Origin of the sequence: Streptomyces sp. MZ04, assembly GCF_004684775.1 — a bacterium.
Lineage (GTDB): Bacteria > Actinomycetota > Actinomycetes > Streptomycetales > Streptomycetaceae > Streptomyces.
Genome location: NZ_SRIC01000003.1, coordinates 1 through 57,436, shown reverse-complemented (window position 1 = coordinate 57,436; position 57,436 = coordinate 1). Strand labels below are relative to the sequence as shown.

Below are 57,436 nucleotides of genomic sequence, written 5' to 3'. Positions count from 1 at the left end.
CATCTCGCGCCGCGCGCGGTTGGCTTCCCGCGGCGGCCGCGGTGTTCGCCGCCGGATGGGGCGCGAACCAGTTCACCCCGCTCGCGGTGGTCTACCGCACCCAGGAGCACTGGCCTCCGCTCCCGGTCGCCGCCATGTTCACCGTGTACCTGTTGGGGCTGCTCCCCGGTCTGCTGCTCGGCGGCGCGGCCGCGGACCGGTTCGGGAGGCGGCGCGTGGTCCGGCCCGCGCTGGCCTTGTCCGGCGCCGCCAGTGCCCTGCTGGCGGCGGCTCCGGTCTCCCAGACCTCCGTGTACGTCAGCCGCCTTGCCACCGGCGTCGCGGCGGGCGTCATCCTGACCGCGGGAACCAAGTGGCTTCGGGAGCTGTCCGCCGGGTGCGGGCGTCGGGCCGCCGTCGACCGCCGCGCGACGTTGGCGACCGGTGGCGGTTTCGCCACCGGTGCGCTGACGGCGGGCGCTGTCGCCGAATGGCTGCCGCGGCCGATGGTGCTGCCGGGCCTCGTGCACTGCTCGCTGGCGCTGCTGGTGCTCGGCGCGACCTGCCTCGTGCCGGAGACGGAGTCGGAGTCGGCATCGGAGTCGACGTCGGAGTCGGCATCGGAGTCGACGTCGGTGGCCGATGCCGCTCATACCGCGCCGCTGAAGCCGCGCGTCGAGGGCCCGCGCCGCGCGGCCGTCAGGCACCCGCGCTTCCTGTGGGTGGTGCTTCCGGCGACCCCGGCGGTCTTCGGTGCCGCCACCGTGGCGTACGTGGTGCTGCCGCCCCTGGTGGCCGACCAGGTCCCCGGCTACGCGCCGCTCTTCAGCGGCCTCGTGGCGGCGCTGACGCTGGCGACGGGCATCGTCGTACAGCCCTTGGCCATGTGGCTGGACCACGCCCACAGCGCGCGGGCCACCCTTGCCGCCATGGTCACGGTGATCGGCGGACTCATGGTGGGCGCCTTCGCGGTCCGCTGGGATTCCGCGGGTCTTGTCCTGGCCGCGGCGGTGCTGCTCGGAGCCGGGTACGGCCTCACCCTGGCCTCGGGACTGATGGAGATGGAACGGCTGACGCCGCCGAAGGCCCGGCCGTCGACGGCGTTCCTCTACCAAGGCGCCACCTACAGCGGCTTTCTGACACCGCTGCTGCTGGCCCTCGCGTCCAGCGCAGGCGCGGGGGCCGCCCCCTACCACCACCTGCTGGCGGCCATGGCCGCCGTGGGCCTGCTCTGCCTGCTGATCACCGCACGCCACAGCCGCCGGAGCACGCCTCCGAGGAGAGGAGAAACATCATGGGACGCGTGACCGCGCGGCGAAAGGTGCTGCGCATCCGCGACGGGGTGTCCTCGCACCGTCCTGACACCCTGGCCGTCGAGGAACCGATGGAGATCAGGGTCGGCGGGCGTGCGCTCACGGTGACCATGCGCACTCCGGGCGACGACTTCGACCTCGCGGCCGGATTCCTGGTCAGCGAGGGGGTGCTGCACGCCGCCGACGAGGTCGCGGGGATCCGCTACTGCGCGGGCGCCACGGCCGACGGCGGCAACACGTACAACGTGGTGGATGTCGCGCTTGCCCCGGGCGTCGCCGCGCCCGACGCCTCGCTGGAGCGGAACTTCTCCACCACGTCCTCGTGCGGCCTGTGCGGCAAGGCGAGCCTGGACGCCGTACGCACCTCGGCGGCGTGGTCCGTCGCCGATGACCCGCTGCGCATCGGTCCACAGGAGCTGACGGCCCTGCCCGATCAACTGCGGGCCGCCCAGCGGGTGTTCGAAAGGACCGGCGGCCTGCACGCCGCCGGGCTCTTCACGGCCGACGGGGACATGCTGTGCCTGCGCGAGGACGTCGGCCGGCACAACGCCGTGGACAAGGTGATCGGCCACGCCCTGCGATCGGGACTGCTGCCGCTGCGCGAGACGGTCCTGATGGTCAGCGGCCGGGCCTCCTTCGAGCTGGTGCAGAAGGCACTCATGGCCGGAATCCCCATGCTGGCAGCCGTATCCGCCCCGTCCTCGCTCGCCGTCGACCTCGCCGCGGACAACGGTCTGACCCTGGTCGGCTTCCTGCGCGGCGCCTCGATGAACGTCTACGCCGGAGCCGAGCGCATGGAACTGGCATTCCAGCCCGCCGTCCGGTAAACCCGTGACGTGCTCTTTCGCCAACTCGAATATCTGGTGGCCCTCTCCCGGGAGCGTCATTTCGCCCGTGCCGCCCAGGCCTGTTACGTCTCCCAGCCCGCCCTGTCGGAAGCCATCCGAAAACTGGAGGAGGAGCTGGACGTGCCTCTGGTCCGCCGCGGCCGGAAGTACGAAGGGCTCACGCCCGAGGGCGAACGCATCGTGGTGCGGGCGCAACGCATCCTCGCCGACCGCGACGCGCTGAAGGACGAGGTCGGCGCCCTGCGCACCGGTCTGAGCGGCAGGCTGCGGATCGGCTCGGTGCCCACCGCGTCCGGCGCCGTCTCCCTGCTGACCGGCCCGTTCTGCGCGGCACATCCGCTGGCGACCGTGGAGGTGACGGGGGACCTTCAGTCGGAGGAAATTCTCCGGCAGCTGCAGAATTTCGAGATCGACGCCGGAATCACCTATCTGCACAAGGCCCTTTCGGAGAATTTCCAGTCGGTCCCGCTGTATCAGGAGCGGTATGTGCTCCTGACCAATGTCGCCGACGGGCTCGCCCATCAGCCGACGGCGACCTGGGCGGACGCGTCGCGGCTGCCGCTGTGTCTGCTGACCGGGGCCATGCAGGGGCGGCGGGTGCTCGACGAGGTGTTCGCCGAGGCGGGCGTGCGGCCCGCGCCCCGGGTCGAGACCGATTCGGTGGCCGCGCTGTTCGCCCATGTCCGCACGGGCCGGTGGGCCAGCATCGTGCCGCACACCTGGCTGCATGTCTTCGGCGTCCCGCACGGCATGCGGGCCATGCCGATGGTCGAGCCCGCCCGGACGGTACCGGTCGGGCTCGTGGTCACCGCGCGGGAGCCGGTGTCGGTCATGGCCCGCGCCCTCACGGAAACCGCCCGGCAGACCGATCTCGCCACCACCCTCGAACGCCTGCCTGGGGACCCGGGCCCCCAGTGAACGACCCACAGTCGCACGGCCGGTGACTGTACATCAGGCGGGCCGGATGCCGAGATGACGCAGGGCCGACGCCACCGCCCCGGCGCCGCACCGTGTGCTCCGGGGCCGGGCGGGGTGGCCGCCCGGTCTTGGCCCCGGTGAGGATGTCGCCGCCAGGGAAGTTGGGGTCGGCGGCGGCGAAGTCGGCGGGCCGGGTGACCTGCCGGCCCACGATGTGTTCGCGGACGCCGGGGGCGAAGCGCTCCAGTCGGGGACGCGGTCCTGTCCTGAGCGGGCTGGTCATCACCGGCACCTGTCGAAGCGGGCGAACCCAGTGTCGTGGCGCCCCCTTTCTTCCACTTCGCCCTATGGTCGTCGGGCAGCCAAAAGGGGCGGTCAGTACATTCCGCTGTCGTATCCCACGCACGGCTCAAGCCGTCGAACAGCTCATGGAGTTTTATGGACACCGGGATTCCGCCGCGCGACGCTTCGGCCCAGGATGTGAAAGCGGGGCGGCTGCTGCGTCGTTGGAAGTTGTGGATTGTTCCCGGTGTGCTCAGCGGCCTTGTCGCACTGGCCCTTTCCCTGCTGTACATGGGCGGCATCCTCACGCCCGCCGACCATGTGGACCGGCTGCCCATCGCCCTGGTGAATTCCGACACGGACAAGCCGCTGCCGGGGCAGAAGGAGAACCTCGGCTCCCAGGTGAGTGACGGCATCGTCTCCGCCTCTCCGCACGGGGACGTCGACTGGCGCCGGATGAGCCGCGCGGACGCGCAGGACGAGCTGGCCTCCGGGAAGGTCTACGGGGCCCTGGAGATCCCCTCCGGCTTCACGTCCGCCGTGGGGTCGCTGGCCTCCGGCAACGCCACCGCCCAGCCGACCCTGACGACGCTGACCAATCCCGGAATGGGCAGCCTCGGCTCGTCCTTGGCCGGGCAGATCACCCAACGGGCGGCGCACCAGGCCTCCGTGGACATCGGCGAGCAGTTGGTGTCGTCACCGGAGGTCGCCAAGGCGAGTTCCACCACACGTGTGCTGCTCGCCGACCCGGTCGCCGTGAGCACCAAGGTCGGCCACCCGATCGGCGCGCACACCGGTCTGGGCCTGAGCGCCTTCTACTACACGCTGCTGCTGGTGCTGACCGGATTCCTCTCCGCCAACCTGATCCACAACACCGTGGACAGTTCACTCGGTTACGCGGACAGTGAGATCGGCCCCTGGCACTCCCGCCACCCCACTGTTCCCATCAGCCGTACCCAGATGCTGGTCCTGAAGATGGTCATGACCGCGGGGCTTTCGCTCCTGACGACCACGCTTCTCATGGTCGCGACGGTCTCGATCCTGGGCATGGACGCGCCACACCCGGCGCTCCTTTGGCTGTTCTCCTGCTGCGCGAGTCTCTCCGTCGGCCTGGGGGTTCAGGCGATCAACGCCGCCTTCGGCAGCATCGGCCAACTCGTGGCCATGTTCGTCTTCATCGCGCTGGCGCTCCCGTCCTCCGGCGCCACCGTCCCGCTGGAAGCCACTCCGGGCTTCTACCGCTTCCTCGGCACGTTCGAACCCATGCGCCAACTCGTCTCCGGCGTCCGGGCGATCGTCTACTTCGACGCGCGTGCGGACGCCGGACTCACCCGGGGCTGGATCATGATCGCGGTCGGTTTCGTCGCCGCGCTCGCGTTCGGCTTCGCCATGACCCGCTATTACGACCGCAAGGGTCTGCACCGGATGGTGCCCCAGCCAGGGTGACGGTCCCCCTCGCCGTACACGGCGGGCCGCCGTGGCTGCCTCAGCCCTCCCCCGCAGGGCCCGTCTCGCCCAGCGACACGATCGTCACGGCCGCCTCTCCACCGGGCGTCTTGTAACTGACGCTGTCGCCCGCGCGGTGGCCGAGCAGCGCGCGGCCCATGGGACTGTCGTACGTGACCATCGTCGGTTCCAGCGGCTCCGCGACCTCGCTGATCTCGACGGTTCCCACCGAGCCGTCCGAGAACCGCACGGTGACCGTGCTGCCCATCCCGACCTCGTCGGTCGAGGGCGGACCCGCGTCGTCGGCCTGGCGGAGCCGCAGCGTGATCTCGGTGATGCGGTCGTCGAGGCGTCCGATCACGGCCAGCCGCCGCAACTCGTCGGCCTGGTCGGCGCGGTCGCCCGTTTCGCTGGTGTCCTGCAGCGTCGCGGCATCCGCGTTCCGTTCGGCGCGCAGGTCGGCGAGCTCCTTCTCGAGCGCGCGACGTGCGGTGGCGCTGATCGGTTGGGGATCTCCGTTCACCACTGCTCCCGTGTCCCGTCAGCTTTCGTGGTCACTCGGCGGAAAGGCCTCGCGCTGCGCACGGGTCTTCTTGCCCGTCCGCATATCGCCCTTGTCGACTTCGCGGTCGACCTCGGCCTGCGCCTCTTCGTACTGTGCCTCGGAACTCTCCCGCTTCTTCACGGGAATTCCCGCGTCTCGCTCGTCTTCCCGCGTGCGACGCTCGAGTTGTTCCTCGTCGGGCCGCAGGGGCATTCCTCGGCTGTGGTCCGTGTCCGGGTTGCCTTCGACTTCCCGGTTGGACTTGTGGTGAGCCGCCATGTGTCCTCCTTGATGGAACGAACACCCGGGCGCCGGTGCGCCCGCGTGTGCTTACCGATCCGCGTCGCCCTTGCGTACGGTGCAGTGGAGCGTGTCGTTCTGTACGTCGGCGACGATGGTGTCTCCCGGGTCCGCCTCGCCGCCGAGCAGGAACGAGGCGATGCGGTTGTCGAGCTCCGCCTGAATCGTGCGGCGCAGCGGACGGGCGCCGAATTCCGGCTGATGGCCATGGGCGAGGAGCAACTGCTTCGCCGCGTCGGTGACTTCCAGGTTGATGCCCTGGGCGTGCACCCGGTGCTTGCTCTGGTCGAGGAGGTGATCCACGATCTGCGACAGGTCTTTCTCGGTGAGGCCGTGGAAGATGATGATGTCGTCGATGCGGTTGAGGAACTCGGGCAGGAACCGCGTCCGCAGTTCCCCCATCAACTCGTCCTTGATCTCGGACACATCGCCGTCGTGCGCGAGAATGCGATGCGCGCCGATGTTGGACGTCATGATGATGACGCAGTGGCGGAAGTCGACGGTGCGCCCCTGGGCGTCGGTCAGACGTCCGTCGTCGAGGATCTGCAGCAGCGTGTTGAAGACGTCGGGGTGGGCCTTCTCCACCTCGTCGAACAGCACCACGCTGTAGGGCTGCCGGCGGACCTTCTCGGTGAGCTGGCCGGCTTCTTCGTAGCCGACGTATCCGGGAGGGGCTCCGACGAGCCGGGCAACGGTGTGCTTCTCCTGGAACTCGCTCATGTCGAAGCGGATCATGTGGTCGTCGTCGCCGAACAGCAACTCGCCGAGCGTCTTGGCCAGTTCGGTCTTGCCTACGCCCGTGGGGCCGAGGAAGAGGAACGAGCCGACGGGGCGGTCGGGGTCGCCCATGCCCGCACGGTTGCGGCGTACGGCCTGTGAGACGGCGGTGACCGCTTCGTCCTGGCCGACGATCCTGGCGTGCATCTCCTCCTCGAGGTTGAGGAGCTTCTCCTTCTCGCTCGCGGTGAGCTGGGAGACCGGGATCCCGGTGCGGCGGGACACGACATCGGCGATGTCGTCGGCGGTGACGGAGACGACGCCCTCGCGCCGCTCCTCGACGCCCGCAAGTTCGCCTTCCGCCTCGGCGATCTGCCGCTTGAGTTCGGAGGCCTTCTCGAAGTCCTCACCGGCCACGGCATGGGCCTGCTCACGGCGGAGTTTGGCGATACGGTCCTCGCGGCTGACGACCTCGGTGGAGCGGCCCGCACTGCGCAGGCGCACACGGGCGCCCGCCTGGTCCATCAGGTCGATGGCCTTGTCGGGCAGGAACCGGTCGCTGATGTACCGGTCGGACAGCTCGGCCGCGGCCGCCAGGGCGCCGTCGGCGAAGCGGACCTGGTGGTGGGCTTCGTAGGCGTCGCGCAGCCCCTCCAGGATCTGCACCGTCTCCTCGACGGTCGGCTCCGGGATCAGTACGGGCTGGAAGCGGCGCTCGAGTGCGGCGTCCTTCTCGATGTGCTTGCGGTACTCGTCGATGGTCGTCGCGCCGACGACGTGCAGCTCTCCGCGTGCGAGCGCGGGCTTGAGCATGTTGCCCGCGTCCATCGACCCCTCGCCGGTCGCGCCCGCGCCCACGACCGTATGGAGCTCGTCGATGAACAGGATGATGTCGCCGCTGGCTTCCTGGACGTCCTCGATGACCTTCTTCAGGCGCTCCTCGAACTGACCGCGGTACTGCGCGCCGGCCACCATGCCGGAGAGGTCGAGCGAGACGACGCGCTTGTCCTTCAGGGTCGCCGGGACTTCGCCGGCCACGATCCGCTGGGCCAGGCCCTCGACGATGGCGGTCTTTCCGACACCGGGCTCACCGATGAGCACGGGGTTGTTCTTGGAACGCCGCGAGAGGATCTCGACGGTCTGCTCGATCTCTTCGGACCGTCCGACCACCGGGTCGAGCTTTCCGGCCTTCGCTTCCTCCGTCAGGTCGCGCCCGAACTCGTCGAGGGTCGTGGCGGGCTTCTCCTTCTTCGCGTCGGCCGGGAACCCGTCCGCGCGGGCCGCCTGGTCCGCGAGGCCCGACAGCTTCTCCGGGTCCATTCCCTCCGCGCGCAGCAGCCGGGTGGCACCGGAGTCGGCGTCGTCGAGGAGCGCGCTGAGAATGTGCTCGGGCCCGATGTACGACACCCCGGCGGCCTGCGAGTGGGCGTAGGCCGTTGCCAGGGTGCGCTTGGCCGCCGGTGTGAGTCCCGGTTCCGCGGACGGCTCGCCGGACTCCCGCGGCAGGACCCCGGCGAGTTCCGAAGCGAGCTTGTCGGGGTTGACGCCGATCTGGGAGAGCAGCTTTCGCGCGGGGTCGACCTGTGCGGACGCCCAGAGCAGGTGCTCCGTGTCGAGGTCCGGGGTTCCGTCCTCGACCGCCCGTTGCGCGGCCAGATTCAGGAGTTCCTGCGACGACTCGGTCAGGAGCCGTCCGATGGGAACGCGCTGAACGGCCGGTGGTGACGATGCCGGCGACATTCCGAAGAACCGGTTCAACAACTCGCTGAAGGGGTCAGAGGAACCGAACCCTGAACCGAAGGACATCGACATGCTGGCTCCTGGTACCGAGAGGATCTGTACAACTGAATCGCGATGTCCGCTGCCCCGCAAACGGAGCGAAACGGAGGCGGGAACGAGCGTGGAGGGGCCGCTCAGGCGCTCGTCGACCGCGGCGCGGCGGGGAGGTCATCGAGGAAATCGGCGGTCGGCACGTGGAACAGGCATCCGGTGACCGCCGTCGAGAAGTCGAGGATCCGGTCGTGCAGGCCCGGTCGGCCACCCGCGAACATGTTCCTGAGCATCTGCTCGGTCACGTCAGGGGTACGCGCGTAACCGATGAAGTAGGTGCCGAACTCCCCGTCGCGTGAGCTCGCGGACCTCCGTGAAACGCCGGCGGCGCAGGACGGCGCCCGGCAGACGCGACACCGGGCGACCGTCGCGGTCCTGCGGGCCTACCACTCCCTCGGGCTCGCGCCGCCGACCGAAGCGCGAGCAGCCGGCCGGGACGAGACCTTCGTACGCCTGACCGACCTGGCCTGGTCACTCCTGATCGGCTCCGCCCGCCGGCCGCCCGATGACCCCGCCGCCACGGCACACCACCTGCGGCGGCAGGCCCGCCTCCTCACCGAGCGGCGCCGCCGTCCGCCCTCCGTACTGTCCGAGCTGTCACCCCCCGCAACGGCCGAGGGGGGCGCGGCCGCGCAGGCGGGCACCCCTGCCACCCGGCGCGCCTCCGACCTCCTGATGGGGCACGGCCCCGGTGGCCCGCACCGCATCGCCGTCCTGGCCGTTCCCGCCCTGCGGATGGTCCTGGGCACGGGGATCGCCGGTGGTCTCGCGGTGGTCCTTGGCCTGGAGCACGGCTAATGGGCGTCGGTGTCGGCCGCCGCCGTTCTCCACTCGATCAACCTCCGACTACGGTCTGGGCGTCGTCTTCCTCACGCCCCTGGCGCTGCTGCTCAGCGACATGGCCTCGCCCGCCCCGGCCGGGGATCTCGTCCTCGACCGGGTGCTTGGCAGCGTCCTGGGCATCGCCGTCGGTTTTGTCTGTGCGCTGCTGGTGGTCCATGACCATGCCGCGGTGCGCGTGAAGCGGGCCCTGGCCGCGTGCACGGAGGCCGCCGAGCGGGCGGAGCAGGCGCTGGCCGGGCGCTTCGGGCCCGCGTTCCCGGTCGTCCAGGTGCGTCTGGTGGTGGCCGTGGTGGAGTTGCGCGACGCCGACGACGCCGCCGCCGGCGAGCTGTGGCCTGTGGGGATGACTCCGAGCGGTGCGTGTGTTGAACTGCGCAAGACAATCCGTACGCGACGACGGAGTGAATGCGATGCCTCTTGAGGGCGAGTACGAGCCGAGTCCGGCGCAGTGGGTGCGCGAACAGGTCGAGTTGTACGAGAGTTCGCGCGGCACGAAAGGGGCGACGCTCTGGGACACGGGCCTGCCCGTCGTCATTCTCACGACGCGCGGCGCGAAGAGCGGCAAGATCCGCAAGATCCCGCTGATGCGCGTGGAGCACGAAGGGCGGTACGCGGCCGTCGCCTCCAAGGGCGGCTTCCCGCATCACCCGGTCTGGTACTTCAACGTCAGGTCCGACCCGCGTGTGGAGCTCCAGGACGGGGCCGTACGCCAGGACATGACGGCCCGTGAGATCACCGGGGACGAGAAGGCCGAGTGGTGGGAGCGCGCGGTCGCCGCGTATCCGCCGTACGCCGAATACCAGGAGAAGACCGACCGCGTGATCCCCGTCTTCGTGCTGGAGCCCGCGTCGACGACGACCTGATCCGCGCGGCTGCGGCCTCAGACTCCGATACCGCGGTGGTGACGGGAGCGTGCCGTCGGCGCCAGCCGCAGTGTCCTGGCTGGTGTCGACTGCTCTCGCTCGATGCTCGGCAGAATCTCGTCCCGTGCGAGGGGATCGGCCTGTAGAGCGGCGAGGTGTTGTCGGTACGTGCTCTCGTCGGGGTACGAGGTGACGACCACGGCGACGTTCTCCCCGGTGCGCACGGGCAGTCCGGGGAATGTGTTGGGCGCCGTCTCGGTGGTGAGGGCGGCCAGTGGCGCGGGCCCCGTCTTGCGGAGCACGGGGAGGAGTTCGTCCCGGATCAGCTCGATGCCGTCGTGCTGCCCGGGAGGGAAGGACCACACCGTGGCGGCCACGAAGCCCTCCGGTTCCGGAGCACCGGCCGCCGGGCGGCGCTCGGACGGGGAGATGGTGAAGCCGGTCTCGTCCGACAGGGGACGCAGGAGGAGTACGTCGTCGGAGTCGAGCATGGTGGCATTGGCCTGGGGGCCGTGCTTGGCCCAGACAGGGCCGCCGTAGAAGGCAGTCAGCGCGTGCTGTCGTGCCGCCATGTCCCGGAATCCGCGCAGCCACACGAAGCGGTCCGGGTCGTCGAGGTCGCGGAACTGACCGAGCACCCACATCCCGGTCTCTTCCTGGGTTTCGACGAACTCCCGGTCGAACAGCTCGATGAGTTCGTCGCGACGGCCGGGGCGCAGCGTGTACTGGCGCAGCTCGATGACGGCGGGGCGGCCGGAGGTCTCGGTGAGGGGCACGCTGCGGGCTCCTGTTTCAGTTGTCTTCTTCGGGACTACGAGTCAGCTGACGCTACGGCGGCCGCGTGTCAGGGGCTGTCAGGGTTTCCGGGGAGAATGTGCCCATGTCCGCTGGTCGACTGTTGTCGGTACTGCTGTTGCTGCAATCACGTGGCCGTGTGTCCGCGCGAGTGATCGCCGACGAGCTGGGGGTGTCCGTGCGCACCGCCTACCGTGATGTGGTGCGTCTGCAGGACGCCGGAGTTCCCGTGTACGCGGAGCCGGGCCGCGGAGGCGGCTATCAGTTGCTCGACGGCTATCGCACCCGGCTGACCGGGATGAGCCAGGGCGAGGCACGGGCGCTGTTGTTCGCCGGACTGCCGGGCCCCGCAGCCGACTTGGGGCTGGCGGCGGAGGTGACGGCGGCGCGGCTGAAACTGCTAGCCGCGTTGCCTGCCGGGCTGCGCGAGGAGGCTGCGCGGACCGCGGCGGTGTTCCACCTGGACGCTCCGGCCTGGTACCGGGAGCCCGAACAGACGCCGTATCTCACCTTGTTCGCCGACGCGGTGCTCACCCGGAGTGTGGTGGAGGTGCGTTACCGCCGCTGGCGCGCACCGCAGGAGGTGCGGCGTCGCCTTCGCCCCTACGGCCTGGTTCTCAAGTCCGGCGTCTGGTACCTCGTGGCCGCCACGGAGAACAAGGTCGCGACGTACCGGGTCACTCAGGTCCTGGACGCGGTGCCGGGTGACGAACAGTTCGACAGGCCGCCGGACTTCGACCTGGCCGCTTACTGGACCTCGTACCTCGACGACTTCCAGAAGCGCCGCTTCACCGGCACGGCCACCATTCGTCTCTCCGGGCGGGGTCGCCGACGCCTGCCGGACAACCTTCCCCCGGAGGTGGTGCGGGCGGTCGACGCCACCGCGACCCCCGTCGGCGACGACGGATGGGTCGAGGCGGTCATCCCGACCGAGAGCACCGGCCACGCGTGCGGTGAGCTGCTGCGGCTCGGTGTCGACGTCGAGGTCGTCGAGCCCGCGGAGCTGCGCCGGGCGATGGCCGACACGGTCGACGCACTCGCCAGAAGGTACGGGGCAGGCTGACCTACTGGCAGGGTCCCGGTAAAGGTCAGGTCACTCCCCGAGGAAGGTGATCCGCCCCGATGTCGGAGGGGCGAGCGGGGCGTCCGCGGCGGAGTTGTCCTTCAGGTAGCCGATCATCGCCTCGAGGTCGGTGACGTCGCCGCCTTCGCGGTCCGTGCCCTTCGTGAACGTACTGAATCCGTTTCCGCCGTTGGCGAGGAAGTCGTTGACGGTGACGCGGTAGGTGTCCGTGGGCTGCACCTGCCGGCCGTCGACCCTGACGGTACCCGCGAGCAGTCGGTCGGCTCCGGCGCGGCTCATGTCGACCGAGTAGCTGAGCGCCGAGGAGAGCTGCAGGAAGCGCGGGGCGCCGGCGTTCTCGCCGCTGACCTGCTCCTTCAGGACGTCGATCAGCTGCTCACCGGTGAGCGTCATCGTCCACAGCGGGTTGTCGAAGGGCTGGGTGCGGTACGCGTCGGCGTAGGTGACCTTCCCGTCGCCCTTGTGTACGAGGTCGGCGCGCATGCCGCCGGGATTGAGGAAGGCCACCTCGGCCTTGTAGCCGCGGGTGGCCTCCACCTGGGCGTCGGTGAGCAGACTGCCGAGCGGCGTCTCGCGCTCCGTGGAGCCGCGGCCGGGCAAGTCGGCGGAGATGTAGCCGACGGTCCGATCGGCGGCGGCCTCCGAGCGCTTGCGCCAGGTCTCGACGAGTTTCGTCATCGCGGGCTGCTTCGGGGTGTCGACGGGTACGACGTGATTCCTCGCCCGGACCGACTTGCGGATGACGTCTCCGGTCCCGTCGAGGCCGAAGCGCAGATCGGTGAAGGAACGGCCGAAGGAGTCGGCCTGGGTGACCATGCGCGGCTCGCCCGCGGGGTCGGTGACCGTACATTCGAACGAGTCGTGCGAGTGGCCGGTGACGACGACGTCGACCGCGCTCGGCGTCCCCTCGGCGATCTCCTTGATCCGCCCGCGCAGTCGGGACCCGGGGCCATCGGCGTCGCAATCCCCCTTGCCGGCCACTCCGTTCGCGGCCTCGCCCTCATGGATCAGGAGGACCTGCGCCTCGACCCCACGCTGCTTGAGTTCGCTCGAATAGCGTTTGATGACCGCCAGTTCGTCATGGAACTCCACGTCGCGGATCTGCGAGGCGTTGATCGACCCGGGCGCCTCCTTGGTGACGAGGCCGATGAATCCGATCCGCTGCCCGCCGGGCAGCGTCTTGACGGTGTAGGGCCGCAGCAGTGGCGACGAACTGCCCTCACGGGTCACGTTGGCGGCGAGGTAGGGGAAGTCCGTGCCGTCGTAGTCGCCGCCGGGAGCGCAGCCGTCCTCCGGGTGGCAGCCGCCGTCGGCGATGCGCCGCAGTTCGTCCGGCCCTTCGTCGAACTCGTGGTTGCCGACCGAGCTGGCGTCGAGCCCGAGCTGCTCCAGGGCGTGGATCGTCGGCTCGTCGTGGAAGAGCGCGGACAGCAGCGGACTGCCGCCGATCATGTCGCCCGCGCCCACCGTGAGGGAGTTCGGCCCGGCACTCCGGGCCTCCTTCATCAGCGTGGCGAGCTGAGGCAGCCCGCCCGCCTGCAGGCCGCCCCCTCCCCCGCGCTCCACACGGCCGGCCGGGCCGTCGACGGGATCCAGGTTGCCGTGCAGGTCGTTGAGCGCCAGGAGCTGCACGGGCACGCCATCGGCCCTGCCGGGCGCGGAATCGCCCGCGGAAGCCGTGGCGGAGCCGGCGGGGACGCACAGGGTGAGCCCCACGGCGGCGGCCGCACAGGTGATGGCGGTGCGCTTGAACAGAGATACGGAGATCGAAGTGTCGGTCACACCTCGAAACTACGGAGCGTCAGATCACGGCAGAAACGGACACACCCGAAACCCCGCATGTTCACCCAGGGACGCCCATGTTCACCGGCTTCCCCCGGAGCCCGCACGAAGCGCCGAATCGACCATCCGCAGCGTCCGCGCGGCCTGCGGCCCTCCGAGCCTGAGAGTGAAGGCCGCGCTGGTCACGGCCATGGAGCCGTCCGGGGTCACACCACACTCGGAGACACAGCCGAGGCTGGTCCCGCCGTGGAACCAGATGCCGTCGTCGCGCCCGGCCACCGGCCGCCAGGCGATGCCCAGGCCGTAGCGGACACCGGGCACGGGGATCAGATCGGCGGCCGGTACGGTCTGTTTCATCGCCGCCAACTGCGCCGGGCGCACCAGTCGGCCGCTCATCAGGGCGCGCAGAAAGACACCGTGGTCGTGTGGCGTCGTGATGATTCCGCCGTCCGCTCCTCCTCCGGAGTTGAGGGTCGTGTCGGCCGGCCGCGAGTCGCCGGGGAAGTATGTGTACGCGGTGGCCGTCGGCCCCGGTACGTACGAGGAGGTGCCGGGGATGAGGGTGTGGCGCAGGCCGAGGGGTTCGATGATCCGCTCGTGGACCTCTTGCGCCCAGGGGTGTCCGGCCGTCAGCTGTTCGGCGGGCGTCTGCGAGCGGAAGCGGTGGCGGCGGTAGCTCGCCGGGGTGAGGTCGCCGGCGCCTGCGGCGAAGTAGTCGTTCAGGCCGCTGGTCTGCCGCAGCAGGTTGGTGACGGTGATGCGGCGGCCGTCGTTGCCGTGCCCCCGGACCGCTCCGGGCAGCCATCGGTCGACCGTGTCGGTGAGCTTCAGCCGTCCCTCGCCGACGAGTTGGAGTACGACGGTGGCGGTGACGGTCTTGGTGTCACTGCCGATGCGGTAGTACGCGCCCCAGGGCACCGGCCCCTTCGCCGCGAGATCGGCGACGCCCGCACGGGCGCTCGTACGGCCGTGCGCGCCCTGCACCTCGGCGAGGATGCCGGACACTCCGGCGGCGCGGATCGCGTCTACGTCCTTCTGGAGCGAAGAGGCCGCGTGGGGTGTGCGCTGCGACGCCGTTGCCCCGGGGGCGCCCGACACTCCCGCGAGCAGCGCCGCCGCGGTGGCTGTCAGGCCGGTGCGCCTGCTGATCGTCGAAGTGTTCGCCTTCATCGCTCCACCTCGGTCTTCTCGGCCTTGCCCGCCCTGTCCGCCTTGTCCGTCGGTCGGGGGCAGGTGAGGTCGGTCGCGGGCAGCTTCCCGTCGCGCAGATAGGCGTTGACGGTCCGGTCCGCGCACGCGATGGGCGTGAGGCCGTCGTTGCCGCGCGCGTAGACGCCGTGCGAACGGATGTCGGCCGTCAGCAGGCGTGAGCCGGTGAGCTTGCGGTGCAGGGCGAGGGCACCGTCGTAGGGGACGTTGTTGTCGTATCGGGCCTGGAGCATCAGGAGGGGCACGGCGTTGCCGATCCTCGTGCCGGGTTCCTTCGGCTCGGCTCCCCAGAACGCACACGGGGCGATCATTCCGTTGACGTACGGACCGAAGACCGGTTGTGTGACGCGGCTGCGCTGCATGTTCTTCCAGTACGTCTCCGGGTTCTTCGGCCAGCCGCCCGCGGGCCAGCCCCCGTCGCCGCACATGAAGATCGCTCCGCCGACCATGCTGCTCTCCAGCTCGGGCGAGGCGAGGAGTTCCAGGAGCGCGGCGAGCGCGGGCCCCGGCTCGTCGAGCTCGCCCGCGGCGGCCTTCTTCACGTCACTTACCACATCGGCCAGTTGTGGGGTGTTCTCCTCATGTTGGACGAGCTGCTTGAACACGATGCGCAGTAGCGGGGCATTGAGTCGCTGCCCGTCGACCGTGATGGGGCGCCGCTCGGCCCGGTCGAGCAACTTCCGTATGTCCGAACGTATGTGACCCTCCAAGGCCGCCTCCGCGGGAGCGCCCGACCGCTGGAACAGCTCGTACTGCGTGGCCGCCGGATCAGTCGAGGAGTCCAGGACGAACCGGTCGGCCCGGCGCGGGAAGAGCTGGGTGTAGACGGCGCCCAGGTCGGCGCCGTACGAGACTCCGTAGTACGAGAGCGTGCTCTCGCCCAGTGCCGCCCGGATCGCGTCCATGTCGCGGGCGACGTTGCGGGTCGAGGCGTGGGGCAGCAACCGGGCGTTGTCGCCGTGCTCCTGGCAGCGGCGTGCGGTGTCCCGCGCGGAACGTACCGAGGCCTCGAAGTCCTTGCGCGGGGTGGTGGTCTCCGGGGGCGGCGTCGGGCGCGGGGACCTGCCGCAGGTGACGGGGGTGCTCTCGCCGAGGAAGCGCGGGTCGAAGCCGATCAGGTCGTAGCGGTCCGCCACGTCCTTCAACGCGGGGCGCAGGGCGAGGGTGTTGGCCAGGCCCGTCCCGCCGGGGCCGCCGGGGTTCGAGAGCAGGATGCCGCGCCGCTCGCCCGGCGACTTCGCCTTGATGCGGGAGATCGCGATCTGGATCGTACGACCGCCGGGGTCGGCGTGGTCGAGCGGGACGGTCACCTTCGCGCACTGCGCCCCCGCCTCGTTCAACGCCTTCTGGTCGGCGGAGCAGCGGCCCCAATCGACCGGCGGGCGAGGCTGCTCGGAGGGGTCGGGGAGGGCCGCGGCGGCCACTCCGCCGGCGAGCAGTCCGGCCAGGGCCAGGCCTGCGGTGACTGCTGAGGCGACGCGCATCGTGCTCCTTGGATCGACTGGATGGAAGAACTGCCGGATCGGCAGAAGAAATCGATCACTACGCTAGGAATGCGTGCGGCATCGGACCATCGGGCTGCCGGGCCAACTCCCCTGGGGACAGCCCCCGTACGCACTCTCCGGCTGCCCCCCGATCACTCCGGACGCAGGCTCAGGACCAGGTCGCGCGGCAGACCATGGGTGTCGTGGAGGTAGTGGAAGTCCTCGTCGTCCAGCGGGCCGCGGAACCGGGGCCGGGCCAGTACCTGCCTGCCGCGCTCGAGGAGTCGACTGAAGCGGCGCTCCTCCTCGATCAGCGATCGGCGCACGTCGTCGGTGTCCATTTCCTGACGGAAGTGGTCCAGGGTGTGCAGGATGAGTTCGTCCGGCAGGTCACCGAGGCCGCGCGAAGGGTCGTCCCGCCACAGCACGGTGAGCACTCGGCGTACCAGTCGGCGCAGCACATAGCCGCGGCCGGTGTTGGCCGGGCGCACCCCGTCGCCGATCACCACCATGGCCGAGCGCAGGTGGTCGCAGACCAGCCGCAGCGACGGTTCGTCCAGTTCCCACAGGGCGGGCACGAGACGCCGCCAGGGATCGAAGAGGTCGCAGTCGAACACCGACGTCCGGCCCTGCAGCACGGCGGCCAGCCGTTCCAGGCCGAGCCCGGTGTCGACGTTGCGCTGCGGGAGCGGCACGAGCGAGCCGTCGTCGAGGCGGCGGTGACGCATCATCACGTGGTTCCACACCTCCACCCAGCGGTCGTCGCCGGTCGGCGTCGACTCGGGCGGGGTGGCGCCGGTCCAGATGAAGATCTCCGAGTCGGGGCCGCACGGGCCGGTCGGTCCGTTGTCCCACCAGTTGTCCTCGACGGTGAGCTCCACCGGCACCCCGCGTTCCTGCCACAGCTCCGAGGAGGCGGTGTCCGGGCCGATCCGGTCGTCGCCGCCGAAGACCGTGGCGTGCAGCAGACCGGGATCGATGCCGAATCCGTCGGTGAGCAGCCCGTAACCCCAGTCGAGGCTCAGCGGGCCCTCGTAGTCGCCCAGCGACCAGGTGCCGAGCATCTCGAAGACCGTCAGATGGGTGGAGTCGCCGATTTCCTCCAGGTCCGTGGTGCGCAGACAGCGCTGCACATTGACCAGCCGCCTGCCCAGCGGATGTGGGCGCCCCTCCAGGTACGGGGTGAGGGGATGCATGCCCGAGGTGGTGAACAGGACCGGGTCACCGGTCGGTGGCAGCAGTGTCGAGCCGGTGATCCGGCGGTGACCGCGGTCCTCGAAGTACTCGACGAACGTACGGATGACGTGGTCGGTGTTCATGGGGTGGCTCCTTCGCGTGCGCGGCGGGGAGGCACCGGACGCGGTCCGCACAGCGGCACAGGCGGGAGAGCCACGGAACCACCGGCGGACCGTTTCCGGTCGCCGGTGGAGAGGGGGGAGTACGTCAGGCGGCGGCAACCGGCGAGCTGGTCGCTCGCGCGGTCGCGGTGGTGTTGGGGCCGGTGACGTTCATACGGGCGACGGTAGCGGGCCCGGATCCCGGAGTCACACGAATTTCAAGCCGCCCCGGCTCAGGTCCCGACCCGGCTCAGGCTCCGTCGCGGTACGCCGAAGGAGAGCATCCCAGGGCGCGCCGGAAACGCGTGGAGAAGTAGAGCGGGTCGTTGTAGCCGACCTGCCGGGCGACATCGCGCACCGGAAGCGACGACAGGCGCAGCAGCCGGCACGCCACGGCCATGCGGCGCTCTTCGACATGCGCCATGACACTCGTCCCGAACTGCGCGGTGAACAGGCGGGAGAGCCGGGACCGCGACAGTCCGGCGACGCGCGCGAGGGACCCGACGGTGTGCGGGGCGGCCAAGCGATTGCTGAGGTGCTCGAGCACGGCGAGGAGGCGCGGGTCCATCCGCTCACCGCGGGGATTCTGCGTATCGCACCACAGCAACGCCTCTTCCACCGCGTTGACCCCGAAGAGCGCGGCGTTCGCCAGTGCGCTGTTGCTCAGGGACACGGCTCTGGTCAGCGCGGCCGCGACGCGGCCGGCGAGCGGATCGGGCAGCAGCACGCGGCCCACGCCGGGAGCGGCCTGCGGCCAGTCGAGCAGGGCGAGCCACTCGGGCTGCGGTTGGACATGGGCCCAGAGCAGGAGCCAGTCCCCGGCCGCGGCGTCGGTGCTGTAGTCGTGGGGAGTGCCGGGAGCGATCGCGACGAAGGACCTGTCATCGGCGTACACGTCGGCCGCCCCCGCGTTCCTGATCCGGCCACGCCCCCGGCAGGTGAACAGGAGCAGCCAGTCGTCCGTGCCGGCGTGCCGCACGGTCCGGTAGTCGAGGCCGGCCGCGAGCCGGCCCGCGACGACCCGGTTCTCGGCCGTGGCGACGACCTGCCGACGGGCCGGCGCGCCACGCCCCGCGGCAGCATCTTCCATATGAAGTCCTCGAACTCCGATTCCCGGTCACGGGGCCGGTGAACACGATGGAGAGCATGACACCCGATACAGCACCGGCGTCGCAACGGGTCGAGCGCTACGCCGCCGACGGCATGGTCCGGGTCGACGGCCTGCTCACCTCCGGCGAGGTCGAGACGATCCGCTCGGCGTTCATGGATCAGGTCGTACGGGACCGGCACCGCCTGGGCGCGCGGGACGGCCTCGCCGATGACGACATCCTGGCGCGCTTCCCCCGCTTCATGCAGCCGCACCGGCACCCGGACCTGGAAGTCGGGTCGATCGCACGCCGGCTGATGACCGACCGCCGCATCCTGGACATCGTCACCGGACTCATCGGCCCGGCGTTCGGCGCGCAGTCGATGTTCTACTTCAAGCCGCCCTCCGCACGCGGCCAGGCGCTGCACCAGGACAACTACTTCCTCCGGGCCCACCCGGAGACGTGCGTCGCCGCCTGGATCGCGATCGACGACTGCGACGCGGCCAACGGCGCGCTGTCCGTGGTTCCCGGCTCGCACACCATGGAGGTGGTGTGCCCCGAGACGGCCGACGACGAGGAGTCGTTCACCACCGGTCTGGTGCGTCCCCCGGCAGGCATGACACCTGTGCAGACGGTGATGCGCGCGGGCGATGTCCTGTTCTTCCACGGGAGCTTGGTGCACGGCTCGCTGCCGAATACGACGGAGGACCGCTTCCGCATGTCGCTGATCTTCCACTACGTTCCGCAGACTTCCGTGGAGATCGCCCGGTGGTACCTGCCGTTGGTCGCACCGGACGGGTCCGACGTCACCGTGGCCGCGGCGGTGGGCGGCGGGCCGTGCGGCGACGGCTGGTCGGGCGCGGCGCACTGAGGAGCTCCACGAGATGCGCGGGGTGCGCTCTCGTTCTTTACTGAGGCCCATCTGTTGCCAACCGCCGCACGGCTAGGTTCAGGGGGCCATGCATGGGTGACGCCGTCGGCACGCCCACGGCTGCCGGGCCCGGTCAGCCCGCCGACACCTTGCGCAGCACACTGCTCAGCCGCGGCTATCTGCGCCTGCTGCTGCTCTGCGTGCTGCTCGGGGTGCCGATCTCGCTTGCCTGCTTCTTCTTCGTGAGCCTCCAGCACGAGTTGCAGCACGGTGTGTGGGAGGCGCTGCCCGAGGCCGTCGGATACGACCGCGCCCCGTGGTGGTGGCCGTTGCCCGCGCTGCTGCTCGCCGGGCTGATCCTCGCGCCCGTCGTGACCCGCATGCGGGGCGGAGGCGGCCATCTGCCCGTGCACGGTCTCGCGGGCGGCCCGCCCATCGGGCCCGCTGAACTGCCGGGCGTCGCCATCGCTGCGCTCGCGACCCTCCCGCTCGGCATCGTGCTCGGTCCCGAGGCGCCGCTCATGGCGGTCGGCAGCGCGCTGGCCCTCCTCTCCGTACGCACCCTCAAGCACGCGCCCGACCCGAGGGCCTCCGCCGTAATCGCCACCAGCGGCTCCACCGCGGCGATCTCGACGATCCTCGGCGGTCCGGTGGTGGCCGCCGTGATGGTCGTCGAGGCCGCCGGGCTCGGCGGCACCCAACTGGTCGTCCTGTTGCTGCCCTGCCTGCTCGCCAGCGCGACGGGCGCCCTCGTCTTCACCGGCTTCGGCAACTGGACCGGCCTTTCGGTCGGCGGGCTGCGGCTCCCCCATCTGCCGCCGAACGTCAACCCGGACGCGGGCGACTTCCTGTGGGGCGTCCCCGCCGCCGTCCTGATCGCCGCCGTGCTCACCGTCGGCCGTGGCCTCGGCTACCGCACGGCGACATGGACGTCGAAGCACACCGTCCGCCGGACGATCCTGTGCGCGCCGGCCGTCGGCTGCTGCCTGAGCGCGTACGCCCTGCTGACCGGCCGCTCGCCCGAGGAAGCCGCCCTGTCGGGGCAGGCGACCCTCGGCCAACTGGCCGCCGAGCCGCACGAGTGGTCGGTGGCGGCGCTGATCGCACTCGTCGTGTGCAAGGCGCTCGCCTGGGGGATCAGCCTCGGCAGCATGCGCGGCGGCCCCATCTTCCCCGCCACGCTCATCGGCGCCGCGATCGGCATCGCCTGCTCCGGGCTCCCCGGACTCGGTACGACACCGGGCCTGGCCCTCGGGATCGCGGCCGCCGCCGCCAGCATCACCGGACTTCCGCTCACCAGCGCCGTCCTGGCGGTCCTCCTGCTCGGGAACGACGCGTACAACCAGATGCCGCTGATCGTCACCGCGTCGGTCGCCGCCTTCGTCACCGCTCAGCTCCTGCGGCGCCGTGACGCCACGGAACACGGCTGACGCGACCGGATCGCTACGGCAGGACGACCTCCCCGTCGGGGAACTCCTGCTCGGCCCAGATCGTCTTGCCCTGGCGGGTGTAGCGGCAGCCCCACCGCGTGGTGAGCTGGGCGACCAGATAGAGGCCGCGGCCTCCCTCGTCGGTGAGCAGCGCACGGCGCATGCGCGGCTGGGTGGCGCTCGGGTCGGAGACCTCGCAGATCAGGCTGCCCGCGCGGATGAGGCGTACCTCGACCGGGCCGCCGGTGTAGCGGATGGCGTTGGTGACCAGCTCGCTCAGCACGAGTTCGGTGGTGAAGGCGAGGTCCGTCAGGTCCCAGACCCGCAGTTGCCGGGCGGCGGCCTCGCGTACGTCGGCGACGGCGGCCGGGTCGGCGGCCACCGGCCAGACCACCTGGTCCTCGGACGGCACCACGTGGGTGCGGGCCAGCAGCAGGGTGATGTCGTCGGTCAGATGGTGGGCGGGGCGTGCGGAGACGATCTCCAGGCCGAGCTCCCGCAGCGAGGTGTCGAAGACGCCCGGCCTCGACAGACTGCGGCTCAACTCGGCCATGCCTTCGTCGAGGTCACGGTCACGGCTCTCGATCAGACCGTCGGTGTAGAGGGCGACGATGCTCTCCGGCGCCACGTCCACCTCGGCCACTTCGAAGGGCAGGCCGCTCACGCCCAAGGGCGGGCCGGGATTCACGGGGACGAAGGTGACGGTCCCGTCCTGCGTCGCCACGGCGGGCGGAGGGTGTCCGGCGGAGGCGACACTGCACCGCCGGGACACCGGGTCGTAGATGGCGTACAGGCAGGTGGCGCCGATCGGGTCGGGCCGGGGGCGGGTGTGTTCCGCCGCATCGTCCGGCTGTTCGGGTTCGTCGGTCTCCACGCGGAGTTGGGAGACCAGGTCGTCGAGGTGCTCGAGGAGTTCGTCCGGTTCCAGATCGAGGTCGGCGAGGGTGCGGACGGCGGTGCGCAGACGTCCCATCGTGGCCGTGGCCGCGAGGCCGTGGCCGACGACGTCGCCCGCGACCAGGGCGACACGGGCGGACGACAGCGGGATCACGTCGAACCAGTCGCCGCCGACACCGGTGCCGGTGTCCGCGGGCAGATACGCGCCCGCGGTGGTCACGGCGACGGTCTCGGACTGTGAGGGCGGCAGCAGGCTGCGTTGCAGGGCCACCGATGCACGGTGTTCGCGGGTGTAGCGGCGGGCGTTGTCCAGTGCCAGGGCGGCGTGTCCCGCGACCTCCTGCAGCAGGTCCAAGTCGGCTGCCTCGTACGGGGGTTCGCCTGCCTCGCGGTGGACGGCCACGCGTCCGAGCACGCTGCCGCGGGCGCTCAGCGGAACGGTCAACGAGGTGAGCGGATCGGCGGGCATCGCCCCGTCGTCGGGCCCGGCCGGGACGAGGCTCTCGAGGGGAGCCTCCACCGACGTCCGCCCCGCCACCGCGGTCCGCCGCAGGGTCAGGGTGCCGTCCGGAGCGGGGGTCGCCTCCTCCCCGGTGAACACGGCCTCCGCGATCTCCACCACGGCGAGGTCGGCCAACGCGGGCACCAGTGCCGCGGCCAGTTCCTCGGCGGTACCGGCCACCGACAGCGAGCCCCCGACGGACGCGGTCGCACGGTGCAGTACGGCCAGACGCTCGCCGGCGCGGCGCATCTCGGTGATATCCGTGAACAGCGCCGTCACGCCGAACACCTGCCCGTCCGGAGACTGCAGCCGGAACGCCGAGACGGCCATCACCGCGCCGCCACGGGGGTCCTCGAGGGTCCGGACCGTCTCCTCGACCCGGACCAGCGGCAGCCCCGTCCGCAGCACCTCCCGCAACCGCTGCTCGACGGCCGCCGCGTCCTTGGCCTGCAGGAAGTCCCCGAGCCGCCGGTCGCGCAGGTCCGGCGGGAGACCCGTGTACGGGAGCAGATGGGTGTTCGTCCTGACCAGCCGCAACTCCTCGTCGAACACGGCGAGGCCGAGCCGGTCCTGCAGGAACAGCTCCCTGGTGAACGCCTGGTCCTGCCGCCACCGGGCCGCGATCCTCGCGGGGGCGGCGAGCACGAAGTACCGGGCTGGACCCGCGGCCGCCCCGGCACTCGTGCCGACGTCCGTGAGCGGCAGGACCTGGAACTCGACCTTCAGCTCCCCGCCCGCGGCGGTACGCACCACGCCCTCGCCGGACCAGGCTCCCGTTCGCCTCTCAGGCGGTGGTCCGGCGGCGTCGGGATCCTTGAGCAGGTCCCGGAGGCGACGGCCGCGGACTTGGTCGGCGCGCAGCGAGAACAGTTCCTCCGCCGCCGGCGTCCACCCGATGACCCGGCCCTCCACGTCGAGGAGCGCCCCGGCCGCCCCGTCGGCGAACGGCAGCCCACGGTGCTCCGGCGCGAAGGGCAGGATCTCTTCGTCCACCTCGTGCTCTGCCTCCCTCACATGGCGGCACCCCGCAGAGTCCCCTCGTTCGCTTCCTCCACGTCGCGCCCCGGCCTGGCGCCTGCCTCCCGTTCCGGAAGGCCCGGATCCTCTCCATCATCCCTCCGCTCGGCCCGCCCGCCAGTCCTCGCCGTCCGCGCGGCCCCGCAACGGGGGGTTACCCCTACCTGGAGCGGCCGGGTAGCGGGATCGTCCCGGGCTGCCTCATCCGGAAATGCTGGGTCCGGTGCGGCATATGCCGCTGATTTCCCGACGATTCCGTAGGAGTTGGCACGTGCGTGAGCAGACATGGCAGAGGTTTGGTCCTTCCGGGCGGCAGCGGGGTGGCCGGCGCGGAGCAGTTCAGGCCGCGGCCGCGGTGGCCGTCGGTGCCATGACGGTGGGTGTCCTCGCGTCGCCCGCGGCATCCGCCGCCAGGCCGGACAACGTACAGCAGGGCCTGAACGCTCTCGTGCGCTCCGACGGCGTGCCCGCCGCGCTGGCGAGCGTCGAGGACCGTGCGGGCCACGGACGTCCCTACACCGCGGGGGTCGGTGATCTGGCCACCGGCTCGAAGGTGCCCAGGGACGGTCAGGTGCGGATCGGCAGCAACACCAAGACGTTCACCGCGGTGGTCGTGCTGCAGCTGGTCGGCGAAGGGAGGATCGGCCTCGACAACCCGGTGGAGACCTATCTGCCGGGCCTCGTCCGCGGGAAGGGGATCGACGGACGCCACATCACCGTCCGTCAGCTGCTTCAGCACACCAGCGGAGTTCCCAACTACGTCAAGCACCTCGCCGACGAACCCCGGTACTACGCGCCTCACGAGCTCCTCGACCTGGCTCTCCAGCACAAGGCGGACTTCGCTCCCGGGACGAAATGGGAGTACAGCAACACGAATTACGTGCTGGCCGGCCTGATCGTCGAGCGGGTCACCGGCCACTCCGTCGCCAAGGAGATCGACCGGCGCATCATCGAACGCATCGGGCTGCGCCACACCTACTTCCCCGCCCCCGGTGACGCGGCCATCCGAGAGCAGCATCCCAAGGGCTACGACCGGGATGCGGCGGGCGCCCCGCTCGACGTCACGGAATTCGACCCCTCCTGGGGCTGGGCGGCAGGCCAGATGGTCTCCACCAACTCCGACCTCAACCAGTTCTTCACCGCCCTCTTGGACGGCCGGCTCCTCCCGGCGGCCCAGCTCGCCCAGATGCGTACCACCGTCCCCGCCGACTACTTCGGCACCGGAGCCCGCTACGGCCTCGGACTCGTGAGCAAGCCGCTGTCGTGCGGCGGCGTCTACTGGGGCCACGGCGGCAGCATGACCGGCTACGAGACGCGCGGCGGCGCCACCGACAACGGCCGCGCCGCCAACGTCGCGGTGACCACCCAGCCGACCGACAAGGCGGTCATGAAGCGCGTCGACGGTGTCGTGGACACGGCCCTGTGCCGCTGAACCACCCGGTTCGGCACCCTCCACCTTCAAGTCACTTAGGTTAGGCTAACCTTCACCGCGTGGAAGCTGGTGAGCAAGAAGTCGGTTCCGCACGTTCGCGTGAGCGCGAGCGTGCGGATCGTGCACGTGGGCATGAACTGGCCGCCGAAGATGTGACCGTGGCGTACGACGGTGTCGACGTCGTGCACGATGCCGCCGTCTCCCTCGGGCCCGGTGAAGTGACCGCGCTCGCGGGGCCCAACGGCAGTGGCAAGTCGACGTTGCTGCGTGCGCTGGCGCGGCTCCAGAGCGCCCGGACGGGCACGCTGACGTTCGACGGCGGCACCGACGGTCTCGCCCTCACCTCCCGCGAGTTCGCGCGGCACGTCGCTCTGCTCACCCAGGCGCGGCCCACGCCGAGCGGGCTGACCGTGCGGGACGTCGTCGAGTTCGGCCGGTATCCCCACCGGGGCCGGTGGGGCCGGGCCGATCCCGACGGGCCCGCCGCGGTGGACCGGGCGCTGCGCATGACGGGCGTCGAGGACCTCGCCGGACGCGGCGCCGACCAGCTCTCCGGAGGGCAGCTCCAGCGCGTCTGGCTCGCGAGCTGTCTCGCCCAGGAGACGGGCGTGCTGCTTCTGGACGAGCCGACGACCTATCTCGACCTGCGTTATCAGGTCGAACTCCTCGATCTCATCCGCGACTTGGCGGACGACCACGCGATCGCCGTCGGTGTCGTCCTGCACGACCTCGACCAGGCGGCGGCCGTCGCCGACCGGATCGCCCTGCTCCACGCGGGGCGGATCATCGCCGACGGCGCCCCCGAGGACGTACTGACGCCGGAACGCCTCACCGACACGTACGGCATCCGCATCGATGTCGACAACGATCCGCTGACCGGCCGCCTGCGCACCCGCGCCATCGGCCGCCACCACGCTCGCACCGAAAGGCTCCGCACCACCTCATGAGACGACTCATCAGCACCGCGGCCGTCGTCACCGCCGCCGCCCTCTCCCTGGCCGCCTGCGGGACGACCGAGTCCGCCTCCGACGGCTCGGACAAGGCCGCCGACCAGATCAGGCTCACCGACGCGACCGGCGCGAAGGTGACGCTCGACGGGCGCGCGAAGAAGGTCGTGGGCACCGAGTGGAACGTCGTCGAGAGCCTCGTCTCCCTCGGCGTCGACCCCGTCGGCGTCTCCGACGTCAAGGGCTACAAGACGTGGGACTCCGTCGTCCCGCTCAAGAACACCCCCAAGGACATCGGCACGCGCGGCGAGCCGAGCATGGAAACGATCGCCTCGCTCGAGCCGGACCTCATCCTCGCCACGACCGACCTGCCTGCCTCCGCGGTGAAGCAGCTGAAGAAGGTCGGCCCCGTCCTCACGGTGCGCCCCGCCGACGCGTCCGACCCGATCGGACAGATGACCGAGAACCTCGAGCTCATCGCCAAGGCTACGGGTACGGAGCAGCAGGCGGCCACCCTCGACAAGCAGTTCGAGGCGAAGATCGCCGCCGGCAGGAAGAAGCTCGACAAGGCCGGACTCGCCGGGACGGAGATCGCCTTCGCCGACGGCTACGTCGCCTCCAACCAGGTCTCGATACGCCCCTACACCGACGGCTCCCTCATCGGCGACGTCAACAAGCGGCTCGGCCTGAAGAACGCCTGGAAGGTCGAGGGCGACAAGGACTACGGTCTCGCCACCACCGACGTCGAAGACCTCACCGGTCTCGGCGACGACGTCCGGTTCGCCTACATCGGCGGCGAGAGCAGCGGCGACCGTGACCCGTTCGCCAAGAACCTCACCAAGAACTCCGTCTGGAAGTCCCTGCCGTTCGTGAAGGCCGGTGACGTCCACCAACTGCCCGACGGGATATGGATGTTCGGCGGCCCCGAGTCGATGGGCGCGTACATCGACGCGCTCACCGACGCCCTGACGAAGTAACGCCATGGCCGTCACCGCACCGAACACCGCGACCCGCGCGTCGACGGCGTCCAGGACGGGCGCGGCCGCGGTGACGGCCGGACTGCTGCTCCTGGTCGCCGTCCTCGCCGTCGTCGACATCACGCAGGGCACGGCCGACGTCGGCGTGCACGAGACGGTCAAGGCGCTCACCGGCCGGGCCGACGCGGGCGGCTCCTCGGTCGTCATCGCCTCGCGCCTGCCCCGGATGGCCGCCGGTCTGCTCGTCGGCGTCTGCCTGGGCATGGCGGGCGCGGCGCTGCAGGCCGTCAGCCGCAACGTACTCGCCGCGCCGGACACCCTCGCCGTGAACGCCGGTTCCTACCTGGGGCTCGGGCTGCTCGCCGTCACCGGTACGTCGCTGCCGCTCCTCGCCTCCTCCGGCGTCGCGTTCGTCGGCGGACTCGCGGCCGCGGCGGCCGTCCTCGGCCTCTCCGGGCTCGGTACCGGCACGGTGCGCCTCGTCCTCGCCGGAAGCGCCCTCGCCCTCGGCCTCAACTCCATCACCGAGGGGCTGCTCCTGCTGTTCCCCGAGGAGACGGACGGCCTCTACCAGTGGAATCAGGGCAGCATCGGGCAGAACGGCTTCAGCGGCGTACTGCAGATGGCCCCCATCGCCGTGACCGGCCTCGTCGGACTGCTGCTGCTCGCCCGCCGCGTCGACGCCCTGGCCCTGGGCGACGACGCCGCCCGCGGGCTCGGCGTCCCGGTCCGCTTCACCCGCGTCACGGTGGTGGTGCTCGCCGCGCTGCTCTCCGCCGCGGCGGTGACGCTCGCCGGGCCGATCGGGTTCGTGGGACTCTGCGCCCCGGCGCTGGTGCGGCCGCTCGGCCGCAGGTTCAAGGGCTTCGTACGGGCGCGCGGGACCATACCGGTCGCCGGGCTTGTCGGCGCCGCCCTCGTCCTCGGTTCGGACGTGCTCCTGCGGGCCCTCATCACCGCCCAGACCGCGGTCTCGGTGCCCACGGGAGTCGTCACCAGCCTGGTGGGGGCCGTGTTCCTCATGGTGATGGCCGTGCGGGTACGGGACACCGGCGCCGTCGGCGCAACGGAGCGGCAGCGCATCCCGAGCCGGGCCGCGTTCCAGGTCACCCTGGTCGTGCTGATCGCCGTACTCGTCGGCCTGACCATCGCCGCCGTGCTCCTCGGCGACGCCAAGCTGCTGCTCGGGGACGTCGTCAACTGGGCCCAGGGAAGGGCGGGTCAGACCGTCACCTTCGTGCTCGACACAAGGGTGCCGCGGGTGCTCGCCGCGCTGTCCGCGGGCGCGGCGCTCGCCCTGTCGGGGACGCTCGTACAGGCGGTGACCCGCAATCCGCTGGCGGAGCCCGGCATTCTCGGTGTGTCGGGCGGGGCCGCCCTCGGCGCCGTACTGCTCGTCACCACCGTGCCGCTCGCCGGGTCGTGGGGCATCGCGGGAGCGGCGTTCACCGGCGCCCTGCTCGCCGCCGCCCTCGTCTTCGGCCTGGCCGCCAGGGGCGGATTCCAGCAGAACCGTCTCGTCCTCGTCGGCGTGGCCGTGTCCACCGGGACGACGGCACTCATCAGCCTGCTCATCGTCCTCACCGACCCGTTCAACGCGACCAAGGCGCTCACCTGGCTGTCGGGTTCGACCTACGGGCGGAGCCTGACGGACACCGCGCCGCTCGCCGTCGTGCTCGCCGTCGGTGTGGCCGTGGCGTTCGCGCGGCGCACGGAGCTCGACCTCGTCTCCCTCGACGACGACACGCCCCGGCTCCTCGGGCTGCCGCTCGCCCGTGGACGCCTTGGTTTCCTTCTGCTGAGCGTGCTCCTGAGCGCTACCGCCGTCGCCGCCGCGGGCACCATCGGCTTCGTCGGGCTCGTGGCACCGCACGCGGCACGTGCGCTCGTGGGGCGCCGGCATGTACGGGTGCTTCCGGTGGCCATGCTCCTCGGGGCGGCCCTCGTCTGCCTCGCGGATCTGCTGGGGCGCACGCTGATCGCGCCCGCTCAGCTGGGCGCGGGGCTCATGACGGCCATCGTCGGGACGCCGTACTTCATGTATCTGCTCTTTCGCAGCAGGGGCGGGCGGTAGGGGCGACCGCCGGGGTCCCTGCGCCGCCCGAGGCATCAGGGGCTTCGGAGCTTGATGTCGGCGGCGATCGGCAGGTGGTCGCTTCCGGTGGCGGGCAGCGTCCGGATGTGGGTGACGGTGGCCGCACGCGTCATGACGTGGTCGATCCGCGACACGGGGAAGGCCTCGGGCCAGCTGAAGGCGAAGTCCCGCTCCACCGGCTCCATCCGCGAGGTGACCGGGTCCAACCCCCGGTCGTCCGCCGTGCTGTTGAGGTCGCCCAGCAGGATCACCCGGTCAAGGCGTTCGGCGGCGAGGGCCGCGCCCAGCAGCCCGGCGCTCTCGTCCCGCCGCCCGGAACCGAAGCCGCTCAACCCGAGGCGGACCGAGGGCAAGTGGGCGACGTACACCGCGACATCGCCCTGCGGCGCCCGCATCCTCGCCCGCATCCCGCGCTGCCAGCCCTCCCCGATCCCCTTCGGCCTGATGTCCAGCGGCCGGACGTCCGACAGCGGGTACTTCGACCACAGGCCGACCGTGCCCTCGATCGCACGGTAGGGATACGTGGGTGCCAGCACCCTCTCGTAGACCGGCAGGGCGGACGGTGTCAGCTCCTCCAGGGCGACGAGTTCCGGTTCTGCCTCGATCAGGGCAAGTGCGGTGCCCGCCGGGTCGGCGTTCACGTCGCTGACGTTGTGCTGGACGGCCGTGATGTCGTGGGCTCCGCGGTCCTCCGGGAACAGGAGCCCGCCGAACAGGCCGCCCCAGACGGCGGCGGGGAGCAGCAGCGCCAGCAGTGCGGTGGCCGAGCGGCGCAGCAGCGCCAGCAGGAAGAGCAGCGGAACGGCAAGGCCGAGCCAGGGAAGAAACGTCTCCAGCAGGCTGCCGGCACGGCCGACCGTGTTGGGCACGGCGGAAGGGAACGCCAGCAGCCCGGCGGTGAGCACGGCCAGGGCGGCGAGCACCCGGCCGCGCGTCCAGGGCGACCTGCCGGCCGCGTCCGTACCCCAACGCGGCCAGGCGGGGCGCCGCAGCCACGCCCGACTGTCTGGACGCCGTGCCTGCGACGCCGTACCGCTCTCCATCTGCTGCATGCCTGCAACGACGCACCACCCTCTGATCAGGTTCCAGATCGGCCGCGCGCGCTGATGCGGGGGAGAGGAAGTTCAGCGCATCGCCATGCCCTCGAGCAGCCGCACGGCTTCCTCCGCTCGCTCGTAGGGCACGAAGAGGTGATCGTGGTGGAAACCGGCTACGACATTGCAGCTCAGCCCCGCGCGGGCGAGCTCGCCGGCGATGGCGGCGGTGAGGCCGACGGCCTCCAGGGCCGAGTGGACGCGCAGGGTGATCCAGCCCGCGACGTAGTCGTACGGGAGCCCGGCGCCGTCCGCCTCCTCCTGCCGAAGCACCAGGGTCAGCCCCTCCTCTTCCAGGACGGTGACCACCGGGTCGACGCCCGCGGGAACCGTGCGCCCCGGGCCGAGGGTGAAGACGTAGCGTCCCGGGGCGAGTTCGGGCCGCATGCCGCTCAGCAGCTTCGCCAGGTCGGATTCTCCAGACATGTCGCCATGCTAGGCGGTGCCTTCGAACCGCTAGGCGGTGCCTTTCGAACCGCTAGGCGGTGCCGGTCGAGCCCGCAGCGCGCAGTGCGTTCACCAGGCCGGTGACGAGGTTCGCCCGCTCGGCCATGGCGTCGATCACCACGTACTCGTGGTCGGCGTGCGCGCCGCCCCCGACCGCGCCCAGGCCGTCGAGGGTGGGTACGCCAAGCGCGGCGGTGAAGTTGCCGTCGCTGCCGCCACCGACCGCCTTGCCCTCGATGCCCGGAAGCAACTGCCGTGCCAGGGCGATGAGTTCGGTCGACGCCGACTCGGGCATCGGGGGCCGGCCAACGGCTCCCTGAACCGTGATCTCCGCCTCGTCGAGGTGCGGGGCCAGCGCCGCGAAAGCGGACTCGATCCGCTCCTTCTCATCGGCCGACTCGACCCGGACGTCGACGATGACGGTCGCCTCCGCGGGCACGACGTTGTCCAGGGTTCCCGCCGACGCGACGGTCGGGGTGACGGTCGTACCGATCTCGGGTCGGCCGAGCGCCGCGATGGCCAGTACCTGATGCGCCGCCTCGACCAGGGCGTTGACCCCGGCCGCGGGCTCGAGGCCCGCGTGCGACGCCCGGCCCGTGACGGAGACCTGGAATGTGCCACAGCCCTTGCGGCCGGTCTTCAGGGCGCCGCCGTCGGCGGCGCCTTCGAAGACGAGGACCGCACCGCAGGCAAGGGCCCGTTCCTCGATGAGAGCGCGCGAGGAACGGGATCCGACCTCTTCGTCGGCGGTCACCAGAATCTCGACCCCTGACCGGTCGTCGAGCGCCGCCAGACCGTGAATGGCCTGCACCAGACCGCCGAGCATGTCGAACACCCCGGGCCCTGTGGCCTGCCCGCCCTCGACCTTGAACGGACGGCGCGCGAGGGTGCCGAGCGGAAACACCGTGTCGTGGTGACCGAGGATCAGCACGTGCGGATCGCCGCCGCCCGACCAGTGGACGTGCGGCCCGGCCTCGCTCTCGACGAGGACGGCCTGCCCGCCGAGGCGGTTCTCGATGACGGCGGCGACAGCTTTGGCCGAGGCGGTCAAGGCATCCCGATCGCGCGACGGAGACTCGATCTCGACGAGCGTCCTGAGGTCTTCGATCATCGCGTCGGTATTCACATCGGCGCTCTTGTGCATCGTCACGTCTCAAGGGTACGCACGTCCCCCTGACCCTTCTGGTCAGGTCTGCCGGACCGGGTCGTACACGTCCGCGTGCAGGCCGAACGTCCAGGCCACGCCCTCCTTCGCCGTACGCGTCGTGGGCGGGACGCGCAGCCAGTAGGTGCGGCTCGTGCCGTCCGGTTCCGGCGTGGAGTTGATCACCTCGACCATCACGACGTCCTCGTCTCCGGCCAGTTGGATGCGCCACAGCACGCCCGTCTCGTCGCGGTGCACGGGCACCGCGCCCGACTCGGCCAGGTAGCGGTCGTAGCCGTAGTGCTCCAGCATCACGCGGCGCAGTTCCGCGTTCTCCTCGGCGCGCATGCGCTCGGGGGTCAGCGCGGACAGTCCGTCCAGGAACTCGCCCGGCACCGGCATGCCGCGCCAGGCGTGCAGGGCGAAGCCGTCGGGGAAGGCGAGCGCGGGGCCGTCGGCGCGGTCCAGGCGGCCTGCCTCGTCACGGTGCAGTTCCGTGGGGCGCTCGCAGACGATCGCCTCGCGTTCGAAGGGCCACCACCAGCCCGCCGCGCGGGCCACGGCCGCGAGTCCGTCCAGTGGACTGCCCTCGGCGGTGTCGAAGGCGCACAGCCAGGCCGCCTCGTGCTGGCCGAGGACGGCGTCGAGGAGGACGAGGCGGATGGGCACTTCGTCCTTGCCGCCACCGTCCGCCAGGTCGCCCGCCAGTTCGTCCACCACGCCGGTGCGGATCCGGGAGGTGAGCGCCTGGGTGGTGTCCCAGAGGCGAGCGCCGGTCGCGTTCCAGCGTTCGCCCCAGCCGGCCGGGCCCAACTGCCCGTGCAGGCGCTCGCGTTCGGCCGCCCACGGGTGGCTGCGGATCGCGTCGCGCACGCTGCGGCCCAGGGTGTCCCGCTCCGCCGTCACCAACCGCACGGCCTCGCGGGGTGAAGCGGCCCAGCGGATGCGCTCCGGTTCGGGGAGTCCGGCCCTGCGGTAGGCCAGGCGCACCCCGGCCTCCGCCGCCGGGCGGTCAGCGGGGCCGGTGGCTGCCGCAACCTGCCGCCAGTCCCTCACATCCGGCTGCCGCAGGGGTGTCCGCTCCACGGTCGTCATGTCGTTCGTCTCCTCCATGTCGTGCCTGCCCGTCCCCGACTCCTGGCCGCCCTGCGGCGGCGTGGGGTTCAGTCGGCCACCAGGCGTACGGAGCCCGGTACGTACTCGCGCTGGCGCACCACTCGGTACCAGCCCTTCGGCAGCGGGATCGCCGCATGCTCCTCGTGGACGACGCGCCCGCCGTCGGGCAGGTGGAGCAGCAGCGGGCCGAACGGTCCGGGTTCGCTGAGGAGTTGCCCCGGTCCCACCACCGCGTGCGCGTGTCCCGTCACTTCGCCGAGGGCGAGCACGAGCCGGCCGCGCGCGTCCCGCGGCTCCCGCGGCGCTTCCGCGATGTGCGGCGGCAGCGCCGGCTCCGCGACGGGCACGGCCCTGTGGGAGGGAGAGCCCAAGGACGCGCTCTCCCTCTATCTGCACATACCGTTCTGCGAGGTCCGCTGCGGCTTCTGTAATCTGTTCACCCGCATCGGCGCCCCCGGCGAACTGACCACCCGCTACCTGGACGCCCTGGACCGGCAGGCGACAGCCGTGCGGGACGCCCTCGATGCGCAGGGCGGGGCGGCGCCCGTGCGGTTCGCCAACGCGGCGTTCGGCGGCGGCACCCCCACCTATCTCGAGGCGGCCGAGCTGGAGCGGCTGTGCGACATCGCGGAACGGCGCATGGGTGCCGATCTGCGCGCGATACCGCTGTCCGTCGAGGCGTCCCCGGCGACCGCGACCGCCGACCGGCTCGCGGTTCTGGCCGAGCGGGGTGCGACCCGGCTCAGTCTGGGCGTGCAGAGCTTCATCGACGCCGAGGCCCGGGCGGCCGTGCGGCCCCAGCACCGCGCGGACGTCGAGGCGGCGCTCGGGCGGATCCGCGACGCCCGCATCCCGGTGCTCAACATCGACCTCATCTACGGAATAGATGGCCAGACCGAGGACAGTTGGCGCACCTCCCTGGACGCCGCTCTCGCCTGGCGGCCCGAGGAGCTCTACCTCTACCCGCTGTACGTACGGCCGTTGACGGGTCTGGGCAGGCACGGGGCGGCGCAACGCCCGGCGCTCGACACGGCACTCGACGCGGCGCTCGCCGACCGGGAGTGGGACGAGCAGCGGCTGCGGCTCTACCGACAGGGCCGCGACCACCTCGTCGCCGAGGGCTATGTCCAGGTGTCGATGCGGATGTTCCGCCGCGCGGACGCGCCCCCGCAGGGTGCGGACGACTACGCGTGCCAGACCGACGGCATGATCGGTCTTGGCTGCGGCGCCCGTTCGTACACCTCGACGCTGCACTACTCCTTCGACTACGCGGTCGACCTGCGCGAGATCCGCACGATCATCGACGACTACACCGCGACCGAGGACTTCACGCGCGCCGTGCACGGCCGTCGGGTCGACGGGGCGGAGGCCCGCCGCCGCCATCTGCTCCAGTCGCTGCTGCAGGCCGCCGGCATGCCACTGGCGGAGTACCGCAAGCGGTTCGGCACCGACCCGGGCGAGGACTTCCCCGCCGAGCTCGCCGGTTTCGCCGACCGCGGCTGGCTGGAGCGGGACGCCGATGTGCTGCGTCTGACCCCGGAGGGCCTGGCGCACTCCGACGCGATCGGCCCCGAGCTGTTCTCCCCCGAGGTGCGCGCCGCGATGGCCGCGTACGAACTGAAGTGAGCGGGGCGAACATGGACCTCACGATCCTGTACCGCGGCCCGCTGGCGTCGTGCGACTACGACTGCCCGTACTGCCCTTTCGCCAAGCGCCGCGACAGCCCCGGCCAGTTGCGGGCCGACCGGGCAGCCCTCGAGCGGTTCGCGGGGTGGGCCGGGCAGCAGACCGAGGACCGCCTCTCCGTCCTCTTCACCCCGTGGGGCGAGGGTTTGGTCCGCTCCTGGTACAGGCGCACTTTGGTCGACCTCTCCCACCAGCCGCACATCGACCGGGTCGCCATCCAGACCAATCTCAGCTGCCGTACGGACTGGCTGGCCGAGGCCGATCTGGACACGGTCGCGCTGTGGTGCACGTACCACCCGGGGCAGACGCCGTACGACCGCTTCCTCGGCAAGACGCGTCAACTCGCCGAGCGGGGCGTGCGGTTCAGCGTCGGCGTCGTCGGCATGGCCGAGCATCTCGACGACGCACGGCGGCTGCGCGCCGCGCTGCCCGGCGAGGTCTATCTGTGGGTGAACGCGGCGGAGGGCCACACCTACACCGACGCCGAGGCCGAGCGGTGGACGGCCATCGACCCCCTGTTCCCCTACAGCCGCCACCCGCACCGCTCGGCCGGTCTGCCCTGCCGTACGGGCGAGTCGGTCATCTCGGTCGACGGCGAAGGCACGGTCCGCCGCTGCCACTTCGTCCGCAGCGAGCTGGGCAATCTCTACGACGGTTCCTACCGCCGCGCCCTGGAGCCGCGCACCTGCCCGCTCGCCGTGTGCGACTGCCACATCGGCTACGTCCATCTGGAGACGCTGCCGCTGTACGACGTCTTCGCGGGCGGGGTTTTGGAGCGCATCCCGGCGGCCGGGGCCCCTGCCTGACCCGGCGTGTCAGCGCGGCACGGTCTGGGTGACGCGCCACAAGCGCCGCGGCAGCTCGCCTTCCTCGAAGGCATGGACCTCGGCCGGCGTCCAGCCGTCGGCGAGCTCGTCGACGAGGCCGCGGTCGAAGAAGTGCACGGCGAAGCCGCCGTGTTCGTAGATGTCGTCGCCGTGTGCGATCCCGGCGCCGTGGTGGGCGTCGCCGGTGTGCCGCACGGTGTAGACGAAGGTGCCGCCGGGCCGCAGCAAGCGGCGGACCTCTCCGACCGCCGTCTGGATCTCCTTGGTCGACAGGGCCATGCACAGCAGCATGTGCGCGAAGACGCCGTCGCCGGAGGCGTCGGGCAGCGGCAGCGGATCGCGCACGTCGTGCACGGCGGTGGTCACCCGCTGGTCGACGCCCTGGTCGCGGGCGGCGGTCCGCAGTTGCTCCAGGCCTGCGGGGCTGAAGTCGGTGGCCTGGACGGCGAAGCCCTCGCGGGCGAAGTACAGGGCGTCGCGGCCGTGCCCGGCGCCCAGCTCCAGCACATCGCGTGCCCCGGCCGCCCGGAACACCTCGGCGGCGTGCACCGCGGGGGCGGAGGGCCGCTCGCCGTACATGCCGGGGTGCGCGGTGTAGGTGTCCTGCCAGTGGGCCCGCTGCGCCTGCGCGAGGTCCCGCTCATCGTCCGCATCGTCTGCCACGCCGTCGGCCCTTTCCCTGGTGCTGAGACGAGCGTAGGCCCAGCGCGGCGCAGGTCAGGCCCAGCCGACCGTGATCCCGCCGACGGGGCGTACGCCGGGTACCGTGCCGGGTCAGTCGATCTTTGACGTGCCCGTCGGCCGACCGGCCGGCGGGCTGACCCGCCGCTCCACAGGAGGCCCCATGCGCAAGCTCGTGTACTTCATAGCCGTCACCCTTGACGGATTCATCGCCGGGCCCGACGGCGCCGACCCCACGGGCCCCGCCGGCTTCTGGCCGATCCCCGCCGACTACGTGCAGCACCTGGCCGCGGAGTATCCGGAGACGCTGCCCGCCCCGGCCAGGGCAGCGCTGTCCATCACGGCAGCGGGCACCCACTTCGACACTGTCGTCGAGGGACGCAAGACGTACGAGATCGGCTTGGACGCAGGCACCACCAACGCCTACCCGCACCTGCGCCACCTGCTGTTCTCCACCACGCTGACCGAGAGCCCCGACCCGACCGTGGAGCTGGTCACCGGCGACGCGGTGGCGAAAGTACGGGAGCTGAAGCAGGAAGAGGGCAAGGACATCTGGCTGATCGGCGGCGGCGAACTGGCGGGAGCCCTGTACGGCGAGATCGACCAACTGATCGTCAAGCTGGCCCCGTTGACGACCGGCGCCGGCATTCCCCTGTTCGGCCGCACGGCCGCTTTCGACCCGCACGTCTGGAACCTCACGGACCACACCATCCTGGACGGCGGGACCGCGTTCCTCACCTACACCCGCACTAGCTGACTGTTGTAGCCGCCTCCCGCAGCAGCTGGACCGGATGCCAGGCGTTGCGCTCCGTGCCGTGGAAGATCTGTTGGCGGCAGGAGACGCCGGTGGCCACCACCACCGTGTCCGCGGATTCCTCCGCGATCGCGGGGAAGAGACGGTCCTCCCCGACCGTCATCGACACGTCGTAGTGCTCGGATTCGAAGCCGAAGGATCCCGCCATTCCGCAGCACCCGGCGTCCAGTTCGGTCACCGTCACGCCCGGGATGCGGTTGAGCAGGGCCATGGTCGCGGCGGTGCCGACCTCGGCCTTCTGGTGGCAGTGGCCGTGGTAGAGGAGTTTGCGGCCCGCCGGCCAGGAGTCGTCGCGCAGGGCCATCAGGCAGGACGGCTCGCATCCCACGACCGGCGAGCCGGGGTCGGTCGTGTCGGCGAGGGTGTGGGCCAGGTGGCGTGCTTTGTTCTTGGCGTCGTCCACCAGGCCCTTGGAGAGGCTTGACCTGCCGCAGCAGCCGCTGCTCTCCAACCGCACCTGCCAACCGGCCCGTTCGAGGAGTTCGATCGCCGCGCGGCCGATGTCCGGCTCCGTGAAGGTGGTGAAGGAGTCGGCGAGATAGGTGACGGTGCCCTGGGTGACGGGGTGCGCGGCGGGTGTGCGGCGGCGGAACCAGCGCAGCAGGTTGTGGCGTACGAAGACCGGCAGCGGCCGTGCCGGGGCGATGCCGGCCACGCGGTCCATGAGGCGGCGCACCGGTGCGATGCGCCCCGGCAGATTGGACAGCGGCGCGGTCGCCGAGCCCAGGCGGTTGAGCGTACGGATCGCTCCGAAGAGGCGGGAGCGCAGCGATACTCCGTGCGCGTCGTGGTAGTGCGAGAGGGTCTCGCTCTTGAGGGTGGCCATGTCGACGCCGAGCGGGCATTGGCTCTTGCACGCCTTGCACATCAGGCACAGGTCGAGGATCCCGTGGAGGCGCTCGTCGCCGAGAGCGGCCCGAGGGTCGGGCTCGGAGAGAGCCTTGACCAGGGCGCCCGCCCGGCCGCGGGTGGAGTCCTCCTCCTTGCGGGTGGCCATGTACGAAGGGCACATGGCGCCGCTGCCGCTCTTGCGGCACAGGCCGATGTTCATGCACCGGTCGGCCGCCGCGCGCATGCCGCCCCCGCCGACGACCTCGAAGGAGAGCCGGGTGCGCAGGGGTTCGGCGGGTGGCAGGGCCGCGTCGCGCAGGCTCTGGGTCATCGGCGGCGCGTCCACGATCTTTCCGGGGTTGAGTACGCCGTGCGGGTCGAAGAGCCGCTTGACCCGGCGCATCGCCTCGTACAACTGGTCGCCGAAGATCTCCCGGTTGAACTCGCTGCGCGCCAGGCCGTCGCCGTGCTCGCTGGAGTTCACACCGCCGTATTCGGCGACCAGGTCCTTGATCTCCTCCGCGACGGCGCGCATCCGGCCCACGTCGGCCGGGTCGGCGAGGTCGAGGTAGGGGCGGATGTGCAGACAGCCGACCGAGCAGTGGCCGTAGAAGCCGGCGCTCATGCCGTGCCGGTCGAGGACGTCCTTGAACCGGCGGGTCTAGTCGGCGAGATGGACGGGAGGTTCAACGTCGGCCTGTGCGTCGTCGTCTGCTTCGTCTTCGGCGGACGGCAGTTGCTGGGGCAATGTGCACCGACCCACACCGGCGGTACCGGGAGCGCGGGCCCCGCACCGGGGGGCGAACAGGACGACGGACCGCCCGGCGGTCAACTGGTCGAGGCGGGCGGCACGTCCGGGCCGGCCTTGGCCATCGCCAAGAACACCGCGACCGCGACCGCGGACACACCACCCGTCCGCCTCGACGGCCCCCGCACCCTGACCCTGCTCGGTCTCCTCAGCCTGGTCGGCGGAGCGCTCTTCTTCGACCTCGACGTGGGCCTTATGGCGCTCAGCATCACCGTCGTGCTCTCCCTCGTCTCCCCCAAGTCGGCCAAGGGCGCGGTCGAACGGTGCGCGTGGTCCACCGTGCTGCTGGTCTGCGGCATCGTCACCTACGTGAGCCAGATGGAGCGCATGGGCACCATCGACTACCTCGGCAAGGAGGTCGCCTCCATCCAGGCGCCCCTCGTAGGCGCCCTGTTGATCTGCCTCATCGGAGCGGTGGTCTCCGCCTTCGCGTCGACCACCGGCATGCTCGGGGCGCTGATCCCCCTGGCGGTGCCCTTCCTGCTCGACGGCCAGGTGGGCGCGGTGGGGCTCATCACCGCCCTTGCCATCTCCGCGTCCGTGGTGGACGCCTCGCCGTTCTCCACCAGCGGGGCGCTGGTGACCGCCAACACCCCGGAAGAACAGCGCGACTTCGTCTTCCGGCGCCTCACGGCCTGGGGGCTTGGCATCGCCGTGGTCGCGCCGCTGGTGACCTGGGGCCTGTTCGTCGTCCCCGGATCCCTCTGATCGCCTTCCTCGGAATTCTCTGACGGATTCGGCATCCCCCTGACAGGCTCAGCTCATCTGGCGCCGCACCAGCTCGTGCAGCCGACCACCCGTGTCCGCCAACAGCTGTGCGGGCGGGCCCTGTTGGACGACGCGCCCCTCCGACATGACGATCACCCGGTCGGCGTCCAGGACGGTGGACAGACGGTGGGCGATCACGACGCGGGTGGCGTTCAGGGCGCGGGTGCTGTCGATGACCGTGCGCTGGGTCTCGTTGTCCAGGGCGCTGGTCGCCTCGTCGAAGAAGAGGACGCGGGGGCGGCGGATCAGCGCCTGGGCGATCATCAGGCGCTGGCGCTGGCCGCCGGAGACCGCTCCCCCGCCGGAGATCATCGTGTGCAGGCCCATCGGCATGCGCTTGATGTCCTCGGCGAGGCCCGCCATCGCCGCGGCCTCCCAGGCCTCTTCCTGGGTGAACGTCTCGGCGCCGCAGATGCAGTCCAGGATGGAGCCGGTGAGCGGCTGCGCGTTCTGCAGCACGACCCCGCACTGGCGGCGTACGGCGGCCTGGTCGAGGGCGGACAGGTCCTGGCCGTCGTACAGGACGCTGCCCGCGACCGGCTTGTCGAAGCCGATGAGCAGGCGAAGGAGGGTCGACTTGCCGCAGCCGCTCGGGCCGACGATCGCCACGAACTCGCCGGGGCGGATGGCCAGGGACACATCGTCCAGGACCAGCGGGCCGTCGTCGGTGTAGCGGAAGGAGACGGCGCGGGCCTCGATCTCCCCCTGGAGTTCGCCGGGCTGCGTGCTCGCGCCGCGCACCTCGGGCGCCTCGTCGAGCACCGGCTTGATCTGCTCGAACATCGGCAGGACCGCGGCCGCCGAGATCAGCGCCCCGGTGAGCTGGGTGACCGACGTCAGGAGCATCGTCACGGCGGTGCTGAAGGTGAGGAACTCCCCCGCGGTGAGGCTGCCGCGCGCCGGGCCCGCGAGGAGCACGAACATGATCAGCGTACAGAGCGGCAGATAGACCGCGTTGAGGACCGTCGTGAGGTTCTTGATGCGGCCCGCGCGCTGCTGGAGCTCGCGGCTGCGCGCGAACTCCCCCGCCCATGCCGCGTACGCGAAGCTCTCCGCGCCGGCGACGCGGAGCTTGGGCAGTCCGCGCAGGGTCTGGAAGGCCTGGTTGTTGAGCTTGTTGCCGAGCTCGACCAGGCGGCGCTGCCAGCGCAGTTCCCACAGGCCGAGGGCGAGGAACACCCCGGCGATGACGACCAGCATGCCCAGCGCGGCCAGGGCGAGGGGCACGCTGTAGGCGAGCAGCAGGACGAGGTTCATCGCGCCGACCGTGCCCGCCTGCAGGGCCACCGGGCCGATGCCCGAAAGCACCCGGCGGATGGTGCTGACGCCCATCGCCGCGCTGGCCAGTTCACCGGTGGAGCGGGAGGCGAAGAAGCGGGTGGGCAGCCGCAACAGACGGTCCCAGACGGCCGGTTGGAGCGCGCTCTCCATGCGGCCCTCCATCCGCAGGATGGTGAGGTTCTGCAGCAGCATGAAGGCCGCGGAGACGATGCTGGTGATCATGACGGCCAGGGAGACCTGGACGATGAGGCTCTTCTCGGCGTTCGGCACGTACACGCCGAGCACCTGTCCCGTCGCGATCGGCACGAGGGCCCCGATGAGGACCGTCACCAGACCGGCGATCGTGAGATTGCGTACGTCGCCGCCATTGCCGCGCAGGCTGAAGCGGAAAAGACCCCAGGGGGTCAACGCCCGGTCCGGCAGCGGCCGGTAGAACATGACGGCCTGCGGCTCGAACTCCTCCACGTTGTCCTCGTCGACGCGCGTGCGCCGCCCGGAGGAAGGGTGCACCGACTCGTAGCCTCCGCGCCGCCACAGCAGCGCGACCGGCGTGCCGCTCGCGGCGCGGTGCCCCACCAGGGGTCCCGCGTTCTCGCGCCACCAGCGCCCGTCGAGCCGGACGGCGCGGGTGCGGATCCGCGAGGCCACCGCGACCTGCTCCACCGGGTCGATCCGGTCGCTGACCGCACCGCTCTCCGCCGGGGCGGCGAGCTTGATGCCGGCCGCGTCGGCGACAAGACGGCAGGCCGCGTACGTCATGTCGTCGCCGCCCTGCGAGGCGGGGCGGCCCGAACCGGCCCTGCCCGAGCGGCCGATGGAGGCGATCAGGGTCCGGTCGGCCTGCTCGCGGACCGTCTCGCCCGCCTTGATGCCGGCGGCCGTGCGGTCCTCGTGGGCGCGCTCCAGGCGTTCGATCCAGCGGTCGAGCGTGGAGAGCAGCCGGTACTGCTGGTTGACCATGCGCTGCCAGACGGCGGGGTCGACGAGCAGATCGCCGGCGGCCTCCGTGCTGTAGGCGGCGCCGTACTGCACGCTGCCCGGCGCGACCGGCATCCAGAGGATGTCGTCGTCGGTCACCACGTCGTCGCCCATGATGCGTCCGTCGAGGGGCGCTTCGAACAGCACCCGGTGACCGCGTCCGATGCCGAGCGCGAAGGCGTGCTCGAGCAGGCTCAGGGCCTGGTCCTGGGTGTCGTACTGACTGGGGTACTGCTGCTCGTACGCCCAGGTGTCGCCGAAGTCGGGGCGGTAGAGCTCGCGCAGCGGGATGCGGCGCAGCTCGCAGCCCTGGAGGGGCCGTCCGACCAGCGTGTGCTGGGGGCCTTCGACGGGGCCGAGGAGCAGGGTGCCCGGTTCGAGGCGGCCCAGGAAATGCCAGTGGCCCTGCTGTGCGGCGTCGACGGCGAACAGGTCGAGGGCCCCTGCCACGACGAGCCACAGCACCTGCGGGCCCTCCAGGTGCACGCTGCGCAGGTCCGTGCAGTCGACGGGTGTGCCGAGCGCGCCGAAGGCGGCGGCGACCGCGTCGTCCCCGTACGCATGGTGCGTGTACTGCTCCGGTACCGAGGTCACCTCAGTGCTCCTTGACCAGGTCGGCGTAGGGACCGCCCGCGGCGACCAGGTGCTCGTGGCGGCCGCGCTCGACGACCGAACCGTGGTCGAGGACGACGATCTCGTCGCTGTCGCGCACGGTGCTCAGGCGGTGGGCGATGACGACGCAGGCGCAGCCGCGGCGGCGCAGATTGTCGATGATGACCTGCTCGGTCTCCGCGTCCAGGGCGCTGGTCACCTCGTCGAGCACGAGGATGCTGGGGCGGCGCACCAGCGCGCGGGCGATCTCCAGGCGCTGGCGCTGGCCGCCGGAGAAGTTGCGGCCGTCCTGCTCGACGCGGCCGTGGATGCCGCCGGGCCTGCGGGCGACGATCTCGTACAGGCAGGCGTCCTTGAGCGCGGCGACGACGGCGTCGTCGGGGATGGAGGGGTCCCACAGGGCGACGTTGTCGCGGATGGTGCCCTCGAAGAGGAAGACGTCCTGGTCGACGAAGGAGACGGAGGCGGCGAGCGCACCGCGCGGGATGTCCTCCAGGCGCTGTCCGTCGATGCGGATCGTGCCTTCCCACGGGCTGTAGAGGCCCGATATGAGCCGGGAGACGGTCGACTTGCCACTGCCCGAGCCGCCCACGAGCGCGACTTGCTGGCCGGGTCCGACCGTCAGGGAGAAGCCGGTCAGGAGCGGCTTGTCCAGGGGGCTGTAGCCGAAGGTGATGTCCTCGAGGGTGACGTGGCCCTTGAGGCGGCGGGTGCTCGCGGCCGGTTCGGGGCGGGAGTAGAGCGTGTCGACGGGGAAGTTCTCCACGTCCTTGAGGCGGGCGACGTCGGCGGCGAAGTCCTGGATGCGCCCGGCGACGCCGTTGAGGCGGGTGATGGGCGCGGTGAAGCGGGTCACCAGTGCCTGGAAGGCGACGAGCAGGCCGATGGAGAGATGCCCCTCGACCGCGCGCAGGCCGCCGATCCAGAGGATCAGCGCGCTGTTGAGGGTCGCGAGGGTAGGTGCGACGATTCCGAGCCAGGCGCTGGGCACGCCGAGGCGCTGCTGCTCCTCCAGGGTGGTGGCGTGCTGTCCTGCCCATCGCCGGAAGTAGCCGTTCTCGCCGCCGGTGGCCTTCATCGTCTCGATCAACTGCAGGCCGGTGTACGAGGTGTTGGTGAGCTTGGCGCTGTCGGCGCGCAGCTTCTGGGTGCCGGTGGCCCGCAGCCGGATGACGACGCGCATCGCGACGATGTTCAGCAGGGCGATGCCCACGCCGACGAGGGTGAGCTGGGGATCGTACGTCCACAGCAGGGTCGCGTAGAGGAGGACGACGATGCCGTCGACGCCTGCGGCCGTGAGGTCGCGGGCCAGGGTCTCGGCGACCGCGTCGTTGGACGCGAGGCGTTGCACCAGGTCGGCGGGGCTGCGCTGGGCGTAGAACGTGACGGGCAGGCGCAGCAGATGGCGCAGGAAGCGGGCGCTGCTGAGGGTGGAGGAGATGATGCGGCCGCGCAGCAGGTTCGCCTGTTGCAGCCAGGTGAGGACCACGGTCAGCGCGACCATCGCGCCCATGGACGCGAACAGCGCGCCGAGCAGGGATGTCTGATCGCCGATCAGGAACAGATCGATGTACGTCCGGCTGAGCGCGGGCAGCGCCGCGCCGACCGCCACCAGGAGCAGACTGGCCAGGAGCGCGGCGAGCATGGTGCCTGTGGTGCCGCGAAGGCGGGCCGGGAGCGCCCGCATGATGCCGGGCCTGCGCCCGCCGGGGCGGAAGTCGTCGCCGGGTTCGAGGACGAGGACGACGCCGGTGAAGCTGGTGTCGAAGTCCTCCGACGGCACGAAACGGCGGCCCTTGTCGGGGTCGTTGATGTGCACGCCGCGGCGGCCGAGGCGGCGCCCCATGCCGTCGTGGACGACGTAGTGGTTGAACTCCCAGAAGAGGATCGCGGGCGCCTTGACCTCGGCGAGCGCGGCGGGCTCCATCTGCATGCCCTTGGCGGTGAGGCCGTAACTGCGCGCCGCCTTGAGGAGGTTGCTGGCCCGCGAGCCGTCGCGGGAGACGCCGCAGGCGATGCGCAGCTCCTCCAGCGGGACATGCTTTCCGTAATGGGCCAGGACCATGGCGAGCGCGGCGGCGCCGCATTCCACGGCTTCCATCTGCAGGACGGTGGGCGTGCGCACCGTCTTCTGCCGCTTGCCCTTGGACGCGGGGCGTTGCGCCGCGCGGCGGCGGCCGCGCTGCGGGGGCTCGGGACGGTGCCTGCGGCGGCCGCCGGGGGGCGGCAGTTGCTGCTGGTGTGCCGGGGAGGGGTGCGGTGCGGTCACGGAAGCAGCCAATCGATCGGGCGCTGCTCGGCGAGGTGGAAGGCGCCGGTGGCCAGGGTCATGGAGTCGAGTGCGAAGGGCGGGCCGCCCGCCGACGACCAGGCGTAGCCGGACTTGGTGGCGGAAGAGCGGTCGAGCCGCACGAGGACCGCGACGGGCGGCCCTTCCTTGGTGAACTGGCCGGCCAGTTCCTTGTCGCCGAGGAATCCGGTGATCTTCTGCGCGCTCTGCGCCGACCGCCCGATCGCCTTCACATGCCCGCGCAGCACGCCGTACTCCTGTGTGGGCACGGACTGGACGGTGAGGTCCACCTTCGCGCCGACGGGGACGGTGGCCGCGCTCTCTGCGGGTACGTAGACCATGGCGAGGAGCGGGTCGTCGCTGCCGTCCACGCGCTCCACGGTCGCGACGTCGGCGCCCGTGGTGACGACGGTGCCGATCCGGGCGACGAGCGCGGTGACGCGGCCCGCCGCGATGGCGCGGACCACCTTGTCGCCTTGTTCCGTACGGACCTTGAGCACCGGAGCGCCCGCGGCGAGCCGTTCGCCGTCTTCGACAAGGACACTGGTCACCTGCCCGGTGACGGGGCTCTGGAGGACGTAACTGCCCTGGCCGTGCGTGAGGATGCCGGGTGCCCGCAGCGTCGAGGAGACCGAACCGGTCACGGCCCAGACACCGGCCGCGGCCATCACGACGAGGGTGATGGCGAGGACGAGCAGGCCCTGGGGGCGGGCGTAGCGCACCGGCAGGTCGAGTTCCTCGGGCGACTGCAGCTTGGACAGGGCCTGTTGGCGGAACTGCACGGAACGATTCCTCTACCTTGCCTGGGGCGTCCGTGAGCCCCGGAACTGGGTGTTCCGGGGCTCACGAATCATGGTGTCTCAGTGAGCGAGATGCTCAGAGACCGGCGACCGTGCTGGTGGCCAGGCCCGCGAGGGGGGCGGTGTTCAGGCCGGTGGTGCCCTCGACGACGCCAACGACGCCGGCAACCGTGGAGGAGACCGGGGCGATCGAGTCGACGGCGCCGGTCACGGTGCCGACGGCAGCGGCGGAGAGGCCACCCGAGACGTTGTCGAGGTCGGCGTCGGAGATCTCGAGGGTCTGGACCTGGGGGGTGGAGTTCATGATGTGAGCTGCCCTTCTCATGGTTGTTGCAAAGATGTTTCTAAGAATGCGGAACCCAAACTGCGATTTCCGCGTGGGCAGGATCAAAGCACGTTCGCATGTCGCACATCCAATCGGTCGGACGGCCGTCCGCTGTGAATGCGACGACGAATCACCCCTGCGTGCAGGCATGTTCACCGTGTGGCAGCAGCTCCTTCACAAGCTTCACATGAGGAAATCGGGCGGGCCGCGGGACTCCCTTCAACAAAGCGGACACTCCCTCCCCAATAGCGTCTGATCTGTGGCTCATACACACGGCTTTGTGTGAAGTGTTCGCCGAATACGGTGACTGGACCGGGTATTCGATGTGCAGGTTTATTGAAGGCCCTCCGAACCCTCCGCGACCGTGCCGTCCGTGGAGGCACCGGAAGCGATCCCGTGCACGGGCTCGGGAACGGACCGCGGGGTGAGCAGTGTCGAGCGCCGCCCGTCGACGCCGACCGGCACGTCGCCGTCGATGGTGACGCGGCGCAGGGTGCGCTCGTGGTCGTCGGAGTCGTCCACGCCGTAGTGCTGTCAGGGTGCGTTCCCCGGTCTCGGGGTGGACGCGCACCACGGGGTGCTCGGTCTGGAACGTGACCGCGGTGAACACCTTCCGGTGCTGTTCGAGCGCCGCCGTCGAGGCGCCGGGGCGTACGGCCGCGTAGTCGTAGTCGTTGGTGTGTACGCCGCGCAGGCTGTCGGCGAGGATCCGCAGCGGCTCGGGCAGCTCGGCGTAGGCGGCCGCGGTGTTGGCCCACAGCGTGTTGCCGCCGTACGGCGGGATGACCTCGGCGCGGAGGATGGAGAACGCCGGATAGGCGGGCACGAAGGTGACGTCGGTGTGCCACTGGCTGGCGCGGCCGCCGTGGTCGTTGTCGATGCCGAGGGCGTAACGGCCGTCGACGGACGGCACGGTGGGGTGGGCGACGGGGGTGCCGAGCAGCCGGGCGAAGGCCTCATGGCTCTCCCCGTCCAGGTGCCGCTGGTCGCGGAAGAAGACGACCTTGTGCTCGAGGAGCGCGGCGCGGACGGCGGCCACGGTCGCCTCGTCCAGGTCGCCGCCGAGGCGGACGCCGGAGATGACGGCGCCGATGCGGCCGCCGACCTTCTGGACGGTGACGGCGGGGGTCTGGGCGTCGTGCGGTGTTTCCACCGCGGGTGCGGAGGTCATGGGGCCGGTATCCCTTCGATGGGCAGCACGGATCACCTCGCCCCGGTCTCGGCCGAGTTGAGGGTGAGGTGGTCGCGTTGCGGAGGTGATGAGGATGATGAGGGTGAGAGCCGCCGGGCGGTTTGGTGAGCCGGGCGGCTTGGCGAGCTGGGCGGCTTGGCGACGAGCCGGGCGGCTTGGTGAGCCGGGCGGCTTGGCGACGAGCCGGGCGGCTTGGTGAGCTGGGCGGCTTGGCGACGAGCCGGGCGGCTTGGTGAGCTGGGCGGCTTGGCGACGAGCCGGGCGGCTTGGTGAGCCGGGCGGCTTGGTGAGCCGGGCGGCTTGGCGACGAGCCGGGCGGCTTGCGAACAGCCACGTACACGCCGACTAGGCGTACGCGGGCGAAGAGGCCGCGCGCGAGAGAGGCCGGTCAGGCCAGGCGCGGGCGACACGCGGCCGAGGCGAGGCGGCCCAGGTCTACGTGGAGCCGCGGGACAAGAGGGGTCATCGCGGTCATGTCCAGGAGCATGACCGTCGGCCGGAAGCACGGTCAAGGTGCCGGTGGCTCGCTTCACGACCTTGCAACGCGCGGGTTCGCGGAACGCTCGTGCTGCCGGACATCACGAACTCGCCCGCGGCTTCGCGGTACTGCCGCGAGCCACGGACGAGTTCGGAGGTCACCCCGTCGAGGTCAGGCGCCGGACAGCAGCGCCTCCAGCGCCAGTGCCGTCTCGGGATGACGACCGACCAGTGCGGCACCCGACGGGCCCGCATCCGCCGTCTCCCACGTCCCCTCGCAGCCGAGCAGGCTCGCCACCGCGTCGCACGTCGCGGGGTGGGCGGCGAGCAGCGTGGACCCGGAGACACCGTCGGCGCGCCCCGCAGGACGCGTCGCCACCGGCTCCGGCTGCGCCAGCCACGGCGGTACCCACGCGTCAAGGGCCGCGAGCTTGCCCGGGAAGATCCGTCCGGCCTCGCGGATGAGGAGCGGCGCCAGGTCCGTGCCGCTGCCGCGCAGGGTGGTGATGAGCGTCGGCAGCCACGGCAGGAGCACCGGGTCCGGCAGCCGTCCGAACGCGTTGGACACCGCCTCCACGACGAAGTCGGTGAGACCCGGGACGGGCTCCAGGGCGTGCACGAAACCGCTCAGGTAGCGCGGATAGGCGGGCACCACCAAGGGGTTGCCCAGGAGTTCGTCGCACCTGGCCCGAAGGTCCGCACGGGACAGGTTCCCCAGCTGCGTCTGCGCGGCCCACAGCAGCGCCGTCTTCGACGGATCCTGCGGGTGCGACTGGGCGACCGCGAGCTCCAGCTGGGTCCGGTCGCAGCCGAGCGAGAGGGCCAGGCTCTCCATGCTGAACAGGAAGCCCAGCATCGCCGCCACCTGGCGCACGGTGGCGTCCTCGTCGGTGAACGCCGTCGGCAGCAGGGTGCAGTAGTGCGCGTACCCGGCCTTGACGAAGGACTCGATCCACGGCGGAAGCGACGGCTCACTGGTGCGGTAGTGGGCGAGCAGCCGCCGCACCCGGCGCAGCACTTCCGGCGCGCCGTCCACGCTGCGTTCGGCCGAGAGCACCTCGAGCGCTCGGGTGCCAAGGTCGTCGGCGAGGCGGCGGCTGCGCAGGTACAGCGTCGCGTCCTCGACGGCTTGCAGGACCGTGGCCGCGGTGGCCTGCGGGCCGTACGCGGTGCGGCGCAGCCGTTGCTCAAGGACCTGTTCGATGCTGACGCCCTCGTAGCCGAGCTCGATGAGCGCGCGCTGGTGGGTGCCCAGAGCCAGGTCCCAGGACTCCTGGATCGACCGCTCCCCCAGTTTCCGTTCGCCCATGATCGGCCGTGCGGCTCCGTGCGGCATCAGATGGCGCAGCATCCACAGCACGTCGGAGCACGCACCGAGCTCCGGCTGCCCGGCGATGTCGAGCAACGCCCGCCGCACTCCGCGCTTCTCCAGGGGCAGGTTCAGCGGGGCGAGCCGGTCGTGCACATCGCGGGCCAGCGGTGGCAGCGATGCGTAGCCGACCTGCCCGATCCGGTCGCCGCCCATCATGATTTCCACGAGGCGGCGTATGTCGCGCCGGCCGGGCACCGAGTCCTTCTCTATGCACGTGACGGCCGCGTCCTGGAAGTCGTACGGCGTGGGCCTGGCCCGGTCGCGCATCCCGGCGAGCAGGATCGACGTCTCGAACACCGCGATGGCGTCGGCGGTGGAGGCGAGATAGCCGTTGCGGCGCGCGGCGCGCACGATCTCCACCGACCAGCCGAGCAGTTCGGCCTCGTCGAGCCGGTCGAGGGCGGGCGGCTGCCGCAGGAAGCCGGTCAGCTTGTCCGAGGGCTCGGCCGCCGGCACGGGCGGTGGCGCGGCCGTCGCCTTCTTGGCCTTGGACTTCTTCGTGCCCGCCTGTCCCGCGAGGCGGTACGGCTCCGTCCTGGTGCGCTTGAGGTTCTTCGCCCAGACCGTCGCGGCGATGGACACCGAGCCGGCGGCGAGGCCGAACTGCGCCTCGATCGCCGCGTGGCTCGACGGGATCAGGCCGTGCTGCCACTTGGTGGCGCTGCGCGGGCTGATCTCGAAGCTGTCGGTGCCGTGCGCGCCGAACTCCTCGACGCGGCTTGCCGCGTGGAAGGCGCCGCACACATAGAGGCAGTCGGCGGGATCGGTGCCGGTCGCGGCCAGGTGCTCGCGCATCCTGGTCCACATGTAGCGCTCGCGGTCCTCGTCGACCCGCACCCGGTGCGGGTCGCCCGGCGCAAGGCGCCGGAAGAGGCTTCCGATCAGGAGCATCACCTGGCGGTAGGTGTCGTGGTCGCTGTCGCCCAGCGGCAGTTCGACGTACTGGTGCCACCACTCCGACCAGTGCCGCACCCGGCCGTGGCGCAGCAGGTGCTCCTCCAGTTCGGCGAACCGCGGGCGCAGGTCGCCGATCTCCACCCCGACCGCGTCGCCGTGCAGCGCTGCCTCCTCCTCGGCGGGCGGCACGTCCGGATCGGCCGGGTCCTCGGCGTGCTTGCCGCGCGTGTCCCACTGGAAGACGTGGTCCGATGAGCGGTCGACGAGGACCAGTTCGACGCCCGGTGTGTCCAGTGCGTAGGCGATCGCCTGGTACTCGGCCGAGGCCTCGGTGATCGGTGCGACCACCGACAGCGGCGCCCAGTCGGCGGGGAAGCCGTCGATGTCGGTGGCGAACGCCTGGACCGCCACCGGGAGTCTGCAGTTGCGCAGTTCGGTCAGGAGCGGCGCCATGTCCTCGCACAGCTCCACGTACACGACCTTCGGCTGCTTCTCGCGCAGGCGGCGGGCCATCGCGAGCGCCGACGCGGGCGAGTGGTGGCAGACGGGGAAGATCTCCAGCGGCTCTCCGAGGGCGCGGTCGACGTCGTCGACGAGGCCGAGGAGGATGCCCTGCAGCGCGTCGGGCCCGTCGGCGAACGTCGCGGCGGCCTCCTGCAGCTGTCCGCGCAGGGCCTCGAAGGTGCCCTCGTGGGTGCTCGCTTGAGTGCTCACTTCAGTGCTCACTTGGTTGCCCACTTGGTTGCTCACTTGGTTGCTGCTCACGACAGGGTGGCGATCGCGTCGCGGCCGCCCTCCAGAAACTCCGGCCAGGATCCGCCGACTTCCTTGCTGCGCGGCTCGACGACGCCGTGCAGATACTTGTTGAGGATGGCCAGGTCCTCGGGCTCGCGCCGGGCCAGTGATCCCACCAGCGAGGAGGCCAGCGTGTGCGCGGTCAGGGCGCGCTCGCCGAAGAAGTTGCTGTGCAGTATGGCGTCCTCGAGCACACCGATCTGTTCGGCGGTGGACAGGGCGGACTCCAGCTTCTCGTCGTCGCTGGCGGCCGCGGCCGCTGACGCGCGCAGGTCGGCGAAGCTCTGCAGCAGTACGTCGAGCAGTGTCGGCGGCACGTCAAGGTCGATCTGGTGGCGGCGCAGCAGTTCCTCGGTGCGGAAGCGGACGATCTCCGTCTCGCTCTTCTTGTTCGTCACGACCGGGATGCGGACGAAGTTGAAGCGGCGCTTGAGGGCCGACGACAGGTCGTTGACGCCGCGGTCGCGGCTGTTGGCGGTGGCGATGACGGAGAAGCCGGGCTTCGCGAAGACGATGTTGTCGCTGTCCGCGTCGCTGCCCAGTTCCGGTACGGAGATGTACTTCTCGGACAGGATCGAGATCAGCGCGTCCTGGACATCGCTGGTGGAGCGCGTCAGTTCCTCGAAACGCCCGATCGTGCCGGTCTCCATCGCCGTCATCATCGGCGAAGGGATCATCGACTCCCGCGACTGGCCCTTGGCGATGACCATGGACACGTTCCAGGAGTACTTGATGTGGTCCTCGGTGGTGCCGGCCGTGCCCTGCACCACCTGCGTGGAGTTGCGGCAGATCGCCGCGGAGAGCAGCTCGGCCAGCCAGCTCTTGCCGGTGCCGGGATCGCCGATGAGCAGCAGTCCGCGGTCGGAGGCCAGCGTGACGATGGAACGCTCGACGAAGCTGCGGTCGCCGAACCACTTCTGCGAGATCTTCCGGTCCAGGCCGTCGGAGCGCTCGGAGCCCAGGACGAACAGGCGGACCATCTTGGGGGAAAGCCGCCAGGAGAAGGGCTTGGGGTTGTCGTCGACGGACTCGAGCCAGTCCAGCTCCTCGGCGTACTTGAGCTCGGCGGGGGCGCGCAACAGATCGGACATGGCAGGGCCTTCCTCGAAAAGTGTTCAGGTCAAGGGGAGAGAGCGGTCGAAGCCCGGAGCGTCAGGCGAGGAACGACTTGAGCTCGTGGACGAGCTTCTTTATGTGGCCGGAGAGCACCGGCGCACCGAGGTCCTTGAAGCGCTCGCGGAACCACGGGTTGACGCTGCCGCGCCCTGAGCTGGTCACCGAACCGACCGGGATGAACTTGGCCCCCGAGCGGTGGATGGCCGCCATCGACTCGAACAGCGGCTCGCTGCGCCACTCGTAGAAGTCGGAGATCCATACGACGACGGTGTTGCGGGGCTCGGCGATCTTCGGCTGGGCCAGCGCCATGGCGACCGTGCCGTCGGTGCCGCCGCCGAGCTGGGTGCGAAGGAGCGTCTCGAAGGGGTCGTGCACCCAGGGCGTGAGGTCGAGCGCCTGGGTGTCGTACGCGATGAGATGGACGTCCACCTTGGGCAGCCCGGCGAAGATCGACGCCAGGATCGTGCAGTTCACCATCGAGTCGACCATCGAGCCCGACTGGTCCACGACGACGATCAGCCGCTGGGGCGTCGTCTTGCGGGCGGTCTGCCGGTAGTAGAGGCGGTCGACGTAGAGCCGCTCCTCCTCGGGGTCCCAGTTGGTGAGGTTCTTCCAGATGGTGCGGTCGAGGTCGAGGTTGCGGAACACCCGCTTGGGCGGCACCGAGCGGTCGAGGGTGCCTGTCGTGGCCTTCTCCACCTGGGTGCGAAGGACTTCGGCGACCTCGTCGACGAAGCGGCGGATCAGCGCCTTGGCGTTGGCCAGGGCCACGCCCGAGAGGTTGTCCTTGTCGCGCAGCAGCTGCTCGATGAGCGACATGCTCGGGGTCAGCTGCGAGGCGAGCTTGGGGTCGGCGAGGACCTCACGCAGGTGCATGCGCTTGACCAGGTCGGCCTCGATGGAGCCCAGCTCCGGGCCGATCGCCGGGATGAGCCGGCTGAGGTCGGGGGTCGTGCCCCGGCCGCCGGTGCCGGTCGGGCTGACGCCCTGTCCCCCGCCGCCTGTGACCGCTCCCGTGCCTGCGCCTCCTGCCCCTGTGCCTCCCGCACCGGCCCGGCCGCCGCGCAGATCGCCGGGCTTGCAGCCGAGCGCACGCTCCAGCCAGCCCGCGTCGGACTGCCAGCGCGCCAGCTGCCCGGCGGTGACCGTGCCGGATCCGGTGGCGAACACATTGAGCAGCGTCTTCGACACGAGAGCGGCGCGCCGCACTTCGGCGGCCCGATCGCGGGCACCGTCGGCGGAGTCGGGCTCGGGCGCCATCAACCCGTCGAACTCGGCGGCCAGTTCCGGGTGGCGCTGCACGATCGAGTCGACGGAGGCCCCCGGGTCCAGGAGCGCCGAGGGCAGTCCGATGTCCTCGACGACGGCGAGACTCGCCGACTCCAGCGTGGGCTGCTCCTCGGGGTCGAAGAGCCGCGCGAGGAGCCGCCAGTACAGGACCTGCCGACGGTTGTCGTCGGGGTCCGCCTCAGGGCTCTGCGGGGTCGCGGACCGCTGGGCGTCCTCCGCCCTCCGCACGGTGTCCTGGGCCGTGTGCCCGGTCGTCTGGTCCGTCATTTCCGCAGCAGCCTTCCCGCGCGCTCCCGCAGCACGGCCACCGCGTCGGTGGCGGCCTTCTCCGCCTTGACACCGGCCTTGTCGGTCGTGCCTCCGGCCCATCCCCCGGCGTGGATGGCCACGGTCTTCTTCCGTACGGTCGTCTCCACGGCCAGCGGCTGGAGGCGGTACGCCCCGGCGTCCCAGTGGAGCAGTCCGATGCACGCTCCGGACGCGGCGACGGCCTTGGGGGTGAGCGGTCCCGCGGCCGGGATGCGGTCGGTGTCGACGGGCAAGGGGTGTCCGGCCACCGTGAACGTCACCGCCTCGTCGTCCTCCTGCGCCGCGTACCCCTCGAGGAACACCGGGACGGCGATGCGCGCCGGATGCCGGTCCAGGGGTGCGGTCGGCGCGTCCGTGGCGGTGGGCAGGGCCACGCGGGCGGTCGCGAAGGCGTCCGCGGGCTCGCCCGCGCGGGCGTGGTCGTCGCCCCAGATGAGGTCGCCATCGGCGGTGACCGGCATGTCGGTGAGTTCCATCGAGCGGCCCTCGCCGAGCGCCGCGAGGAGCGACATGTGCGGGCGGAGCAGCTGCCAGAGGCCGGCTCCGACGACCGTGTCGGGCTTGGGCGCCGAGGCACTGGCCCGCACCAGGCGGGGAGCGCTGCCGTCGGCGGGCTCGAACACCGCGTGGACCTGGGCCTGTACGGCGGTCGCGTGTTCCTGCACATCGACGCCGAGGGGCAGCAGGCGGCCGGTGGCCGTGCCGGTGGCCGGGGCATCGGCCGCTCCGGGCAGGGTGAGGAGCATCGCGCGTGACCAGAGGTCGGCCCAGCGGCGTACCGGAACGCGTTCCAGGGTCACGCCCGGACAGGACGCGGCGAGTTCGGCGGCGAAGCCGTCCAGGAGGGTGGCCGGGCGGCGCAGGGCCGGGTCCGGGAGCATCGCGGAGACGATCTGCGCCGCGCCGGAGACCAGCTCGTGGTCGATGCCCTGCCACCCGGCGCGCGCCAGGTCGCAGAGCCAGGAGCGGGCCGCGGCAAGGACGTTCGCCGCTTCCTGCCCGCCGGGCGCCGACGCGGTCCGCTCGCCGCGGGGGCGTCCTGTCGCCTCCTCGACGCGGGTGAGCAGGGCGTCGTGGACGGAGCCGAGCAGTGCGGTGCGGGCCGCGGCCAGTGCGACGAAGTGGTCCTCGCTCGCGGCGCCGGCGGCGGCCTTCTCGGCGGCCTCGGCGACACGCGCCGACAAGGGCGATGCCGCGACGGCGTGGGCGAGTTGTGTCAGACCGGCGGCCTGGGCGGGCTGCGGACGGAGCAGGCCGGTGACGAGTGCCTGGTCGAAGGCGTCGACGGCCGTGACGGCCTCGTCGAGCCCGGCAATGTCCTCGGCGGCCTCGGCGAGCAGATCGGCGCGCATCAGGCGGCCACCGCCCTGGTCGGCGGGAACCACTGCATCTCGGGCAACGGCGCGGTGCTCGGGGCGAGTTCCAGGTACGCCAGGTGGCGCAGGAACCGGCTGAAGACGGGCGCGGCGGCCGTGGTGTCCCCCTGCGCCGGGCGGGTGCCGCTCATCTCGAAGGTGAGGGAGTGCGCGCTCGGCTCGCCGTCGGCGGCCTCGATCTTCAGGTAGCGGGCGACGCGCTCGGCGCCGTACTGCAGCACCGCCTCGCCGACGAGCGCCCGGATGTGGTTGCAGAACGAGCCGCGCGCGCCGCCGCAGGGCCGGTTGTTGTTGGTGCTGCACGCGAACGCGTACGTTCCTGCCGCGATCGACGAGACGTAGACCCGGCCGATGTCCGAACCGCTGGACACCACTCCCTGCAGGCGTCCGTCGGCCAGTTCGACGAACGGGACCTTGGCGAGCTTACGCGGCCGTGCGGGTGCGGTCACCCGCGCCGTGCTCGACCTCTCCCAAACTGACACCACACCAACTCCTCCACGCCAAAGGGACGTCCACGCCGGATCGGCGGGACATCAATGAACTTACTGGCGACCACTGACAACGCTGATCGCGGACGTCGGGCGCCTGCCGTTCACGACCGTGTGACCAGGGGCGATACGTTCCGTTCGGGGCGGTGCACCATAATGCGGCCATGCGGATCTCAGCCAGGGCGGACTACGCGGTACGTGCCGCGCTGCAACTCGCCGCGTGCCAGGACGACGGGCCCTTGAAGGCCGAGGCCATCGCGGAGGCTCAGGAGATCCCGCACAAGTTCCTCGAGGGCATCCTCAACGACATGCGCCGCGGAGGGCTCGTTCTCAGCCAGCGCGGCGGCAACGGCGGCTACCGCCTGGCCCGGCCCGCCGATTCCATCAGCATCGCGGATGTGATCCGTGTCGTGGAGGGGCCCTTGGTGTCGGTGCGCGGTGTCCGCCCGCCGGAGCTGGCCTACAGCGGACCCGCGGAGTCGCTGCTTCCGCTGTGGATCGCGCTGCGCGCCAATGTCCGCCAGATCCTCGAGGGCGTCTCGCTGGCCGACGTCGCGGCGGCCGAACTCCCGGCCCAGGTGACGGCGCTCGCCGAGGACCCGGCGGCTTGGACGAACCCTTAGTCAGACCCTCAGCCAGAGAAATTGGTCAGGCAAAGGCGGGCGCGGTCAGGTCGAGGGTCAGCTTGTTGCGCCAGTCGTTGGTGAAGACCGCGGTCGCTCCTTCGTGGCGCACACCGACGAACGGGTTGGAGAGGAACATGACGGCCACCCACCGCAGGGTGCCATCGGCGTCGAGACGGGCGAGATAGCCGATGTTGCCCATTCCGCTTCCCCCGCCGGACATCGACCCCGATCCGTCCGGCAGCGGGCTCTCGAAGCAGGGGTGCACATCGGTACAGCCGTCCTCCGCGATGGCCAGGGCCACGTCGACGGGCCCGCCCAGAAGGAAGGGGATCGGCTGCCCGGCGTCCGGGTGGTAGGCCCCCGGACCCTCCACGTGCACCTCCCGGCCGGTGTCGTCCGGCCGGTAGAGCCCGTCACGGAACGGCATCTCCCCAGCCGCCCACAGCCGTTCGATCAGTCCCACGGTCCGAGCCACGCCTCCTCTGGTTCCGGCTGGTACCGGCTGGTACCGGCTGGTACCGGCTACTTCCGGTTGCGCGGGTGATTGCGCGCCATGCGTTCGTTGCCGTGCTTGTAGGCACCCGTCCAACGGGCCATCACCAGTTGGGCATCGCCCGACTCGACCTCGGCGAGGAACTTCACGGCGCGCGCACCACGCAGTGTGCCTGCCGGGCGGCCGTGGTGGGTGATCGTCACGCTGGCGTCGGGACGCTGCTCGTAGGCGAACCCGGATGGTTTTGGCATGGTCGGATGCTAGGCATTCGGGCCGCGGTTCCGTAACCGAATTTCAGGGCGGGATCCCACAGACCGAGACTCCTCGGTCCACACCTTGAACACCCCCTTGCCGCAACAGGAGTTCGGATCCACTATTCCTATCAATCAGGTAGGGAAACTAGGAATCTGTGAGGCGTCTCCGTGACAACGCTGATCCCCTCCGCCTCGCCGCGCGTCGTCCGCGAACTCGCCGACGACCTCGCCGTCGACGCGGACCTGCGCGACCGTGCGGGCAAGCCTCCGTTCGACGAGGTCTCCCGGCTGCGCGAGGCGGGACTGTCCGCGCTCCTGACACCGCCAGGCACGGATGGCCCGCCCGGCGCTGACGGCACGTACGGCCGCGGCGTCGACTGGCGCACGGCGTGTACGGCGGTCAGGGACATCGCGGCGGCGGACAGTTCCATCGCCGAACTCCTCGCGCACCACCACGCCCTGTCGTGGAGTCCGCGGCTCTTCGGAACCCCCGAAGACGCCGCCGCGCTCGAACTGCGCGCCGTACAGGAACAGTGGCTCTGGGGCGGTGACATCGACCTGCCGGACGCGCAGACAGGCACCGGCCTCGCGCTCACCCCGGCCGCCGACGGGTACGTCCTCAACGGCCGGCGACCCCTGACCGCGGGCGTCGCCGTCGCTGACCGGCTCCTCCATACGGCGCGGCGCACGGACAGCGGCGCCTGGGTGGTCGTCCATGTGGACCCGGCCCACCCCGGGGTGTCCGCCGAGCCCGCGCACGATCTGCTCGGCCAGCGTCTGAGCGGGGCGGGCGGCGTCAGTTACGACGACGTACCCGTGGCGGCGCACCAGGTACTCGGCGGCGTTCCGGTGGACGAGCACGAGATCTCACCGTTCACCGCGCTCGCGCCGCTGACCCGTCGACTGCTGCTCGTCCACGTCGGCCTGGGCAACGCGGAGGGTGCCCTGGCCGAGGCGCGGGACATCAGCCGCGCCCTGCCACGCACCCGCCCGTCGGCAGATGCCGACGGCGGCGCGCACTACGGGACACCGCCCGCCGACCCCTATCTGCTCCTCGCCTACGGGGAGTTGGCGACGTCCGTCCACAGTGCGGGCGCGGTGGTGGACCGCGCGGCGCAGGCCCTGGCGCTCGGACTTGCGCAGGGCCCCGCGCTCGGTGCGGACGAGCGCGCCGACATCGCGTTCCTCGTCGGCGCGGCCGAAGCGGTCACCGCCGATTCCGCCCTGCACATCACCACCCGCGTCCTCGAACTCACCGCCGGCACCCCGACCCTGGCGACCGACCCCGGCCTCGACCGCTTCTGGCGCAACGCCCGCGCCCTGACCGCGCACGACTCCGCGGCGCACCGGCTGCGCGACATCGGGGAGCACTACCTCAACGCGCTTCCGTAGCCCCCCGCCGACGATCAGCCGTCCGCC

The 57,436-nt window shown here is 71.2% G+C and carries 49 protein-coding genes and 2 pseudogenes (1 of these 51 cut by a window edge); 20 read left to right on the top strand and 31 right to left on the bottom strand.

Annotated features, from left to right (window positions below):
* The 4 genes from E2651_RS01585 to E2651_RS01565 all read left to right on the top strand — a co-directional run.
* Positions 1-1,286, top strand: partial view of an MFS transporter gene (locus E2651_RS01585; RefSeq protein WP_135329118.1) — the 3' portion only. The gene continues 7 nt to the left of window position 1, outside the view; only the last 1,286 of its 1,293 coding nucleotides appear in the window; the start codon falls outside the window, past its left edge; it ends in the stop codon at positions 1,284-1,286.
* Positions 1,274-2,119: a formate dehydrogenase accessory sulfurtransferase FdhD gene (gene fdhD, locus E2651_RS01580; RefSeq protein ID WP_135329117.1), complete on the top strand. Its 846-nt coding sequence runs from the start codon at positions 1,274-1,276 to the stop codon at positions 2,117-2,119. Before E2651_RS01585 ends, fdhD begins: the two co-directional genes overlap by 13 nt.
* Positions 2,120-2,128: 9 nt before the next feature.
* The gene (locus E2651_RS01575; RefSeq protein WP_135329116.1) at positions 2,129-3,058 is read left to right on the top strand and encodes a LysR family transcriptional regulator; all 930 of its coding nucleotides are present in this window, start codon (positions 2,129-2,131) and stop codon (positions 3,056-3,058) included.
* A 438-nt stretch (positions 3,059-3,496) separates the two neighbouring features.
* Positions 3,497-4,786, top strand: a complete 1,290-nt coding sequence (locus tag E2651_RS01565; RefSeq protein ID WP_135329115.1) for a DUF3533 domain-containing protein — start codon at positions 3,497-3,499, stop codon at positions 4,784-4,786.
* A 40-nt stretch (positions 4,787-4,826) separates the two neighbouring features.
* Here E2651_RS01565 and E2651_RS01560 read toward each other — a convergent pair whose 3' ends face one another.
* The 4 genes and pseudogenes from E2651_RS01560 to E2651_RS01545 form a co-directional block, all read right to left on the bottom strand.
* A complete protein-coding gene (locus E2651_RS01560; protein ID WP_135329114.1) occupies positions 4,827-5,309 on the bottom strand; it encodes a GreA/GreB family elongation factor in 483 nt (160 codons plus the stop codon).
* An 18-nt stretch (positions 5,310-5,327) separates the two neighbouring features.
* The gene (locus tag E2651_RS01555) at positions 5,328-5,609 is read right to left on the bottom strand and encodes a hypothetical protein (RefSeq protein ID WP_135329113.1); all 282 of its coding nucleotides are present in this window, start codon (positions 5,607-5,609) and stop codon (positions 5,328-5,330) included.
* Positions 5,610-5,660: 51 nt separating this feature from the next.
* Complete coding sequence (locus E2651_RS01550) at positions 5,661-8,159, bottom strand: ATP-dependent Clp protease ATP-binding subunit (protein WP_135329112.1); 2,499 nt, start codon at positions 8,157-8,159, stop codon at positions 5,661-5,663.
* A gap of 101 nt (positions 8,160-8,260) precedes the next feature.
* Positions 8,261-8,467 (bottom strand): annotated as a pseudogene (locus E2651_RS01545) (peroxidase); the annotation flags it as partial.
* Between E2651_RS01545 and E2651_RS01540 the strand changes: the two are divergent.
* The 3 genes from E2651_RS01540 to E2651_RS01530 all read left to right on the top strand — a co-directional run bounded on the left by E2651_RS01540 (position 8,454) and on the right by E2651_RS01530 (position 9,883).
* On the top strand, positions 8,454-8,975 hold the full coding sequence (locus E2651_RS01540) for a hypothetical protein (protein WP_135329111.1): 522 nt from the start codon (positions 8,454-8,456) through the stop codon (positions 8,973-8,975). The pseudogene E2651_RS01545 and the gene E2651_RS01540 overlap by 14 nt on opposite strands.
* 100 nt (positions 8,976-9,075) lie before the next feature.
* Complete coding sequence (locus E2651_RS01535; protein ID WP_167828655.1) at positions 9,076-9,441, top strand: hypothetical protein; 366 nt, start codon at positions 9,076-9,078, stop codon at positions 9,439-9,441.
* On the top strand, positions 9,431-9,883 hold the full coding sequence (locus E2651_RS01530; RefSeq protein ID WP_135329109.1) for a nitroreductase family deazaflavin-dependent oxidoreductase: 453 nt from the start codon (positions 9,431-9,433) through the stop codon (positions 9,881-9,883). Before E2651_RS01535 ends, E2651_RS01530 begins: the two co-directional genes overlap by 11 nt.
* Positions 9,884-9,900: 17 nt before the next feature.
* Here E2651_RS01530 and E2651_RS01525 read toward each other — a convergent pair whose 3' ends face one another.
* Positions 9,901-10,659: an NIPSNAP family protein gene (locus E2651_RS01525; protein WP_135329108.1), complete on the bottom strand. Its 759-nt coding sequence runs from the start codon at positions 10,657-10,659 to the stop codon at positions 9,901-9,903.
* Between the two features lie 104 nt (positions 10,660-10,763).
* Between E2651_RS01525 and E2651_RS01520 the strand changes: the two genes are divergently transcribed.
* Positions 10,764-11,741: a WYL domain-containing protein gene (locus E2651_RS01520; RefSeq protein ID WP_135329107.1), complete on the top strand. Its 978-nt coding sequence runs from the start codon at positions 10,764-10,766 to the stop codon at positions 11,739-11,741.
* 30 nt (positions 11,742-11,771) lie between these two features.
* On the opposite strand, the gene E2651_RS01515 is transcribed toward E2651_RS01520, so the two are convergent.
* The 5 genes from E2651_RS01515 to E2651_RS01495 all read right to left on the bottom strand — a co-directional run bounded on the left by E2651_RS01515 (position 11,772) and on the right by E2651_RS01495 (position 18,664).
* Complete coding sequence (locus E2651_RS01515) at positions 11,772-13,544, bottom strand: bifunctional metallophosphatase/5'-nucleotidase (protein ID WP_135329106.1); 1,773 nt, start codon at positions 13,542-13,544, stop codon at positions 11,772-11,774.
* An 81-nt stretch (positions 13,545-13,625) separates the two neighbouring features.
* A complete protein-coding gene (locus tag E2651_RS01510) occupies positions 13,626-14,714 on the bottom strand; it encodes a serine hydrolase domain-containing protein (RefSeq protein WP_135329105.1) in 1,089 nt (362 codons plus the stop codon).
* The gene (locus E2651_RS01505) at positions 14,711-16,237 is read right to left on the bottom strand and encodes an alpha/beta hydrolase (RefSeq protein ID WP_135329104.1); all 1,527 of its coding nucleotides are present in this window, start codon (positions 16,235-16,237) and stop codon (positions 14,711-14,713) included. The genes E2651_RS01510 and E2651_RS01505 overlap by 4 nt, the downstream gene beginning before the upstream one ends.
* Positions 16,238-16,389: 152 nt before the next feature.
* The gene (locus E2651_RS01500; protein WP_135329103.1) at positions 16,390-17,556 is read right to left on the bottom strand and encodes an alanine--tRNA ligase-related protein; all 1,167 of its coding nucleotides are present in this window, start codon (positions 17,554-17,556) and stop codon (positions 16,390-16,392) included.
* Between the two features lie 268 nt (positions 17,557-17,824).
* The gene (locus tag E2651_RS01495; protein WP_135329102.1) at positions 17,825-18,664 is read right to left on the bottom strand and encodes a helix-turn-helix domain-containing protein; all 840 of its coding nucleotides are present in this window, start codon (positions 18,662-18,664) and stop codon (positions 17,825-17,827) included.
* Between the two features lie 56 nt (positions 18,665-18,720).
* On the opposite strand from E2651_RS01495, the gene E2651_RS01490 reads away from it, so the two are divergent.
* Entirely contained in the window at positions 18,721-19,533 is an 813-nt protein-coding gene (locus E2651_RS01490; protein ID WP_135329101.1) for a phytanoyl-CoA dioxygenase family protein, read from the top strand.
* A gap of 92 nt (positions 19,534-19,625) precedes the next feature.
* A complete protein-coding gene (locus E2651_RS01485) occupies positions 19,626-20,963 on the top strand; it encodes a chloride channel protein (RefSeq protein ID WP_135329100.1) in 1,338 nt (445 codons plus the stop codon).
* Positions 20,964-20,976: 13 nt separating this feature from the next.
* On the opposite strand, the gene E2651_RS01480 is transcribed toward E2651_RS01485, so the two are convergent.
* Positions 20,977-23,376 (bottom strand): SpoIIE family protein phosphatase, encoded by a 2,400-nt coding sequence (locus E2651_RS01480; protein WP_245238492.1) that lies wholly within the window; start codon positions 23,374-23,376, stop codon positions 20,977-20,979.
* Between the two features lie 373 nt (positions 23,377-23,749).
* Between E2651_RS01480 and E2651_RS01475 the strand changes: the two genes are divergently transcribed.
* From E2651_RS01475 to E2651_RS01460, 4 genes are read left to right on the top strand one after another with little or no spacing between them, the layout of a single operon-like run.
* Positions 23,750-24,811, top strand: coding sequence for a serine hydrolase domain-containing protein (locus E2651_RS01475; protein ID WP_245238499.1), 1,062 nt, complete (start codon positions 23,750-23,752; stop codon positions 24,809-24,811).
* Between the two features lie 59 nt (positions 24,812-24,870).
* Positions 24,871-25,758 carry an ABC transporter ATP-binding protein gene (locus E2651_RS01470; protein ID WP_135329098.1) on the top strand — a complete coding sequence of 296 codons (888 nt, stop codon included), beginning with the start codon at positions 24,871-24,873 and terminating at the stop codon, positions 25,756-25,758.
* Positions 25,755-26,735 carry an iron-siderophore ABC transporter substrate-binding protein gene (locus E2651_RS01465; protein ID WP_135329097.1) on the top strand — a complete coding sequence of 327 codons (981 nt, stop codon included), beginning with the start codon at positions 25,755-25,757 and terminating at the stop codon, positions 26,733-26,735. Before E2651_RS01470 ends, E2651_RS01465 begins: the two co-directional genes overlap by 4 nt.
* Positions 26,736-26,739: 4 nt before the next feature.
* Positions 26,740-28,809, top strand: a complete 2,070-nt coding sequence (locus tag E2651_RS01460) for an iron ABC transporter permease (RefSeq protein ID WP_135329096.1) — start codon at positions 26,740-26,742, stop codon at positions 28,807-28,809.
* 35 nt (positions 28,810-28,844) lie between these two features.
* Here the strand turns inward: E2651_RS01460 and E2651_RS01455 are convergent, their stop codons facing one another.
* From E2651_RS01455 to E2651_RS01435, 5 genes are all read right to left on the bottom strand, one after another.
* Positions 28,845-29,882 carry an endonuclease/exonuclease/phosphatase family protein gene (locus E2651_RS01455; RefSeq protein ID WP_135329095.1) on the bottom strand — a complete coding sequence of 346 codons (1,038 nt, stop codon included), beginning with the start codon at positions 29,880-29,882 and terminating at the stop codon, positions 28,845-28,847.
* 72 nt (positions 29,883-29,954) lie between these two features.
* The gene (locus E2651_RS01450) at positions 29,955-30,350 is read right to left on the bottom strand and encodes an ACT domain-containing protein (RefSeq protein WP_135329094.1); all 396 of its coding nucleotides are present in this window, start codon (positions 30,348-30,350) and stop codon (positions 29,955-29,957) included.
* Positions 30,351-30,402: 52 nt separating this feature from the next.
* On the bottom strand, positions 30,403-31,515 hold the full coding sequence (locus tag E2651_RS01445; RefSeq protein ID WP_135329158.1) for a M20 family metallopeptidase: 1,113 nt from the start codon (positions 31,513-31,515) through the stop codon (positions 30,403-30,405).
* 42 nt (positions 31,516-31,557) lie between these two features.
* A complete protein-coding gene (locus tag E2651_RS01440; RefSeq protein WP_135329093.1) occupies positions 31,558-32,610 on the bottom strand; it encodes a DUF6745 domain-containing protein in 1,053 nt (350 codons plus the stop codon).
* A gap of 68 nt (positions 32,611-32,678) precedes the next feature.
* Positions 32,679-32,978, bottom strand: coding sequence for a hypothetical protein (locus tag E2651_RS01435; protein ID WP_245238491.1), 300 nt, complete (start codon positions 32,976-32,978; stop codon positions 32,679-32,681).
* On the opposite strand from E2651_RS01435, the gene E2651_RS01430 reads away from it, so the two are divergent.
* Positions 32,944-34,257: an STM4012 family radical SAM protein gene (locus tag E2651_RS01430; protein ID WP_135329091.1), complete on the top strand. Its 1,314-nt coding sequence runs from the start codon at positions 32,944-32,946 to the stop codon at positions 34,255-34,257. The two genes, E2651_RS01435 and E2651_RS01430, sit on opposite strands and share 35 nt — an antisense overlap.
* Positions 34,258-34,268: 11 nt before the next feature.
* Positions 34,269-35,123 carry an STM4011 family radical SAM protein gene (locus tag E2651_RS01425; protein WP_135329090.1) on the top strand — a complete coding sequence of 285 codons (855 nt, stop codon included), beginning with the start codon at positions 34,269-34,271 and terminating at the stop codon, positions 35,121-35,123.
* A 9-nt stretch (positions 35,124-35,132) separates the two neighbouring features.
* On the opposite strand, the gene E2651_RS01420 is transcribed toward E2651_RS01425, so the two are convergent.
* Positions 35,133-35,807: a class I SAM-dependent methyltransferase gene (locus tag E2651_RS01420; protein WP_135329089.1), complete on the bottom strand. Its 675-nt coding sequence runs from the start codon at positions 35,805-35,807 to the stop codon at positions 35,133-35,135.
* 181 nt (positions 35,808-35,988) lie between these two features.
* Here E2651_RS01420 and E2651_RS01415 point away from each other — a divergent pair, with 181 nt between their 5' ends.
* On the top strand, positions 35,989-36,582 hold the full coding sequence (locus E2651_RS01415; RefSeq protein WP_135329088.1) for a dihydrofolate reductase family protein: 594 nt from the start codon (positions 35,989-35,991) through the stop codon (positions 36,580-36,582).
* Here the strand turns inward: E2651_RS01415 and E2651_RS01410 are convergent.
* The gene (locus tag E2651_RS01410; protein WP_245238490.1) at positions 36,575-38,095 is read right to left on the bottom strand and encodes an FAD-linked oxidase C-terminal domain-containing protein; all 1,521 of its coding nucleotides are present in this window, start codon (positions 38,093-38,095) and stop codon (positions 36,575-36,577) included. The genes E2651_RS01415 and E2651_RS01410 overlap by 8 nt on opposite strands.
* 3 nt (positions 38,096-38,098) lie before the next feature.
* On the opposite strand from E2651_RS01410, the gene E2651_RS01405 reads away from it, so the two are divergent.
* Positions 38,099-38,986 (top strand): SLC13 family permease, encoded by an 888-nt coding sequence (locus E2651_RS01405; RefSeq protein WP_245238489.1) that lies wholly within the window; start codon positions 38,099-38,101, stop codon positions 38,984-38,986.
* 48 nt (positions 38,987-39,034) lie between these two features.
* Here E2651_RS01405 and E2651_RS01400 read toward each other — a convergent pair whose 3' ends face one another.
* The 11 genes and pseudogenes from E2651_RS01400 to E2651_RS01355 all read right to left on the bottom strand — a co-directional run bounded on the left by E2651_RS01400 (position 39,035) and on the right by E2651_RS01355 (position 54,638).
* Positions 39,035-41,899 (bottom strand): NHLP bacteriocin export ABC transporter permease/ATPase subunit, encoded by a 2,865-nt coding sequence (locus tag E2651_RS01400; RefSeq protein WP_135329086.1) that lies wholly within the window; start codon positions 41,897-41,899, stop codon positions 39,035-39,037.
* A 1-nt stretch (position 41,900) separates the two neighbouring features.
* Positions 41,901-44,186 carry an NHLP family bacteriocin export ABC transporter peptidase/permease/ATPase subunit gene (locus E2651_RS01395; protein ID WP_135329085.1) on the bottom strand — a complete coding sequence of 762 codons (2,286 nt, stop codon included), beginning with the start codon at positions 44,184-44,186 and terminating at the stop codon, positions 41,901-41,903.
* Entirely contained in the window at positions 44,183-44,989 is an 807-nt protein-coding gene (locus E2651_RS01390; RefSeq protein ID WP_135329084.1) for an HlyD family efflux transporter periplasmic adaptor subunit, read from the bottom strand. The genes E2651_RS01395 and E2651_RS01390 overlap by 4 nt, the downstream gene beginning before the upstream one ends.
* A gap of 94 nt (positions 44,990-45,083) precedes the next feature.
* Entirely contained in the window at positions 45,084-45,311 is a 228-nt protein-coding gene (locus E2651_RS01385; RefSeq protein WP_135329083.1) for a type A2 lantipeptide, read from the bottom strand.
* Between the two features lie 354 nt (positions 45,312-45,665).
* Positions 45,666-46,503 (bottom strand): annotated as a pseudogene (locus tag E2651_RS01380) (TauD/TfdA family dioxygenase).
* A 409-nt stretch (positions 46,504-46,912) separates the two neighbouring features.
* Positions 46,913-46,990: a putative leader peptide gene (locus E2651_RS46075; protein WP_348541599.1), complete on the bottom strand. Its 78-nt coding sequence runs from the start codon at positions 46,988-46,990 to the stop codon at positions 46,913-46,915.
* 183 nt (positions 46,991-47,173) lie between these two features.
* Positions 47,174-49,984, bottom strand: coding sequence for a DUF5682 family protein (locus tag E2651_RS01375; protein ID WP_135329082.1), 2,811 nt, complete (start codon positions 49,982-49,984; stop codon positions 47,174-47,176).
* Between the two features lie 47 nt (positions 49,985-50,031).
* Positions 50,032-51,156 carry an AAA family ATPase gene (locus E2651_RS01370; RefSeq protein ID WP_135329081.1) on the bottom strand — a complete coding sequence of 375 codons (1,125 nt, stop codon included), beginning with the start codon at positions 51,154-51,156 and terminating at the stop codon, positions 50,032-50,034.
* 61 nt (positions 51,157-51,217) lie between these two features.
* Positions 51,218-52,738 (bottom strand): VWA domain-containing protein, encoded by a 1,521-nt coding sequence (locus tag E2651_RS01365; protein ID WP_245238488.1) that lies wholly within the window; start codon positions 52,736-52,738, stop codon positions 51,218-51,220.
* A complete protein-coding gene (locus E2651_RS01360; protein ID WP_135329080.1) occupies positions 52,735-54,132 on the bottom strand; it encodes a hypothetical protein in 1,398 nt (465 codons plus the stop codon). The genes E2651_RS01365 and E2651_RS01360 overlap by 4 nt, the downstream gene beginning before the upstream one ends.
* Entirely contained in the window at positions 54,132-54,638 is a 507-nt protein-coding gene (locus tag E2651_RS01355) for a hypothetical protein (protein ID WP_135329079.1), read from the bottom strand. The genes E2651_RS01360 and E2651_RS01355 overlap by 1 nt, the downstream gene beginning before the upstream one ends.
* A gap of 170 nt (positions 54,639-54,808) precedes the next feature.
* On the opposite strand from E2651_RS01355, the gene E2651_RS01350 reads away from it, so the two are divergent.
* Positions 54,809-55,267, top strand: coding sequence for an Rrf2 family transcriptional regulator (locus tag E2651_RS01350; protein ID WP_135329078.1), 459 nt, complete (start codon positions 54,809-54,811; stop codon positions 55,265-55,267).
* A gap of 25 nt (positions 55,268-55,292) precedes the next feature.
* Here E2651_RS01350 and E2651_RS01345 read toward each other — a convergent pair whose 3' ends face one another.
* Together E2651_RS01345 and E2651_RS01340 are read right to left on the bottom strand one after the other, a co-directional pair.
* The gene (locus tag E2651_RS01345; protein WP_135329077.1) at positions 55,293-55,733 is read right to left on the bottom strand and encodes a hypothetical protein; all 441 of its coding nucleotides are present in this window, start codon (positions 55,731-55,733) and stop codon (positions 55,293-55,295) included.
* A gap of 59 nt (positions 55,734-55,792) precedes the next feature.
* Positions 55,793-56,014, bottom strand: a complete 222-nt coding sequence (locus E2651_RS01340) for a hypothetical protein (protein WP_135329076.1) — start codon at positions 56,012-56,014, stop codon at positions 55,793-55,795.
* Positions 56,015-56,185: 171 nt separating this feature from the next.
* Between E2651_RS01340 and E2651_RS01335 the strand changes: the two genes are divergently transcribed.
* Positions 56,186-57,409 (top strand): acyl-CoA dehydrogenase, encoded by a 1,224-nt coding sequence (locus E2651_RS01335; RefSeq protein WP_135329075.1) that lies wholly within the window; start codon positions 56,186-56,188, stop codon positions 57,407-57,409.
* The last annotated feature ends 27 nt before the right edge of the window (positions 57,410-57,436 follow it).

Coding starts and splice junctions, on each gene's coding strand:
- E2651_RS01565 (WP_135329115.1), top strand. CDS start 3,497: ATGGACACCGGGATTCCGCCGCGCGACGCTTCGGCCCAGGATGTGAAA.
- E2651_RS01535 (WP_167828655.1), top strand. CDS start 9,076: ATGGCCTCGCCCGCCCCGGCCGGGGATCTCGTCCTCGACCGGGTGCTT.
- E2651_RS01510 (WP_135329105.1), bottom strand. CDS start 14,714: ATGAAGGCGAACACTTCGACGATCAGCAGGCGCACCGGCCTGACAGCC.
- E2651_RS01495 (WP_135329102.1), bottom strand. CDS start 18,664: ATGGAAGATGCTGCCGCGGGGCGTGGCGCGCCGGCCCGTCGGCAGGTC.
- fdhD (WP_135329117.1), top strand. CDS start 1,274: ATGGGACGCGTGACCGCGCGGCGAAAGGTGCTGCGCATCCGCGACGGG.
- E2651_RS01340 (WP_135329076.1), bottom strand. CDS start 56,014: ATGCCAAAACCATCCGGGTTCGCCTACGAGCAGCGTCCCGACGCCAGC.
- E2651_RS01465 (WP_135329097.1), top strand. CDS start 25,755: ATGAGACGACTCATCAGCACCGCGGCCGTCGTCACCGCCGCCGCCCTC.
- E2651_RS01555 (WP_135329113.1), bottom strand. CDS start 5,609: ATGGCGGCTCACCACAAGTCCAACCGGGAAGTCGAAGGCAACCCGGAC.
- E2651_RS01485 (WP_135329100.1), top strand. CDS start 19,626: ATGGGTGACGCCGTCGGCACGCCCACGGCTGCCGGGCCCGGTCAGCCC.
- E2651_RS01360 (WP_135329080.1), bottom strand. CDS start 54,132: ATGCGCGCCGATCTGCTCGCCGAGGCCGCCGAGGACATTGCCGGGCTC.
- E2651_RS01370 (WP_135329081.1), bottom strand. CDS start 51,156: ATGTCCGATCTGTTGCGCGCCCCCGCCGAGCTCAAGTACGCCGAGGAG.
- E2651_RS01440 (WP_135329093.1), bottom strand. CDS start 32,610: ATGACGACCGTGGAGCGGACACCCCTGCGGCAGCCGGATGTGAGGGAC.
- E2651_RS01430 (WP_135329091.1), top strand. CDS start 32,944: ATGTGCGGCGGCAGCGCCGGCTCCGCGACGGGCACGGCCCTGTGGGAG.
- E2651_RS01455 (WP_135329095.1), bottom strand. CDS start 29,882: ATGCAGCAGATGGAGAGCGGTACGGCGTCGCAGGCACGGCGTCCAGAC.
- E2651_RS01365 (WP_245238488.1), bottom strand. CDS start 52,738: ATGACGGACCAGACGACCGGGCACACGGCCCAGGACACCGTGCGGAGG.
- E2651_RS01415 (WP_135329088.1), top strand. CDS start 35,989: ATGCGCAAGCTCGTGTACTTCATAGCCGTCACCCTTGACGGATTCATC.
- E2651_RS01385 (WP_135329083.1), bottom strand. CDS start 45,311: ATGAACTCCACCCCCCAGGTCCAGACCCTCGAGATCTCCGACGCCGAC.
- E2651_RS01520 (WP_135329107.1), top strand. CDS start 10,764: ATGTCCGCTGGTCGACTGTTGTCGGTACTGCTGTTGCTGCAATCACGT.
- E2651_RS01425 (WP_135329090.1), top strand. CDS start 34,269: ATGGACCTCACGATCCTGTACCGCGGCCCGCTGGCGTCGTGCGACTAC.
- E2651_RS01410 (WP_245238490.1), bottom strand. CDS start 38,095: ATGAGCGCCGGCTTCTACGGCCACTGCTCGGTCGGCTGTCTGCACATC.
- E2651_RS01450 (WP_135329094.1), bottom strand. CDS start 30,350: ATGTCTGGAGAATCCGACCTGGCGAAGCTGCTGAGCGGCATGCGGCCC.
- E2651_RS01445 (WP_135329158.1), bottom strand. CDS start 31,515: ATGCACAAGAGCGCCGATGTGAATACCGACGCGATGATCGAAGACCTC.
- E2651_RS01460 (WP_135329096.1), top strand. CDS start 26,740: ATGGCCGTCACCGCACCGAACACCGCGACCCGCGCGTCGACGGCGTCC.
- E2651_RS46075 (WP_348541599.1), bottom strand. CDS start 46,990: ATGACCCCTCTTGTCCCGCGGCTCCACGTAGACCTGGGCCGCCTCGCC.
- E2651_RS01505 (WP_135329104.1), bottom strand. CDS start 16,237: ATGCGCGTCGCCTCAGCAGTCACCGCAGGCCTGGCCCTGGCCGGACTG.
- E2651_RS01350 (WP_135329078.1), top strand. CDS start 54,809: ATGCGGATCTCAGCCAGGGCGGACTACGCGGTACGTGCCGCGCTGCAA.
- E2651_RS01550 (WP_135329112.1), bottom strand. CDS start 8,159: ATGTCGATGTCCTTCGGTTCAGGGTTCGGTTCCTCTGACCCCTTCAGC.
- E2651_RS01500 (WP_135329103.1), bottom strand. CDS start 17,556: ATGAACACCGACCACGTCATCCGTACGTTCGTCGAGTACTTCGAGGAC.
- E2651_RS01530 (WP_135329109.1), top strand. CDS start 9,431: ATGCCTCTTGAGGGCGAGTACGAGCCGAGTCCGGCGCAGTGGGTGCGC.
- E2651_RS01490 (WP_135329101.1), top strand. CDS start 18,721: ATGACACCCGATACAGCACCGGCGTCGCAACGGGTCGAGCGCTACGCC.
- E2651_RS01475 (WP_245238499.1), top strand. CDS start 23,750: ATGACGGTGGGTGTCCTCGCGTCGCCCGCGGCATCCGCCGCCAGGCCG.